The 49,093-nt window shown below is 70.0% G+C and carries 45 protein-coding genes and 1 pseudogene; 21 read left to right on the forward strand and 25 right to left on the reverse strand.

Translation table 11 applies throughout. The features are described 5' to 3' along the window. The first annotated feature begins 111 nt into the window (after positions 1 to 111). A complete protein-coding gene (locus ABT137_RS02165) occupies positions 112 to 780 on the forward strand; it encodes a DUF4360 domain-containing protein (RefSeq protein ID WP_351700960.1) in 669 nt (222 codons plus the stop codon). Positions 781 to 805: 25 nt separating this feature from the next. On the opposite strand, the gene ABT137_RS02170 is transcribed toward ABT137_RS02165, so the two are convergent. Both ABT137_RS02170 and ABT137_RS02175 read right to left on the reverse strand, forming a co-directional pair. Continuing rightward, a complete protein-coding gene (locus ABT137_RS02170) occupies positions 806 to 1,783 on the reverse strand; it encodes an AsnC family transcriptional regulator (RefSeq protein ID WP_351700963.1) in 978 nt (325 codons plus the stop codon). A 121-nt stretch (positions 1,784 to 1,904) separates the two neighbouring features. Then, on the reverse strand, positions 1,905 to 2,891 hold the full coding sequence (locus tag ABT137_RS02175) for a GlxA family transcriptional regulator (protein ID WP_351700966.1): 987 nt from the start codon (positions 2,889 to 2,891) through the stop codon (positions 1,905 to 1,907). Positions 2,892 to 3,040: 149 nt separating this feature from the next. Between ABT137_RS02175 and ABT137_RS02180 the strand changes: the two genes are divergently transcribed. Next, entirely contained in the window at positions 3,041 to 3,892 is an 852-nt protein-coding gene (locus ABT137_RS02180; protein ID WP_351700969.1) for a hypothetical protein, read from the forward strand. A 131-nt stretch (positions 3,893 to 4,023) separates the two neighbouring features. Here ABT137_RS02180 and ABT137_RS02185 read toward each other — a convergent pair whose 3' ends face one another. Then, positions 4,024 to 4,899 carry a sigma-70 family RNA polymerase sigma factor gene (locus ABT137_RS02185; RefSeq protein ID WP_351700971.1) on the reverse strand — a complete coding sequence of 292 codons (876 nt, stop codon included), beginning with the start codon at positions 4,897 to 4,899 and terminating at the stop codon, positions 4,024 to 4,026. A gap of 87 nt (positions 4,900 to 4,986) precedes the next feature. Between ABT137_RS02185 and ABT137_RS02190 the strand changes: the two genes are divergently transcribed. Both ABT137_RS02190 and ABT137_RS02195 read left to right on the forward strand, forming a co-directional pair. Beyond that, positions 4,987 to 5,445 carry a carboxymuconolactone decarboxylase family protein gene (locus tag ABT137_RS02190; RefSeq protein WP_351700973.1) on the forward strand — a complete coding sequence of 153 codons (459 nt, stop codon included), beginning with the start codon at positions 4,987 to 4,989 and terminating at the stop codon, positions 5,443 to 5,445. A 398-nt stretch (positions 5,446 to 5,843) separates the two neighbouring features. Continuing rightward, positions 5,844 to 8,069, forward strand: coding sequence for a tetratricopeptide repeat protein (locus tag ABT137_RS02195; RefSeq protein WP_351700976.1), 2,226 nt, complete (start codon positions 5,844 to 5,846; stop codon positions 8,067 to 8,069). A gap of 393 nt (positions 8,070 to 8,462) precedes the next feature. Here the strand turns inward: ABT137_RS02195 and ABT137_RS02200 are convergent, their stop codons facing one another. Both ABT137_RS02200 and ABT137_RS02205 read right to left on the reverse strand, forming a co-directional pair. Next, entirely contained in the window at positions 8,463 to 11,780 is a 3,318-nt protein-coding gene (locus ABT137_RS02200; RefSeq protein ID WP_351700979.1) for a choice-of-anchor D domain-containing protein, read from the reverse strand. A gap of 390 nt (positions 11,781 to 12,170) precedes the next feature. Beyond that, a pseudogene (locus ABT137_RS02205) lies at positions 12,171 to 12,407 on the reverse strand (transposase); the annotation flags it as partial. A 138-nt stretch (positions 12,408 to 12,545) separates the two neighbouring features. On the opposite strand from ABT137_RS02205, the gene ABT137_RS02210 reads away from it, so the two are divergent. Continuing rightward, positions 12,546 to 13,220: a Type 1 glutamine amidotransferase-like domain-containing protein gene (locus ABT137_RS02210; RefSeq protein WP_351700982.1), complete on the forward strand. Its 675-nt coding sequence runs from the start codon at positions 12,546 to 12,548 to the stop codon at positions 13,218 to 13,220. Between the two features lie 26 nt (positions 13,221 to 13,246). On the opposite strand, the gene ABT137_RS02215 is transcribed toward ABT137_RS02210, so the two are convergent. Then, on the reverse strand, positions 13,247 to 14,041 hold the full coding sequence (locus tag ABT137_RS02215; protein ID WP_351700985.1) for a helix-turn-helix domain-containing protein: 795 nt from the start codon (positions 14,039 to 14,041) through the stop codon (positions 13,247 to 13,249). A gap of 122 nt (positions 14,042 to 14,163) precedes the next feature. On the opposite strand from ABT137_RS02215, the gene ABT137_RS02220 reads away from it, so the two are divergent. Together ABT137_RS02220 and ABT137_RS02225 are read left to right on the forward strand one after the other, a co-directional pair. Beyond that, positions 14,164 to 14,556 (forward strand): nuclear transport factor 2 family protein, encoded by a 393-nt coding sequence (locus tag ABT137_RS02220; protein WP_351700988.1) that lies wholly within the window; start codon positions 14,164 to 14,166, stop codon positions 14,554 to 14,556. 101 nt (positions 14,557 to 14,657) lie between these two features. Next, entirely contained in the window at positions 14,658 to 15,128 is a 471-nt protein-coding gene (locus ABT137_RS02225; RefSeq protein ID WP_351700991.1) for a pyridoxamine 5'-phosphate oxidase family protein, read from the forward strand. A 4-nt stretch (positions 15,129 to 15,132) separates the two neighbouring features. Here ABT137_RS02225 and ABT137_RS02230 read toward each other — a convergent pair whose 3' ends face one another. From ABT137_RS02230 to ABT137_RS02245, 4 genes are all read right to left on the reverse strand, one after another. After that, complete coding sequence (locus ABT137_RS02230; protein WP_351700993.1) at positions 15,133 to 15,648, reverse strand: hypothetical protein; 516 nt, start codon at positions 15,646 to 15,648, stop codon at positions 15,133 to 15,135. A gap of 116 nt (positions 15,649 to 15,764) precedes the next feature. Then, on the reverse strand, positions 15,765 to 16,514 hold the full coding sequence (locus ABT137_RS02235; RefSeq protein ID WP_351700996.1) for a hypothetical protein: 750 nt from the start codon (positions 16,512 to 16,514) through the stop codon (positions 15,765 to 15,767). A 45-nt stretch (positions 16,515 to 16,559) separates the two neighbouring features. Beyond that, complete coding sequence (locus ABT137_RS02240) at positions 16,560 to 16,802, reverse strand: DUF397 domain-containing protein (RefSeq protein ID WP_351700999.1); 243 nt, start codon at positions 16,800 to 16,802, stop codon at positions 16,560 to 16,562. Then, positions 16,799 to 17,620, reverse strand: a complete 822-nt coding sequence (locus ABT137_RS02245; protein ID WP_351701002.1) for a helix-turn-helix domain-containing protein — start codon at positions 17,618 to 17,620, stop codon at positions 16,799 to 16,801. The genes ABT137_RS02240 and ABT137_RS02245 overlap by 4 nt, the downstream gene beginning before the upstream one ends. 129 nt (positions 17,621 to 17,749) lie before the next feature. Between ABT137_RS02245 and ABT137_RS02250 the strand changes: the two genes are divergently transcribed. Continuing rightward, positions 17,750 to 18,214 (forward strand): ATP-binding protein, encoded by a 465-nt coding sequence (locus ABT137_RS02250; protein WP_351701004.1) that lies wholly within the window; start codon positions 17,750 to 17,752, stop codon positions 18,212 to 18,214. 40 nt (positions 18,215 to 18,254) lie between these two features. Here ABT137_RS02250 and ABT137_RS02255 read toward each other — a convergent pair whose 3' ends face one another. Further along, positions 18,255 to 19,013 (reverse strand): intradiol ring-cleavage dioxygenase, encoded by a 759-nt coding sequence (locus tag ABT137_RS02255; protein ID WP_351701007.1) that lies wholly within the window; start codon positions 19,011 to 19,013, stop codon positions 18,255 to 18,257. Between the two features lie 363 nt (positions 19,014 to 19,376). Between ABT137_RS02255 and ABT137_RS02260 the strand changes: the two genes are divergently transcribed. The 6 genes from ABT137_RS02260 (at position 19,377) to ABT137_RS02285 (ending at position 26,728) form a co-directional block, all read left to right on the forward strand. Next, on the forward strand, positions 19,377 to 20,603 hold the full coding sequence (locus ABT137_RS02260) for an acyl-CoA dehydrogenase family protein (protein ID WP_351701010.1): 1,227 nt from the start codon (positions 19,377 to 19,379) through the stop codon (positions 20,601 to 20,603). A gap of 11 nt (positions 20,604 to 20,614) precedes the next feature. Then, a complete protein-coding gene (locus ABT137_RS02265; protein WP_351701013.1) occupies positions 20,615 to 21,862 on the forward strand; it encodes a CaiB/BaiF CoA transferase family protein in 1,248 nt (415 codons plus the stop codon). A 128-nt stretch (positions 21,863 to 21,990) separates the two neighbouring features. Beyond that, positions 21,991 to 22,917: a UTP--glucose-1-phosphate uridylyltransferase gene (locus ABT137_RS02270; RefSeq protein WP_351701016.1), complete on the forward strand. Its 927-nt coding sequence runs from the start codon at positions 21,991 to 21,993 to the stop codon at positions 22,915 to 22,917. 289 nt (positions 22,918 to 23,206) lie between these two features. Further along, positions 23,207 to 24,379: a 4-hydroxybenzoate 3-monooxygenase gene (locus ABT137_RS02275; protein ID WP_351701019.1), complete on the forward strand. Its 1,173-nt coding sequence runs from the start codon at positions 23,207 to 23,209 to the stop codon at positions 24,377 to 24,379. 61 nt (positions 24,380 to 24,440) lie between these two features. Next, positions 24,441 to 26,051, forward strand: a complete 1,611-nt coding sequence (locus tag ABT137_RS02280) for a methyltransferase (protein WP_351701022.1) — start codon at positions 24,441 to 24,443, stop codon at positions 26,049 to 26,051. 140 nt (positions 26,052 to 26,191) lie between these two features. Next, on the forward strand, positions 26,192 to 26,728 hold the full coding sequence (locus ABT137_RS02285) for a GNAT family N-acetyltransferase (protein ID WP_502984458.1): 537 nt from the start codon (positions 26,192 to 26,194) through the stop codon (positions 26,726 to 26,728). Between the two features lie 11 nt (positions 26,729 to 26,739). Here the strand turns inward: ABT137_RS02285 and ABT137_RS02290 are convergent, their stop codons facing one another. From ABT137_RS02290 to ABT137_RS02330, 9 genes are all read right to left on the reverse strand, one after another. Then, the gene (locus ABT137_RS02290) at positions 26,740 to 27,213 is read right to left on the reverse strand and encodes a GNAT family N-acetyltransferase (RefSeq protein ID WP_351701028.1); all 474 of its coding nucleotides are present in this window, start codon (positions 27,211 to 27,213) and stop codon (positions 26,740 to 26,742) included. A 94-nt stretch (positions 27,214 to 27,307) separates the two neighbouring features. After that, positions 27,308 to 28,948, reverse strand: a complete 1,641-nt coding sequence (locus ABT137_RS02295; RefSeq protein WP_351701030.1) for a pyridoxal phosphate-dependent aminotransferase — start codon at positions 28,946 to 28,948, stop codon at positions 27,308 to 27,310. Positions 28,949 to 29,207: 259 nt separating this feature from the next. Then, complete coding sequence (locus ABT137_RS02300) at positions 29,208 to 30,362, reverse strand: aldose epimerase family protein (RefSeq protein WP_351701033.1); 1,155 nt, start codon at positions 30,360 to 30,362, stop codon at positions 29,208 to 29,210. Between the two features lie 52 nt (positions 30,363 to 30,414). After that, on the reverse strand, positions 30,415 to 31,659 hold the full coding sequence (gene mmsB, locus ABT137_RS02305; protein ID WP_351701035.1) for a multiple monosaccharide ABC transporter permease: 1,245 nt from the start codon (positions 31,657 to 31,659) through the stop codon (positions 30,415 to 30,417). Further along, entirely contained in the window at positions 31,656 to 33,218 is a 1,563-nt protein-coding gene (gene mmsA / locus ABT137_RS02310; protein ID WP_351701038.1) for a multiple monosaccharide ABC transporter ATP-binding protein, read from the reverse strand. The genes mmsB and mmsA overlap by 4 nt, the downstream gene beginning before the upstream one ends. A gap of 44 nt (positions 33,219 to 33,262) precedes the next feature. Then, positions 33,263 to 34,372, reverse strand: a complete 1,110-nt coding sequence (gene chvE / locus ABT137_RS02315) for a multiple monosaccharide ABC transporter substrate-binding protein (RefSeq protein ID WP_351701041.1) — start codon at positions 34,370 to 34,372, stop codon at positions 33,263 to 33,265. Between the two features lie 158 nt (positions 34,373 to 34,530). Further along, on the reverse strand, positions 34,531 to 35,511 hold the full coding sequence (locus ABT137_RS02320) for a hypothetical protein (protein WP_351701044.1): 981 nt from the start codon (positions 35,509 to 35,511) through the stop codon (positions 34,531 to 34,533). 114 nt (positions 35,512 to 35,625) lie between these two features. Further along, positions 35,626 to 36,648: a zinc-dependent alcohol dehydrogenase gene (locus ABT137_RS02325; RefSeq protein ID WP_351701047.1), complete on the reverse strand. Its 1,023-nt coding sequence runs from the start codon at positions 36,646 to 36,648 to the stop codon at positions 35,626 to 35,628. Then, entirely contained in the window at positions 36,645 to 37,802 is a 1,158-nt protein-coding gene (locus ABT137_RS02330; RefSeq protein ID WP_351701050.1) for a mandelate racemase/muconate lactonizing enzyme family protein, read from the reverse strand. The genes ABT137_RS02325 and ABT137_RS02330 overlap by 4 nt, the downstream gene beginning before the upstream one ends. Positions 37,803 to 38,003: 201 nt before the next feature. On the opposite strand from ABT137_RS02330, the gene ABT137_RS02335 reads away from it, so the two are divergent. Continuing rightward, complete coding sequence (locus ABT137_RS02335) at positions 38,004 to 38,870, forward strand: SCO2400 family protein (RefSeq protein ID WP_351701053.1); 867 nt, start codon at positions 38,004 to 38,006, stop codon at positions 38,868 to 38,870. A gap of 179 nt (positions 38,871 to 39,049) precedes the next feature. Beyond that, positions 39,050 to 39,523: a carboxymuconolactone decarboxylase family protein gene (locus tag ABT137_RS02340; RefSeq protein WP_351701056.1), complete on the forward strand. Its 474-nt coding sequence runs from the start codon at positions 39,050 to 39,052 to the stop codon at positions 39,521 to 39,523. 36 nt (positions 39,524 to 39,559) lie between these two features. Here ABT137_RS02340 and ABT137_RS02345 read toward each other — a convergent pair whose 3' ends face one another. Further along, complete coding sequence (locus ABT137_RS02345) at positions 39,560 to 40,009, reverse strand: MarR family winged helix-turn-helix transcriptional regulator (protein WP_351701059.1); 450 nt, start codon at positions 40,007 to 40,009, stop codon at positions 39,560 to 39,562. Between the two features lie 91 nt (positions 40,010 to 40,100). On the opposite strand from ABT137_RS02345, the gene ABT137_RS02350 reads away from it, so the two are divergent. Further along, positions 40,101 to 41,099, forward strand: a complete 999-nt coding sequence (locus ABT137_RS02350; RefSeq protein WP_351701062.1) for an NADP-dependent oxidoreductase — start codon at positions 40,101 to 40,103, stop codon at positions 41,097 to 41,099. A 95-nt stretch (positions 41,100 to 41,194) separates the two neighbouring features. Continuing rightward, on the forward strand, positions 41,195 to 41,614 hold the full coding sequence (locus tag ABT137_RS02355) for an organic hydroperoxide resistance protein (RefSeq protein ID WP_351701065.1): 420 nt from the start codon (positions 41,195 to 41,197) through the stop codon (positions 41,612 to 41,614). Positions 41,615 to 41,749: 135 nt separating this feature from the next. On the opposite strand, the gene ABT137_RS02360 is transcribed toward ABT137_RS02355, so the two are convergent. Continuing rightward, the gene (locus tag ABT137_RS02360; protein WP_351701068.1) at positions 41,750 to 42,913 is read right to left on the reverse strand and encodes a serine hydrolase domain-containing protein; all 1,164 of its coding nucleotides are present in this window, start codon (positions 42,911 to 42,913) and stop codon (positions 41,750 to 41,752) included. 237 nt (positions 42,914 to 43,150) lie between these two features. On the opposite strand from ABT137_RS02360, the gene ABT137_RS02365 reads away from it, so the two are divergent. Beyond that, complete coding sequence (locus tag ABT137_RS02365) at positions 43,151 to 44,005, forward strand: hypothetical protein (protein ID WP_351701071.1); 855 nt, start codon at positions 43,151 to 43,153, stop codon at positions 44,003 to 44,005. 59 nt (positions 44,006 to 44,064) lie between these two features. Then, positions 44,065 to 44,853: an EI24 domain-containing protein gene (locus tag ABT137_RS02370; RefSeq protein WP_351701074.1), complete on the forward strand. Its 789-nt coding sequence runs from the start codon at positions 44,065 to 44,067 to the stop codon at positions 44,851 to 44,853. On the opposite strand, the gene ABT137_RS02375 is transcribed toward ABT137_RS02370, so the two are convergent. The 3 genes from ABT137_RS02375 to ABT137_RS02385 form a co-directional block, all read right to left on the reverse strand. Beyond that, positions 44,843 to 46,057, reverse strand: coding sequence for a pyroglutamyl-peptidase I (locus ABT137_RS02375; protein WP_502984453.1), 1,215 nt, complete (start codon positions 46,055 to 46,057; stop codon positions 44,843 to 44,845). The two genes, ABT137_RS02370 and ABT137_RS02375, sit on opposite strands and share 11 nt — an antisense overlap. A 287-nt stretch (positions 46,058 to 46,344) precedes the next feature. Next, on the reverse strand, positions 46,345 to 47,319 hold the full coding sequence (locus ABT137_RS02380; protein WP_351701080.1) for an aldose epimerase family protein: 975 nt from the start codon (positions 47,317 to 47,319) through the stop codon (positions 46,345 to 46,347). A gap of 22 nt (positions 47,320 to 47,341) precedes the next feature. Then, positions 47,342 to 48,241, reverse strand: coding sequence for an SGNH/GDSL hydrolase family protein (locus tag ABT137_RS02385; protein WP_351701083.1), 900 nt, complete (start codon positions 48,239 to 48,241; stop codon positions 47,342 to 47,344). Between the two features lie 253 nt (positions 48,242 to 48,494). Here ABT137_RS02385 and ABT137_RS02390 point away from each other — a divergent pair, with 253 nt between their 5' ends. Beyond that, the gene (locus ABT137_RS02390) at positions 48,495 to 48,989 is read left to right on the forward strand and encodes a DUF3145 domain-containing protein (protein ID WP_217551622.1); all 495 of its coding nucleotides are present in this window, start codon (positions 48,495 to 48,497) and stop codon (positions 48,987 to 48,989) included. The last annotated feature ends 104 nt before the right edge of the window (positions 48,990 to 49,093 follow it).

Below are 49,093 nucleotides of genomic sequence, written 5' to 3' on the forward strand. Positions count from 1 at the left end.
TCCTACGATTCGAGCGCCCCGGTCTTCACAGGAAACTCACAGTTTCTTCAAAAGTGAACTACGGACGGCCGCGGGTGCAACCCCCCACTCGATCACCGAACCGGAGAAACCATGGGACCCAGGAGACATCGACTCCTGTTCGGCGGAGCGCTGGCCGCGCTGCTCACCGCCGGGCTGCCCGCTCAGGCCCAGGCCTCGTCGTCGCCCGTCTTCGACGACCCGCCGCCGGACAAGATCGTCATCAACGTCGCCACGGTGAACGGCTCCGGCTGTCCGCAAGGGACCACCGCGGTCGCCGTGTCCGAGGACAACGAGGCCTTCACCGTCACCTACAGCGCCTACCTCGCGCAGGCCGGCGGCAACTCCGACCCCACCGCCTTCCGGCGCAACTGCCAGCTCAACCTGGTCGTCCATGTGCCGGGCGGCTTCACCTACGCCATCGCGAGCGCCGACTACCGCGGCTTCGCCTCGCTCCAGCCGGGCGCCACCGGCACCCAGCGTGCCTCGTACTACTTCCAGGGCTCCTCGAACACCGCCTCAGCCAACCACCCCTTCACCGGCCCCTACAACGACAACTGGCAGGCCACCGACACCACCGACTGGGCCCAGCTGGTCTGGGCGCCCTGTGGGGTCCAGCGCAACTTCAACATCAACACCGAGCTGCGGGTGAGCGCCGGGAGCGCGAACCCCGGCAAGGTCAGCTTCATGACCATGGACTCCACCGACGGCGAGATCAGCACCGTCTACCACCTGGCCTGGAAGGAGTGCCCCGCCAAGTAGCCCGTAACCGGTCACCGGTTGCCGGTCACAGGCTCCCGGGCCGGACCAGCCCGGTCCGCTTGACCCCGCTCAGGATCGGCGTGACCTCCATCGTGGAGACGTGTTCCAGGGCGCCGATCGTGTCGCTCAGGAAGCGGTAGAGCCCGTCGAGGTCGGTCGCCGCGACGGCCACGAGCAGGTTGGCCGAGCCGGTGGTGGCCGAGGCGAACCGCACCTGTGGATGGCGGCTCAGCAGCCGGCCGGTCTCCTCCAGACGGCCGGGGGCGACCGTCATCCACAGCAGCGCCTCGGCGCGGATGCCCAGCCGGGCGAGATCGACCTCGGTCGCGAGCCTGAGGACCAGGCCGCCCGCCAGCGCCTCCAGGCGCCGGCGGGCGGTCAGGGCACTGAGGCCGGCGCGGCGGGCGAGTTCCGTGTAGGAGGCCCGCCCGTCCTCGACCAGCCCGGCGACCAGCTGGTGGTCGACGGGAGTGAGCGCGGGGCGCGGGCCGGCCTCCGGCAGGTCCGGGCGCAGACTGGCCAGCTCCTCCTCCGACAGCAGGCCGCCGCTCCAGTCGAAACCGGCGGGGAAGACGCGCAGCAGCGCGTGCGAGGTCCACGACTGGACCGCCGCGGTGGCCGGAAGGTCGCGCAGCAGCAGGTTGTTGCGGGCGTCCGGCCCGTCCAGGAACAGAATCGTGCAGATCTCGTCGCCGCCGCCGAGGACGTCCACCCAGATCGTGTCGGGGCGGCGGGCCAGGGTGGCGGCGATGGCGCTGATCCGGTTGGGTTTGCACCGGATGCGCAGCGCCAGCGGGATCAGGTCCGGGAAGCACACCGGGTTGCGGACGGCCGTGGCCCGCAGCGTGCCGTCGTGGTAGAGCGGCGCCGCCCGCCGCACCACGGTCCGCTCCGAGACCCCGAGGACCCGGCCGACCGTGCGCCAGGAGGCGCGCGGGGAGGCCAGCATCGCGGCGGCGATCCGGCTGTCGGTCTCGTCGAGCCGATGGCGCGCTTTCTCCATGTCCACGGATGATATGACGCGCATTCTCGATGGCCGGCCCACTTGCTGACTCGTCTTCGCACTCCCGGTGAGGACCGGAGACATCGCAACCGAACCGAGAGCGGCGAGCACCGCCCGCCGCTCAGACCTTGCTCACCGCAGTGGCCCGGAACGTGTTGCGGTAGGCCTGCGGGGAGACGCCGATCGCCGCGTGCAGGTGCTGCCGCAGTGACGTGCCGGTGGCGAAACCGACCTCGGCGGCGATGCGGTCGACCGACAGCTCGCTGGTCTCCAGGAGGTCGCGGGCGCGCCGTACCCGCTGCTGGATCAGCCAGCGCCCGGGGCTCGTCCCCGTCTCCTCCTGGAACCGGCGGGCGAAGGTGCGCCGGCTCATCCGGGCGTGATCGGCCAACTCCCGCAGCGCCAGCGGCCGTTCCAGGTTCTCCAGGGCCCACGCCCGGGTGGCCGCCGTACCCGTGGCGCCCTCGTCCGGCACCGGCAGATCGATGTACTGCGCCTGGCCGCCGTCCCGCCAGGGCGGTACGACACACTGCCGGGCCACGCTGTTGGCGACCGCGCTGCCGTGGTCGGAGCGCACGATGTGCAGGCACACGTCGACGCCGGAGGCTGCCCCCGCCGAGGTCAGCACATCCCCGTCGTCGATGAACAGCACATCCGGATCCAGCGCCACCCGCGGGAACATCCGCCGGAACCGCGGCGCCAGCGCCCAGTGCGTCGTCGCCGGCCGCCCGTCGAGCATCCCGGTCGCCGCGAGCGCGAAGGCCCCCGTGCAGATGGAGACGATCCGGGCACCGGGCCGGATCCGCGCCAGCGCGGCGGCGACCGGTCCGGGCAGTTCCTCCGCGATCCGCGCCATGTCGTACGGCGGTACGACCACCGTGTCCGCACTCTCCAGCGCCTCGGGGCCGTGCCCGACGGTGACGGTGAAGTCGGCGTTGGTCGCCACCGTACGATCCTCGCTCGCCGCACAGGTCACCACGTCGTAGGCACCGGGCACGCACGGAAAGACCCGGTTCGGGATCCCCAGCTCGAAGGGGTAGACCCCGTCGAGAGCGAGCACGACGACGCGGTGCGGGCGGGCGGGCAGGAAGTCGATGTCGGCGGACATGGCACGATTCTATCGCTCGCCGCCTATCCGGCCATCGCGGTATGAGGTGTGCCGCACCCGCTCTCAGTGGGGGAGGGTCGCCTTCGGCGAGGCGACCACCGGACGCCCGTTGGTACCTTGTGCGGATCCATGGAGCAAAGGTGGTGGGTATGGCCGGACTGGAGACGAACCCGCCACGGCTGATGACCCGGCTGCAGCTGGACAACGCGGTCAGGCACGCGCTGCGTACAGCCAGGGAGGCGCAGGCGGTACTGCGCGATCCGAACCGGAGAGCGGAAGACGAGCACGTTCTGGCCGAGTTGCTCCTGGACTTCGGGGAGATGACGGGTTCCCCCGGTTTGTTGCAGCTTGTTGAGCAGACATCCGGCGAGGAGGTGGTCCGCCTCGTGGCGGAGGCGGCACTGTTCGTCCGGGCGCACAACTGGCCCGCATCCCACCTGCGTGCGATCCTCCAAGGGACGTGGGCAGGGCAAGAGCAGCCTCACGCCGGTGAGAGCCTCGTGTCGGAGTTCCTGGAGGATCTCGGAACACTGCGGCTGGTCGAGTCTGGCGACGGGGCCGACTGGGGGTTCCGGATACTCAAGGCCGCTTCGATGGACGACGAGAAGCTGACGGCAGTCGTCAAAGCGGCGCGCTATCTCCTGCAACCGTCCTCTCTCATGGTCTTCGGAGACGTCACGGAGATCCTCGGTAAAGCCGTCTACGCGACGAACGTCAAGCGGTTCAGTGCGTGCCTGGCCCGCATCCGGGCGCTGACGACGGAACGCCTGCCCCCGCCAGGTCCGGGACGGGAAGATCCGCTGGGTGACCGTAGGTCCGAGCCGCGTGTCATCGCCGAGCCGCTCGAGTGGGAGCCGCAAGTGCCCTCGGCTCAAGAGCTGTGGCCTGAAGACTTCGGCCCCGCAGGCTCAGGGGTGCCGGACGATGGTGTCGATCCGAACGGCGCCAGAGATCTCGGCGAACCTGGCAGGCCGCGCAAAGGGCCGCACCTCGGCCTGTAACGCACAGAGCCGGCACAACCGGTCCGCCGGCCGAATCAGCACACTGAGGTTTTCTCAGAGGCTGAGTTCAACGTCTCTGCGGGATCAGGCATGGACCGCTTGGAGTATGCGCGGCCTTCGCCGGTAGGGAGTCACACCGAGTCCGGCAGGTCCATGAGCGCGAGTTCGGCTGGGTCGACCACAGCGGTGATCTCGGTGATGCGGCCGTCGGCGACGGTGAAGGCGAGCAGGGACAGCGGGGTGCCGTCCTCGTTCCAGGAGATGACGCCGGGTCGCCCGTTGACGGTCGCCGCATGTCCGTGTGCCGCGCCGCCGGCCACTCGGGCGCGGCTGGCGACCTCGGTGGCCCCGATCGTGACGAACCGTCCGCCGGGGGTGTGGACGGTGAACTCCACCTCGGGGTGGAGAACTTCCAGCAGCCGTTCGAACCGGCCCTCGCGGGCCGCGGCCAAGAACGCCCCGACCACCTCGCGTTGCTGCTGTCGGTCGCTTGCCGACTGCCGCGCCGCCTGCACCTTCCGGCGGGCGCGGCTGGTGAGCATCTTGGTCGCGTCGGTGGACCTTCCGAGGATGGCGCCGATCTCCCCGTGGGGCACGGCGAACACGTCGTGCAGCACGAACGCCAGGCGTTCGTCGGGGCGCAGCGAGTCCAGGACCGTCAACAGCGCCAGGCCCACCGAGTCGCCCAGTGCCACAAGCTCTTCCGGAGCCGGGCCATCGTCGAGCGTCACGGTGAGTTCGGGCAGCTGGTCGTCGAGGGGAACTGTCGGGCGAGTGCGGCCCGAGCGTAGGAGATCGAGGCTGATACGGCCGACCACGGTGGTCAGCCAGCCGCCGAGATTGTCGATGGCGTCGGCGTCCTGGCGAGACAGACGCAGCCACGCGTCCTGGACCGCGTCGTCCGCGTCGGCGTGCGAGCCGAGCACGCGGTAGGCAACGGCTGTGAGCCGTTCGCGGTGCGCCTCGAATGCCTCGGCGATCGGATCGGCGGGGTGGGCGCCGGACATGGTGTTACCTCCCTGGAAGCTGCTCCGTCATAGGGGTGACGGGCACCAGCCCCGAAACGTAACCCCGACCAAGGAGAGCACCCTGCCATGCAGAACCGACTGAAGAACAAGAACACCAACAACCCCGACGTGTGGAAGGCGGTCGGGCATCTGCAGAAGGCGATCGCCGCCGGGGGCGTCGACCCGAAGCTGCTCGCGCTGGTCCACCTGCGCGCCAGCCAGATCAACAGCTGCTCGGCGTGCGTCTACGCCAGTGTCGCCGGGGGGAAGAAGGCCGGTGACACCGACGAGCGGCTGCACAACGTAGCGGCGTGGCGTGAGGCGCCGTTCTACACCGATGCGGAGCGCGCGGCACTGGCGCTGGCCGAGGCCGCCACTCGGCTGCAGGACGGTGCGGAGGGAGTCACCGACGAGATCTGGGAAGAGGTCAACGTCCATTTCACTGAGGAGCAGATAGGTGCGATCAACCTGGAGATCGCGCTGACCAACTTCTTCAACAGGATCAACCGCACCATCAAGGAACCGGCCGGCCAGACCTGGGGCTGAGCCCAGCGTGGCTCTTACCCGCTGAGGCTTCCCCAGCGAAATGATCTTCGGGCGCTACGAGGCCGGGCAGGCGTGAAGCCCCTGGTAGGACTGGTCTGCCAAGATCATGTCCGCTCGATGCAGAGGCTTCACGTTGGTCAACCACGCTGCCGCGCTCGATGTCCCACGCCACATCGTGGAGTTCCTCGCAGGCTGCTGGCCGCCCATCTCAATAAGACCCTCGTTCGCTCGCGTCCAAGACATGGGGTGAAGCTCCTGGACTCTGTCTTTACGCTTGCCTGTGCGGCATCATGGCGCGTATGCGATGGCGGGGGTTGCGCGCATGGGCCGCTCTATTCGGTCCGTTGTTCTGCGTATCGGTCTTCACGGCAGGACCAGTAGCGCTCAAGGCTGCAAGGGTGACCTGGCCGGGCTGGATTCTGCCCACCTTGGCCGCGACCGGCGGAGTCTTGCTCCTGGTGGCAACCCCGCTCATGCAGGCCCGCCTGGACACGCTTATCGAATGGGTTGGATCGCGGGGGAATCTTGAGCAGAAGCAGGCGGCAGTCCTGGAACTCGTCGGGGGCTCTGATCGCAAGCTGCCACTGGTGCGGGAGGTGCGCGACCGTGCCTTGTTGGGTATCCATCCGGCGATTCCACTGCCGTTAGGTGCGGATCCTCGGCTATCAGTCGAGTTGCCCACGTACGTGCCGCGCGATCTTGATGTGCAGCTGCGGGCCGCGTTGCGGCGCGCGAGTGTTGAGAGCGGGTTCGTTCTTATTATCGGACGTGCTGCGTCCGGAAAAACTCGTCTGGCTTTTGAGGCGATCAATGCCGAACTTGGCGACTGGCGTCTGTTCATGCCGTCGAAGGCCGACCACCTCACCGCATATCTGGCCAGTGGCGCCGACCTTTCTCATACCGTCGTGTGGCTGAATGAGACTCAGGATTTTCTAGGTGCGGGCCAGCTCACTATTGAAACGGTGAGGCGCGTTCTCGCGAATCCCAAACGGCCCGCGGTGATAATCGGAACCATTTGGCCGGAGCATTACTCTCGGCTACGTGGGTCTGTTGGGGGCTGGGAGGGGCGTGACCCAGACCGGGAGAGCGTACGAATCCTTGAACTAGCTCGCCTTTTCACCTTGGATGAGCAGTTCAGTTCTGACGAGCGGGCGCGCGCACATGACTTGGCGCATACTGATCCGCGAATTGAGGAGGCCCTGCGTCACGAAGAGGGCGCGCACTTGGCGCAGGTGCTGGCATCGGCTCCGGAACTGATCCTTCAATGGTTGCAAATATTGGATCCATTAGCGGCCGCGGTCGTAGACGCAGGAGTACTCGCGCGTCGTTGCGGCCATCATGATCCGATTCCGGCCACGCTGCTGGAAACCCTCGCCAGCAGTTGTATGGAGGGTGCTCAGCGGGCGCGCATTGCCGACGCGGACTGGTTTATCGAAGCAGTGGCAGATGCGAGCGAGCCCGTTCGAGGGTCGGTTGCCCCGCTCACGCCCGACGCATCGACGATCGGGCATGTGGATGGATACTGTGTTGCTGACGTCCTCGTCCAATATGCGCAGCATACCGACCCGGACTACGCACATGTGTCCGAGGATCAGTGGCGCTTGCTTATCGACCATTCCGCTGTAGATGCCTGCGTGCGCATCGGGCAGTTTGCCAATTTCCTGGGCCGGTACTCTCTGGCTGAGCATTCCTGGGGACGGGCCGCTACCGCGGGGAATTCCGATGGCATGCTGCTCCTCGGCATGATGACGGAACTCCGAGGAGACTACGAGCAGACCCTCATTTGGTACGAGCAGGCTGCACAGGCAGGCCAGATAGGTGCCATGGAGAACCTGGGCGTCCTGCTCGGAGGACTGGGCAGGACCGCGGAGGCTCGCACCTGGCTGCAGCGTGGCGCGGACGCTGGAAGCGCGAATGCCATGTCCAACCTCGGGTATCTCCTGAAAAGGGAAGGCTCTGTCCCGGATGCCGAGCATTGGTACCGGGCCGCCGCTACGCTCGGCCACGTCGGCGCGATGGTAAATCTGGCCAAAACGCTACACGAACGTGGCGAGGTCGATGCCGCGGTCGAGTGGTACCGCCGTGGCGCAGAGCAGACGTACGCGACCATGGTTGCAAAAGCTGCCGAGACCGGTATCTCGTGGTCGTGTGAAGGCTCCGACGAAGGTCAGTCCGCAGCCCTCCTCGAATACGCTGAAATTCTTCTGGAGAGTGGGTCGCTCGACGACGCCCATGAATGGTTCGAACGAGGAGCCACTCAACTCGGTGACCCGCGTGCCGCTGCAGGCCTAGCGGATCTCCTGGAGGCGCGAGGCCATAGCGAACAGGCCGATGCATGGATCCACAGAGCAGCGGAAATGGCACGTTCACACCTCGCCAGTTATAGATACCTGTTAGTGAACGCGTACGGCGAGGCTGGCGTGTTACGGCATGCCCGTATCATGCATCGGCTCGCCATAAAAAGCGCCGGCGTTGGCGAATCGGCTGACTGTGAGAAATGGGCTCGTCTGGCAGCGGAGTATGGTGACAGAGAGGCTATGCGTACGCTCTGGGAGTTGCTTGACGAACAGGGTAGGCATATCGAGGCGGCCGAATGGCGTATTCGCGGTGGCGGAGAGCAATGACCGCACGCCTTCGTGAAGTTGACTGCCCCTGCAGGCGCAATCGGTCGTCCACCGGCCGTGGCCCCGGCGACCGCTCCGGTCACGCCCGACCAGGACACTTCAGCAAGATCCTGTTAAGAGTCCTTAGGCCACTAGCCTCGGCGGCTTTGGCGAAGTTGGCTGCTGGTCCTTTGATGCGTGTGCGTTGACGGTTCAGGGCCTGGCCGACGACCGCGGTGCCGTCGACCGGCCGCATGATCCTTTGTCACCTGGGTCAACTCCAACTGCGCAGCGGCAGGGCCACCGACCCGCCCACCGTCCTCGTGACCCGCGGAATCCACCCCCAGTTGCTGGACCTCCTCGGACTTCGAAGCGACACAGCCACGCCGCCCGTCGTTCCCTGGGGCCGTGGGCTCAGATGAGGGAGTTGTAGATCTTCCAGCCGGGCCCGACGTTGACGCGCGCCGCGTACGGTGCCGCGGCGTTGCCGGTCCCCCGGTAGAGCCACAGCGCGCCCGCCGTGTCGCGCGCCAGCAGGTCGGCCTTGCCGTCGCCGGTGACGTCACGAGGTCCGGCGAACGCGTTGTAGGTGTTCCAGCCTCCGCCGATCAGGGTGCGGGCGGCGAAGGGGGCGGTGGCCTTGCCGGTGCCGCGGTAGAGCCAGAGCTTGCCCGTGGTGTCGCGGGCGACCAGGTCGGCCCTGCCGTCGCCCGTCACGTCGCTCGCGCCGGTCAGCGCGTTGTAGGTGTTCCAGCCTCCGCTGATCAGGGTGCGGGCGGCGAAGGGGGTGGTGGCGTTGCCGGTGCCGCGGTAGAGCCAGAGCTTGCCCGTGGTGTCGCGGGCGACCAGGTCGGCCCTGCCGTCGGCGGTGAGGTCGCCCGTGCCGGTCAGCGAGGTGTAGGCGCCCCAGCCGGGCCCGACCTTCCTTCGGGCCGCGAACGGAGCCGCCGCGTTGCCGGTCCCCTGGTACAGCCACAGCGTGCCCGTGGCGTCGCGGGCCACGACCGAGCCGCTGCCGTCCGACATCACCCGCGAGACGCTGGTGATCAGGTTGTACGTGTTCCAGCCGGGGCCGACGCCGAGCCGCTTCGCGAGTGGCGCCGCCGGCACGCCTGTGCCGTGGTACTGCCACAGCGTGCCGGAGGTGTCCCGCGCCAGCAGTGTGCCGAGCTGCGCCGGCGGCGGGGTGCCCGTGCCGCTGACCGTCTCCAGCATCGCGCCCTGCCCGGCGTCGCCGGTGATCTCGTAGGACGCCGACCGGGCGCCGACGGTGGTCGGCGAGAAGGTCACGGTCTGCCGCACGCTCTGCTCGGGACCGATGACCAGGCCCTCGGGCAGCGGGTCCGCGCTGGTGAACACGCCGGCCGGCGCCTTCGCCTTGGTGATCGTGACCGGAACGTTCCCGGAGTTGGTGATGGTGAACGACTTGGTGACCGATGTGCCGCGGGTGACCCCGCCGAACGCCAGCGACGGGGGAGTGAGCAGCAGGTGTCCGTGGCCGCTGATCGCGTTGCCCTCGATCGGGATGGTCAGCGTGCCGCTGGTGCTCGTCAGCGTGATCGACGAGGAGTGCCGGCCGGTGGCCGTGGGCGCGTAGCCGACGCGGAGCACGACCGAGCCCTGGGCCGGGACGACCGCCGGGTCCGCCGGGTCGGCGCTCGGCAGGTTGTCCGCGCTGAACGGCCCGGTGGGCGAGGCGATGGAGGTGATGGTCTCCGGCTCGGTGCCGGTGTTGGTCACCTGGACGTTCGCGGTGGCCACGGTCCCCGTCGGCTGGTTGTCGAAGGACACCGTGCCCGGGAACGCGGCCAGCCCGGCCTTGGTCCCGACGCCGTGCAGGCTCAGCGCGAACGTGCCCGCGCCGGTGACGACGGTGAGCGTGCCGCTCGCGCCCAGGACGGCGGTCGGCCTGAATGTGACCGGCACGGTGAGCTGCCCGCCGGCCGGGATCGAGGGCGGCAGCGACGAGGTGTCCGCGGTGAACGGGCCCTCGACGCTCACCGACTTGATCGCCAGCGCCTTGGACGGGTTCTGGTTCTCCGTCAGGACGACGTCGGTGCTCGCCGTGTCGCCGACCTGTGCCGTCCCGAAGTCGACCGGTCCGCCCTTGAGGGGGCTGCCCACCGGGTTGCCGTAGGCGTAGACCTTGCCGTCCCGTGTCCCGACGAAGACCTGGTTGCCGTCGGTCGCCGGGACGGCGAACTTCGGCGCGGTGCCGATCGGCGCGGACCACACCAGCTTCAGGACGCCGTTCGCGTCCGGCACCGGGTTGTAGGCGCGCAGCTGGGCGTTGACGCCCGTCGGGCCGCCCGACCACACGACCCACACCAGGGCGCTGCCCGAGCGCGTCCCGTCGGAGGTGACCACCGGCGAGCCGCTGGTGTAGGGGAAGGAGTCCTGGCTCGCGCCCGCGACGCTCAGCGCCGGGTCGCCCTTGGTGGTCACGCCGCGGTGCAGCGCCGTCAGCGAGCCGCCGTTGCCGACGACGTACACGTAGCCGCCGTCACCGCCCCAGACCGCGGGGTGGCCCCACTGGCCCTTCAGCGGTCCGGTGACGCCGACGACCGCGTCCGTTCCGCCGGGGCCCTGCGAGCGCCCGCCGAGGTGGTCGCGGTCCAGCAGGAACACCCGGCCGTCCTTGCCCTGCTGCACCAGCAGGTGCGGGTGGGAGGCGGTGCCGAAGCTGTCCGGCAGGCCCACCGGGCCGCCGGAGGCCAGGTCGGTGTCGAGCTGGTCGAGCGTCGGCGCGTTGGACGGGCTGAAGAAGTCCGCGGCCTTCAGGCTCTGGTCGGGCTGCACCTGGAGCCGGACCACGGACTCCGCGAGCGTGCCGGGCGGCGAGGTGCCCGGGCCGGGCGCCGGACTGACGCCGTTGCCGGTGGCCACGAAGATCCGGCCGGGACCGTCGGAGACCAGCCCGCCGCCGGACTGCCAGATGCCGGCGCCGCTGTTGCTGGCGCCGGTCTCCGCCGCCCACATCGACGTCACCGAGGGCGACGTGGTGCTGACGCCGACCACGTAGCCGCGGTACGGCTTGGCGTCGCAGTGCCCGCCGAAGCCCGCGTACACGATCCCGTCGAGCAGCAGCAGCCCCGGCCGCTGCATCTCGTACGCGGGCAGGAACGACTGGCTCGGGTCGTTGGACGCCGAGCCCTGGATCGTCACGGGGAAGCCTTGCTTCTCCGCGCCGGTGACCGGGTCGAGCGCGTGCATGTACCAGTGCGGGTTGAGCGCGTTCGGGCCGTCGTCGACCTTGGTCGTCAGGTAGACCGCGCCGGTCGCCGGGTCGTACACCGGAGTGCCGGTGCTGCCGACGTTCGGCGCCAGGTCGCCACAGCTGAGCGTCGCGGCCGGCCACGCGGGCCCGAAGTTCCGCTGCCACAGCACGGCGCCGGTGGTCCGGTCCAGGCCGTAGGCCACGTTGTTCTCGGTGACCGCCACCACCGTGGCGCCGACCACGATCGGCTGCGCGTAGATCTGCCCGTCCAGCTGGGCCGGGGCCTTCCACAACTGCCCGAACGAGGATGACCGCACGTCCCCCGCGCCCAGGCCTCCCTCACCCTGGTCCCAGCCGGTCCGCAGCGAGTCCACCGACCCGGTGGTCTCGCTGGCCTGCGCCTGCGAGACCCCCACGCCGATCAGCCCCGCCGTCAGCGCGCCCGCCACCGCGAGGACCAGCCCGCGCCACCCGGCGCCTCTCTTCCGTATGCCACCGCGTCTGTCGGCACCCACGACGAAAACCCCCTCCGATGCCCGGTACTTGAAGTCCCCGCGGCCGCGCTCCCCACGCGACCACCCTCCCCCGAGCCGCCCGGCGCCTCAGGCGGCCTCCTCATACGGAAGGACGCGGCGCGCGGTCGCAGCCCGCGCATCAAACCACACAATCCACCCCACGTGACGTGGTTGCTCCTTTCACCTTCGGGCGGCGGGTGGCAGCCTCCCGCGCCGGGCCGAAGGTTCGTGCTCACCGCCGGCTTCTTCTGGCCTCGTCCGCCCACTCCTGTCCTGTCTCGGTCCGGTGCTGGGGTGATCACGCCTGGGTGGACAGAGGCGACGCGATTTCAGTGCTCGGGCATGGTGGAGTCCCGGCGCAGTGGTCGGGTTCTCCAGGTCTTTCGGGCCGACGTCGGCCAGACAGTCGCCGCCGAGTGCGACGGCCAGGGCCACATCCAGCAGGATCTTGCCCGGATCGTGCACGGCCCGCCGCTTGCGCCACGGCGTGAGTGCCGCCGATATCGCGGTATCCAGGCCGGACTTGCGGACCGTCTCGACCAACAGCACCGAGCCGGCCTGGGCAACCACCCCGTGACCGCCACGCCCGACACGGACACGCGGGTAGGACCCGCTACTCTTCTTCACCTGGGAAGTGCCTCTTCCGCTACCACGTACAGGACCCTCAGCAAGTCCTATCGTTGCAGCTCAGGGGCACTTTCTGCTTTCTCGATCAGCTGTCGGACGGCACCCCTCGTGAAAGCCCGAGGTTAATGCGGAGGCTTGATGAAGCTGCTCCTCACCGACTCCGGTGTCAGGAACGAAAGCATTCTGGCGGCGCTGGTCGATCTCCTCGGCAAACCGATCGCCGAGGCCGACGCCCTGTGCATCCCCACCGCCGGGTACGGGGGCCCGTACGGGAATCCGGGCGGGCCATGGCGTTTCATCAGCGGACGGTCCCCCAGTCCCATGACCGAGCTGGGGTGGAGGTCTGTGGGCGTGCTGGAGCTCACCGCGCTGCCCGGCATCGACAGGGAACGCTGGGTCTCCTGGGTCCGGGAGGCGGACGTCCTGCTGGTGAACGGCGGCGACGCGCTGTACCTGTGCCACTGGATGCGGGAGTCCGGACTGGCCGACCTCTTCCCGTCGCTGCGCGACACGGTCTACGTGGGGCTCAGCGCCGGGAGCATGGCGCTGACGCCCCGTGTGGGGGAGTTCTTCGTCGGCTGGGAGCCGCCCACCGGCGACGACGCCGCGTTGGGAGTCGTCGACTTCTCCCTCTTCCCGCACGTGGGCAGCCCCGACTGCCCGGAGAACACCATGGCCGAGGCGGAACGGTGGGCCGCCGGGATAGCGGGTCCGGCATACGCCATCGACGCCCAGACGGCCATCAAGGTGACCGACAGCGGCGTCGAGGTCGTTTCCGAGGGGAACTGGAAGCTGTTCGACCCGGTGGGATGAACCTGGGCGCGGTTCTCGCTCGCCGCCTATCCGGCCATCGCGCGCAGCAGTGCCGCCGTACGCGCGTCCGCCGGGAAGAACGTCTCGACGGCGATCTCGTCCAGCGTCACGTCCCTCGGTGATCCGAACACCGTGGTGGTGTAGAGCAGGGCGAGGTCGCCGTGCTCGGTCGACAGCCGCAGCGGAACCACCAGATCGTCGTGGAACGATCCGCCGTCCCGGGCCTCGTCCGTCCCGGGTGCCGGGTAGCTCTCCAGTTCCGCGAGCAGTTCGGCGAGCCCCGCGGCCGACGTCCGGTCCAGCTGGCGGCGGACCCGGCGCAGTACGTGCGCACGCCACTGCGCGAGGTTCCGGATGCGTCCGGACAGGCCGTCGGGGTGCAGGGTCGCCCGCAGTACGTTCAGCGGCGGCCCGGTCACGTCCGCCGGGACGTCACCGAGGAACAGTCCCATGGCGCGGTTCGCGGCCAGCATCTCCCACCGCACGTTGACGGCGAGCGCCGGATTCGGTTCGTGCCCGGCGAGCACGGCCTCCACCGCCTCGCGCGCCGCGCCGAGATCGGCGTAGGCGCGTTCGCGGTGCACCGGCGCGAAGCCGGCCGCCAGATAGAGCGCGTTGCGCTCCCGCAGCGGCACGTCGAGTTCGTCGCACAGCCGCCGGATCATGTCCCGGCTCGGGTTCGCCCGCCCGGTCTCGATGCAGCTCAGGTGCCGGGTCGACAACTCGGCGGCGAGCGACACGTCGAGCTGCGAACGCCGGCGCCGCTCCCGCCAGCGCCGCACCAGCATCCCGACCGGCTCGGTGGTGGTCGTCGTCGTCATGAACCTCAGGCTGCCCGGCGGTGCGGGCCACGGCAATGACCTCGCGGGTCATCGACAGCACGCACCGCGCACCTTCAAAGTCGGGAACCGGCAACCCACTTCACCGTGAAGGGACGACCACCATGACCGAGACCGCCGAACGGCTCGACGAGTACGTACGGTTCTGGAACACCGGCACCGAGCAGGAGCAGCGCGCCTGCGCCGAAGCCGCCTTCGCCGACGGTGTCGAGTACCGCGCCCAGATCGGAATCCTCAGCGGGGCACAGGCGCTGATCGACTTCCGCAACCAGTTCGCCGCCCACATGGGCCCGGTCACGCTCCGCCTCCGCGAGCAGCCCCAGGTCCACCACGGCCGCGCCCGGCTCCGGTGGGAGATCCTGACCGGCGCCGACGCGGAGACCTCCTTCGCCACCGGAACCGACGTCCTGCACCTCGACGAGGACGGCCGGATCAGCTCCGTCACGGTCTTCCTGGACCGGGCGCCCGAGGGTTTCGACCCCGCGGCGCACGACTAGACCGCGTTGTGCCGCCGGGTCCGTACGAGTACGGCCCTACGCCTCGCGCCCTAGTCCCGTCGCCGGATGTGACCGGGTGCGTCACGTCATAGCCTCGGCGTATGGCATCAGTTGACTCTCGCCGCAGCGAACCCCGAAGCCAGGAGCAGCGCAAGCACGAGGCCCTGGAACGGCTCGCGCGGGACAATGACGTATGGGTCGCCACGGCCGACGGCACCGGCGAGCCGTGCCTCGTGCCGCTCGCCTTCTGGTGGGACGGCGAGAGCGTGTGGCTGGCCACCCGCGACACCAACCCGACCGGGCGCAACCTCCGTGCCTCGGGCCGGGTCCGGCTCTCCTTCGGCCATACCCGGGACGTGGTCCTGGTCCACGGCACCGCGCGCATGCTGACCCGGGAGGAGCTTCCGGTCGGGGTGGGCGACGCCTTCGCCGCCAAGGACGGCTGGGACCCTCGCGAGGACCACCCGTCGTACGTCTTCTTCCAGGTCACCCCGCAGGTGCTGCAGGCATGGGGAACCGTTCCCGAGCTGGCCGGGCGGACCCTGATGCGCGACGGGAAGTGGCTGGTCTAGGGCTTCAGCCGGTCACGGGCTTGCCGAGGCGGATCTGGGTGTCGCAGCCGATGTCCTGGTGGTACGTGGTGGAGCCCTGCCGGTACTCGTAGCGGCAGGTGGTCAGGTCCCCGTGCACCGTGCCGGTCACCTTGACCCGGGCCTCGTAGAACAGGTCCGACGTGCCGTGCGACTTGAGCCGGATCGAACTGCCCTTGTGAGGGCGGACGCCGACGTCCGTGTCCCCTACGGGGATCACCCCGTAGGGGTGACCGTCGGCACCGACAACCCGGTAACCCGTGACGCGCAGCCCGGCCGGCACATGGACGATCTCCGCGCTGAGGACGGTGAGCGGCTTCCCCGAGTTGTTGGACATCTCCGGCATGGTCACCCGGTACTCCTTGCCGACCTGGGTGTGCTCGTACCCGACGAGGGCGCTGGCCTGCTCGGCGCCCTCCAGGGCCGTACCCCCGCCGTCGGAGCACGAGGTGAGGACGGCGGCGCTCAGCGCCAGGAACACGGCGAAAAGGCGTCTGGACATGGCTGGATCTCCCCGTTGATCTCGCGGTACCGGGATCAAATCACGCCGTTCACGGCATGTGGAGGTGGGGTGGAGGAAGAGTGTGCGAGTGAGATCGGACCGAGATCCGACGGTCCTCACTTCAGCAGCGCCGCGAAGACCAGATCCACGCCGATCCACAGCCAGAAGAGGCCCCCGACGACGTTCCACGCGACTCTGGCCACCACGAACGGCAGCCAGTCCGCGTGCGCGGCGCCGACCGCCCCCTCCGGGTCGTAGGCGAGCTGGATGCGCTGGAGCTTGCGCTTGCAGACGTATCTGTGCGCCCCGCCGTCGGCGTCGGTGTACCGGTACGCCGTCTTCTTGCCCTCCTTGCCCACGGCCACGGCGAGGACGGTGATACCGCGTCGGCTCAGGACGACCCTGCGCACGACCTCCGTCACGCCCGAGACCGGCATCACGATGCCGACGGTCAGCGGGACGGTGCCGAGGACCGCGATGACGACGCCTCCCACGCCGTATCCGGTCCCCACCCAGACCAGGTATCCGAGGTAGGCGAGTGCGACGAGCGCGCCGAGGGCCACGAGCCAGTACAGGACCCGTTCCCGCGGTGAGCTCGTGATCCTGGCTCTGGCCGCGGGGTCCCGTTCCTCCGGCAGCGCGGCGGTCAGGGCGGTGATGAAGGCGGTGGTGGTCACCCGGTTGCGGCCCGCCATGCGATGCATGGTGCCGTCGGTCAGCAAAACCTCGGCCACCCGCGGCTCGGCGTTGCGCACCTCCCGGATCGCGGAGAGCGGGATGTCGACCTTGCGGCCGGAGTAGGTGATGTGAACGCCGTCAGCGTCGAACCGAGCGGAGCCGCCTCGGCCGTTGAGAATGATCGACATGATCACATGACAGCCGAGGGTGGCCGAAAGTTGCCCTGCCTACGGTCACTTTCCGGCGTACGTAAGGAAGTTGGCCCAGGCGGCGGGGGAGAGGGCGAGCTGGGGACCCCGGCGGTTCTTGGAGTCGCGGATGTGGATGGTGGTGGGGCAGGGGGCGACCTCGACGCAATCGCCGGAGCCGCCGCTGCTGTAGCTCGACTTGTGCCAGGAGAGGGCGACTTCGATGCAGTCGCCGTCTCCGCCGCTGCTGTAACTACTCTTGAACCACGACAGGTTGGTGGTGCTCATAGGTCCCCTCGCATCCGCTGCAACAGGCTCCGGGAGTCTTCCAGCGTAAGAGCCTGTGAGCGCATCCTGGCATAGCGCTGCTGGAGGATGCTGACTTCCTTTGGGTCGGATACGAGCAGGCCTCCGCGTTGCCCTTCGCAGTAGGCGAACCACTTGTTCTCCGGGGTCTCCATGAGCTGCACTGGACCGTCGAGCCCCGCGTGTGACTCCCGTACCGTGGGCATGACCTGGACCTCGACATTCCGCAGCTCAGCGAGCCGCAGCACATGATCGATGAGCTCCCTGGTGACCTCCACCCCGCCCGTCCGGCGCAGGAACACCCCCTCCTCCAGGATGAAGCTGAGCGCCGTGTTGGGGCGCTCGCGCAACAGTCGCTGTCGGTCCGCTCGGGCCACCCACTGCGCCTCGATCTGCTCGTCGTCCAGCGGCGGCAGTTGCTGTGTGAACAACGTTCGCGCGTATGCCTCTGTCTGCAACAGGTCTGGAAGCAACCGGCATTCGTAGGTGTACAGCGTGATCGCCGAAGCCTCCATCCGCGCCCACCGCCGAAACCAAGCCGCCAACCCCGGCTGCCGAGCCACATGCCCCGCCGCCCGCCGTAAGGCCCCCGTGTTGCCCAGGGCCTCCTCCGCCGCCTCGACGAACGACTCGTCCGGCATCCTCCTCCCCAGCTCCACCGATGCCACCGTGTGTTTCGAGAACCGCACCCGTTCCCCGAACTCCTCGCGGCTCAGCCCGGCATGTTCGCGCAACGCCTGGACCACCGCCCCGAAGGTCCGCAGACTGTCCGACGACTCCGGCTCCGCTCCATCGCCCACGTAGGCCACCTCCCGACCCCATGGTGACGGCGAGTCACCGGTACGGTCCAGTCCGTGACCGTGTACGCGGGCCCGGCGTACGCGGCTCTCACCTGGAGAAGTGCCCTTTCCTGGCGGCAGATTGGGGGCATGGACGCACCCCCCACCACCGTCACGGTCAGTCGAACACTCGCTCAGCGGCTCAGTGGCACCCCGCGGGGTGCCCGGCTCGCGAGGCATCTCGCCGTCGCGCAACTCCACGCATGGGGTGGCCGGTTCGCGTCGGCGGAGGTGATCGACAAGGTGTCGGTGATCGTCGCGGAGCTGGCGGCGAACGCCGTGACGCACGGACGCGTGCCGGGGCGGGACTTCGAGCTGCGGCTCTCGCTGGTGACGGGGAGCGTGCGGGTCGAGGTCACCGACACCCTGGCCGAACGGCGGCCGCCCGGCCCCCGGGACGTGCGGCCGCCGGGGCCGCTGGACGCCGGTGGGCGCGGGCTCGTGCTCGTGGACGCGCTGGCCGATCGGTGGGAGGTGCTGGAACGGGACTGCGACGGCGCACCGGGCAAGACCGTACGGGCCGAGGTGGACCTGCCGTTTCGTCGCAGAACCTGAGCCGGGCCCCGGGGAGGCATGTCCCGGGGCCCGGAGGACATCAGCTGGAGACGCCGAGGGTGAGCGTGCCGGTGTAGCCGGCGGTGGTGGAGCCGGTGACGGTCATGAGGCCCGAGGAGGCGCCTGCGTCGTCGTAGACCGAGTCCTGGGCGAGGGTGGTCCGGGTGACCGTGTTGGCCGAGTAGGGCGAGACCTTCGCGACGGCCGTGGTGATGGTCTCGTTGATGAAGAGCTGACCGGTGTGCACGGTCGTACCGCCGGTGAAGGAGCCGTTGGACGTCAGGGTGACGCCGGTGTGGACCTTCACGTGGATGTGGATGCAGCGGCCCCGGTACCAGCCCGGGTAGATGGTGGTGATGTTGGCGACGCCGCTGGAGTTGGTGAGGACGCCGCCGCGCAGGAAGGTGCCGTCGTCCGCCTCGCTGTGGCCGTTGGCGCCGACGTAGCCCGAGTACTCGCCGAGCGAGTCGGCGTGCCAGACCTCCACGAGGGCGTTGGGGATGACGGTGCAGGCGGAGTTGACGACGGTGAGCGCGAGCTTCAGTGCGATGCCCGCCTTGCCCTCGGTGATGTCGGTGCGGACCAGCGCGCCGTCGAGGTAGTAGGGGCCTTCGGTCTGTTCCTCCGTGAGCGTGCAGACCGCCGCGGCGGCGGCCGGCTGGAGGTCGGGGGCGGCGGCTGCCGCGGGGGCCTCGGTCGAGACCGCTGCGCCTACGGCCAGGGCAGCGGCGGTCGTCCCGGTGGCGACGAGTACGGTACGGCGGCCGACGGAGCGGGCGCCATCTGAGGTGTCTGTCATGGACACGGCACCGTAGGAAGGGCTCCTGTCGGCGAGCTGTCAGTTTCGTAAAGTGAGCAGCCGTCAAGTCTTGAGTTGAGACAGTCGAATTGGCGGTCGCTGTTCGACATTGCGGACCATGGGCAGGCGTTCACTCATGGGTCGTACCCGCACGCACCGCACTCTTCGCCGGTACCGGGCGTGAAGGGGCCATTAGGGTAGTTCGCCGCGACGAGGGCACCCCTCGACCGGCGAGGGCTCGCGGGAATCGGCACGGGTCCGGGTCTAATCGCGCCGGAGAACCGAGACACCGCACGGGAAGTGCCGGGTGGCGAGGAACTTCGAGGCCGCAACCACGTCCCGCAGCGCTGGAGGAAGATTTCCATGGGTGCCACCCCGCCTCTGCCGAAGCCGTCCGGTCCCTACCTGGGCAAAGGGCTGCTTCCGGCCGACTTCTATTCCTTCGAGGAACTGCTGACGGACAGCGAGCGGGAGAAGATCGAGCGCGTCCGTGAATTCCTCGGCACGCAGGCCGCTCCCCTCGTCGACGACTACTGGGCCCGGGCCGAGTTCCCCTTTGAGCTGGTGGCGGGATTCGGCGGGCTCGGGCTCGTGGACTGGGCGGACCCGGACTCCGCGGAATCCAAGCCGAGCAATCTCCTCTCGGGATTCCTCGCGCTGGAATTCGCGCACGCCGACGCGTCCTTGGCGACCTTCTCCGGCGTGCACACGGGGCTCGCCATGGGCTCGATCCTCGCCTGTGGCTCCGAGGAGCAGAAGCGGCGGTGGCTGCCGGCCATGAGCCGCTTCGAGAAGATCGGAGCCTTCGGGCTGACCGAGCCGCACGGGGGTTCCGACGTGGCCGGCGGCCTGCTGACGACCGCGCGCCGCGACGGCGACGGCTGGGTCCTCGACGGGGCCAAGCGGTGGATCGGCAACGCGACCTTCGCCGACCTGGTCGTCATCTGGGCGCGGGACACCGAGACGAACCACGTGCTGGGCTTCGTCGTGGAGAAGGACACCCCCGGCTTCACGGCGACGAAGATCGAGAACAAGATGGCGCTGCGGATCGTGCAGAACGCCGACATCGTGCTCGACGGCTGTCGCGTTCCGGAGGCCAACCGGCTGCAGAACGCGAACTCGTTCAAGGACACCGCCAACATCCTGCGCCAGACGCGCAGCGGGGTGGCCTGGCAGGCCGTGGGCGTGATGTTCGGCGCGTACGAGATCGCGTTGCAGTACGCGAAGGAACGCGAGCAGTTCGGGCGCCCGATCGGAGGCTTCCAGCTCGTCCAGGATCTGCTGGTCAAGATGCTCGGCAACGCCACGGCCTCGTGCGGGATGGTGACGCGCCTGGCCCAGCTGCAGGACGCCGGGATCTACCGGGACGAGCACTCCGCCCTGGCGAAGGCCTACTGCACCGTGCGGATGCGGGAGAGCGTCGGCTGGGCCCGGGAGCTGCTGGCCGGCAACGGCATCATCCTCGACTACAAGGTCGGCCGCTTCGTCGCCGACGCCGAGGCCCTCTACTCGTACGAGGGCACCCGGGAGATCCAGACCCTGATCGTGGGACGCGCCGTCACCGACGGCCTGAGCGCCTTCGTGAAGTGACGGTGACGGCGATGACCAACGAATCCGTGACCACCGAATCCGTCTTCACCGGCCTGAAGGTCCTCGACGCGTCCTCGTTCATCGCGGCACCGGCCGCGGCCACCGTGCTCTCCGACTTCGGGGCGGACGTCATCAAGATCGAGCCGCCGGGGACGGGCGACCCCCAGCGGCGGCTGAGTTCCGTGCCGCCCAGTCCGCAGGCACAGGCGAACTACAGCTGGCACCTCGCCAACCGCAACAAGCGTGGCATGGCGCTGGACCTGAAGTCGCCGGCGGCCGTCGAGGTCCTCAAGCGGCTCGTCGAGTGGGCCGACGTGGTCATCACCAACTTCCCGCACGGCACCCGCGAGAAGCTGCACCTCGGCTACGAGGAGGTCTCGGGCTGGAACCCGAGGGTCGTCTACGCCGACCTCACCGGTTTCGGGGACACCGGTCCCGACGCCCGGCAGCCGGGCTTCGACCTGACCGCCTACTGGTCGCGCAGCGGCCTGCTGGCCTCCACCCGCGACGCGGGCGCACCGCCGACCGTGCCGGTCTGGGGCAGCGGCGACTACACGACGGCGATCGCCATCTACGCGGCGATCACGACCGCCCTCTATCGCCGCGAGCGAACGGGACAAGGGGCCGACGTCGGGACGTCACTGCTCGCCACGGGCGTCTGGGCCACCGGAACCCTCGTGGCCGCCGCCCTCGCCGACGGCACACCCTTCGAGCTGCACGACCGGAAGGTACCGGCGAACCCGCTGAACAACCCCTACCGGACCGCGGACGGCGAGTGGCTCATGCTGGTCGCCTCACCCGCGCGCTGGCAGGGGCTGGCACGCGCCGTCGGACATCCCGAACTGCTGGAGGATCCCCGGTTCTCCGGCCTGGAGGGTCTGGTCGAGCACTCCGCCGAGCTGGCCGAGCTGCTCGACACCGCGTTCCGCTCGCGGCCCTTCGCCCACTGGAAGGACGCGCTGGACCGGGAACGCATCACCTACAGCCTCATCCAGACGCCGGAGGAGGCCGCGCGGGACCCGCAGCTGCGCGAGAACGGCATCGTCGTGCCGCTGGCCGGAGCCGGCGGGCTGACGGAGACCGTCGGCAGCCCGGTCAACCTCCGAGGGGTGCCGAAGGTGCCGGCGAGACGAGCGCCGGACCTGGGCGAGCACAACGACGAGATCCTCGCCGAGCTGGGATTCGGCCCCGCCGAGATCGCCGAACTGCACGCCGGGGGAGCGGTCCCCGACGCCCCGGCGACGGAGCCGCCGCGCTGAACTCTTCATCTGGGCTTCGCCTGGAAATCGTCTGGACGAAGGGATCCGGCCGGTCGGCGTTTCCCGGGCGGCACAGGGGCCGTTGGTAGCGTCCTCGTACCCCGTGCCGTCCGACCGAGAGAGACCTGATGTCCCCGACGATCCGCAGGGCCGTGATCCCCGCCGCCGGACTGGGCTCCCGCCTGCTGCCCCTGACCAAGGCCACGCCGAAGGAGATGCTCCCCGTCGGCGACAAGCCGGTGATCGAGCACACCGTGCGGGAGCTGGTGGACTCCGGGATCACCGACATCACCATCGTCGTCTCGGGCGGGAAGAGCCTGATCCAGGACCACTTCCGGCCCAACCCGGCGCTCGTCGAGCAGCTGCGCCGCGACGGGAAGACCGCCTACGCGGACGCCGTCGAGGAGGTCGCCGAGCTGGCCCGCAAGGGGCACATCACCTACCTCGACCAGTACGGCCCGTACGGCAACGGCACACCCGTGCTGAACGCCGCCCGTTCCTTCGGCGACGAACCCGTCCTCGTGCTCTGGCCCGACGACGTGTTCGTCGCCGAGGTGCCCCGCGCCCAGCAGCTGATCCGCGCCTACGAGCAGACCGGCTGCCCGGTGCTGGCCCTGCTGCCGATGGACCCCGCCGACTCCCAGCGCTACGGCGTGCCCATCGTCAAGGAGGACCTCGGCGACGGCCAGCTGCGCATCACCGGCCTGGTCGAGAAGCCCGCGCCGGCCGACGCGCCGTCGCCGTACGCGGCCATCGGCGGCTACGTCGTCACCCCGGGCATCATCGACGAGCTGCGCGAGCAGACCCGCCGCTGGTACGAGCACCGCACCGGCGAGGTGTACCTGACCGACGCCATCAACGCCTACGCCAGCAGCCGGGCCGTGTACGGGCAGGTCATCCAGGGCCGCTGGTACGACACCGGCAACCCGGCCGACTACCTCGTCGCGCAGATGGCCTTCGCCCTCGCCCACCCCGAGTACGGGCCCGTGCTGCGCGGTCTGGTCAGCAAGCTCGACGAGGGCGAAGTGCAGGGGGACGTGCAGCGTACGGTATGATCGTTACAGAGCTGGTCGTCGTAACTCACGGTGGCTGGTGTTGCGTTGGTGGTCCAAGGAAAGACGCCCCGCTTCCTGTGGGGAGATGCAGGTGCAAGGCCTGCCCGGCGCTCGATCCGGTGCCCGTTCGCATTCGATGCGGACGGGCACCGCGCGTTTTCCCCCGCCTCTCGGCAGCTCTCGTCACCTCAGGCAACCCTTTAGGGGTAATTAGTCTGCTTCTTCCCTGTATGTAAGGGATTCGGCTGATATGAACCTTCTGGACAAAGGGCAACTCCAGGGGCGGGGAATGACAACAGCACAGGTCGGTGTAGTGATCCTCGGCGCCGGCCCGGCAGGGCTCGTCCTGGGGAACCTGCTGCTGGGCCGCGGCATCGACTGCGTGATCCTGGAGCGGCGCGACCGTGCCGCGGTGGAGGGCAGGGCCCGGGCCGGATTCCTCGCCGCCCACTCCGTGCGCGTGCTGACGGAACACGGCCTGGCCGGCGGGCTGACGGCCCGCGGAAAGACCCACACCACCTGCCTGTTCCGCGGCGATCGCGGCGAATTCACCCTGGACTACGGCAAGTTGGGCCTCGGTGAGCCGCACACCGTCTACCCGCAGCAGGAACTCGTACGGGACCTGATCGCCGAGTACCTGCGGCGCGGCGGGGAGATCCGGTTCGGCGCCGAGGCCGAGGAAGTGGCCGAGGAGGCCGCGGAGACCAGGGTGCGGGTGCGCGGCGGTGCGGACGTCACCGGACGGTACGTCGCCGGATGCGACGGGCACCGGGGGATCGGCCGCGCCGCGCTCACGGCCCGCGGCACCCGGACCGCCCGCCGGGACCACGGCGTCTCCTGGCTGGCCGTGCTGGTCGCGGCCCCGCCCAGCCTGGAGGCCGTCGGATACGCCCTGCACGAGCGCGGGTTCGCCGGCCACATGGCACGGACGGACACCGTCACCCGGTACTACCTCCAGTGCCCGCGCGGCACCGATCCCGCCGACTGGAGCGAGGACCGGATCTGGACCGAGTTGGCGACCCGGCTGCGGACCGCCGAGTTCGGGCCGCTGCGCCACGGACCCGTCCTGGAGAAGGCGGTCGTCGACCTGCGCTCCGACGTCCTGGAGTCCCCGGGCACCGGACGGCTGTGGCTGGCCGGCGACGCCACCGGACTCATCAGCCCCTCGGCGGCCAAGGGCGCCAATCTCGCCGTCCTGCAAGCCGAGTTGCTGGCCCGCGCCCTCGAAGCGGCGCTGGCACACGGCGACGGAACCGGCCTCGCCCGGTACGCCGCCGACTCCCTGCCCCGCGTCTGGCGGGCCCACGAGTTCTCGCACTGGATGAGCGGCCTGCTGCACGGCCCGGCCGGCGAGGACGACGAGGCCCGCTACGGCCGCCAGTTGCAGTACGCCCGCCTGGAGAGCCTGCGCACCTCCCGCGCCCACCAGGACTTCTTCGCCGAGAACTACACCGGCATCTGACCCCCGGGACCGGCTCGACCGTCCCCGGTTCTCCCTGCCCCACGATCATCGGGAACCCTTCATGAACCTCTCCGTCGTACAGGCATGTCTGACGGAAACCGACCTGGACCGGATCCGGCGCGCGGCCGACCACGTCCGCGACCACGACACCGACCAGGTCCTCGCCGGGCTGCTGCCCGGCCTGACGGCCGACGAGCGGGCCGACGTCGCCCGCCACCTCGGCTACGACCACACCGCCGTACTGGTCTTCCCCGCCTCCCTCGACGGGCTCCGCGACGAACTGCGGAGCGCCGGCCTCGACCCGGGCCCCGTCACCCCGAGCGTGGTGGTGCGTGGGCGGCTGGCCCGGCGCTACGGGGCGGCCGTCGGCGACAGCCCGGTGGGGATCGTGCACGTGCCGGTGGCCGGGCGGACCGTGGAGATCTTCGCGCTGCCCGTGCCGCCCGGCTCCCCGCTGGAGACGGTCGCCGCCGACGAACGGGCCAGCGGCCACGAGTCGCACCACGCCTTCGCCGTGACCGCGCCGGGCCGGGTGATCCCCGCCGGACTGCGCACCCTGCTCACGGAACGCGGCGGCGCGGTCCCGGACGGCGGCGGCTACAACAACCACGAGAACGTCACCGTCCTCTACTTCCGCACCGCCGGCCACCGGCGCTTCGAACTCCGCCTCCCCGGCCGCCAGGAACCCCTCCCCGACCCCACCCTCGCCCTCCTCGGCGTCATGACCGGCGCCTGGGCCACCCAGGCCGTCCGCACCATGGCCGAACTGGGCATCGCCGACCACCTGGCCGCCCACCCCGCCCTGGACACCGCCACCCTCGCGACCCGCACCGGCGCCGACCCCGACGCCCTGCACCGCCTCCTCCGCTACCTCGCCACCCTGGGCCTGCTGACGTCGTCCCCCGACGGCACCCACCACCTCACCGCCCTCGGCGAGCCCCTCCGCACCAGCACCGAGCACTCCCTCCACCCGCTCGCACTGCTCTACGGCGGCCCGTTCTACGACTCCTTCGCCGGGCTCCCGTACGCCGTCAGCACTGGGCAGGAAGCTTTCGCCCACCGCTACGGCCAGCACCACTTCCCCTACTTCGCCGCCCGCCCCGAACTCGGCGACCTCTTCCACCGGGCGATGGCGGCGAGCGCGGAGATGTTCACGCCGGTACCGGACCTCGTCGACTTCTCCGCCGTACGACGCGTCGTCGACGTCGGCGGCGGCAACGGCGCCCTGCTCGGCCGGATCCTCCGCGCCCACGGCCACCTGGCGGGCGTCCTGCTGGAACGCCCGGAGGCCCTGGAGGCGGCCCGGTCGGAACTGGCCGACGTGACGGGCCGCTACACCTTCGTCGCCGGAGACTTCACGGAGTCCGTCCCCTCCGGCGGCGACATCTATCTCCTGTCCCGCGTCCTGCACGACTGGGACGACGAACGCTGCCTGACCATCCTGCGCCACTGCGGGCAGGCCATGCGCCCGGGCGCCGAACTCCTCCTCGTGGAACGCCTGCTGCCCAGCGACACGGCCGCAGCCTGGGACATCCACATGCTGTGCAACGTGGGCGGCCGGGAACGGGAAGAGGCCCACTACGGGCGCCTGTTGGAGGAGGCGGGCTTCAAGCCGACGGCCTGCCATGCGCTCCCCCTCGGAGCCTGGCTTCTGCAGGCCGTGCGGGACTGAGCGCTCCGCCGGCCGCCCGGTTCGTCTACCGCGCCCCGGAAGGGGCGCGGGGGACTGCGCGACCAGCCACGACGGCGCCGCACCCGGGCCTGGTGAGGATGGCAGAGAGCCCATGTGTCATCCAGAATGATCGGATGGTCATGCTGGAGACTCCCCGTTTGATCCTGCGTCGCTGGCGCGAGGAAGACGTTGCGCCCATGGCTGCCGTCAATGCCGACCCCGAGGTCATGCGGTGGATCCGTGACGGCAGCGTCCGCGACGAACAGCAGACTCGCCGCGGGATCCAGGCATGGGAGAGCGAGTGGGAGTCACAGGGCTTCGGCCTGTTCGCCGTGGAAATCCGGTCCACCGGCGAGCTGGCCGGGTTCACCGGCCTTTCGGTGCCCGACTTCCTGCCGGAGGTACTGCCGGCGGTTGAGGTCGGCTGGCGGCTGGGACGCTCCCACTGGGGGCAGGGCCTGGCCACCGAGGCCGCCGCGGCCGCCGTACGGTTCGGGTTCGAGGAGCGAGGGCTGGAGCGGATCGTCAGCATCACGCAAGTGGGCAACGACGCCTCCGAACGGATCATGACCAAACTGGGGATGCATCCGGTCCGTGAGACCGTGAATCCCACCGGCGGTCGGCGCGTACGGGTGTTCGAGTTGTCGTCGGACCAGTACGTCGCAACCACTCGTTGACGGCTGGCGGGTCAGGGCCGGGAGGCGTCGAGCGGCAGATCCCGGTGGAAGACGGCCATGGGCTGACCGGGGCCGTTGTAGTCGTCGACGATCTTCGCGTCGAAGCCGAGGCTGCGATGGAAGGCGATGGAGCCGGTGTTCTCGACTGACGTGATCGCCTTCAACTTCCGTGCACCGTGATGTTCCGCTGCCTCGGCGAACGCCGTGTACAGACGACGCCCGAGACCGGTGCCACGGGCATCGTCCCGGGTGGCGATCAGATGCACGTACCCGGTGCCGTCCGGGGTGACGAACCCGAAGACGTACCCGCGGATTCCGTCCTCGGCCCGGGCGACCAGGCAGGTGGAACCGAACTCCTGCACCAGGGCCAGCAGGTGCAGTGACCGAAGGTCGCGTTCGCCCCAATAACGGGAGTGATCAGTCAGGACCTGGTGGAAGTCCGCCACCGCGGCCGGTGCGATGTGTATCCCCATGACGACGATCATGGCAGGCGCGCCGGCCCGTTACAGGCGAAGGTCCGCACGGGTGGGGCCAGTTGTGACGCAAGTCCGGACCCGTGCGGCCTGTTCCCACCCCGCTCTAGCCGACCTGGCCCATCCCCGCCGCATTGGGCCAGCTCTGGGCATTCGGCCACCCCGTCGCCGGTGCCGGAGCCAGATCCGGGACCGGCGGGGCGGGCGCCGTCATACCCCGTACCTGCGCCGCCGTCAGCCCACCCCGGGCCGGTACCCCGGGCGGTGTGGGCCCGGCCGGTGCGGGAGCCGGGGCCGGAGCGGGGGCCTGCATCTGCATGGGCATCGGGGCGGGTGCGGGCGCCGGTGCCATCGGCGTCACCGGTGCCATCATCATCGGCTGCTGCTGGGGCTGCTGCATCTGCATGGCTGCCGCCGGCATCGGCATCCCGACGCCGCCCTGCTGCGCGGCGACGGGGAGCGGCATGCCGACGCCGGCGGCGGGAGCGGCGGCGAGTCCCGGGACGGGCATCGCGCCGACGGCCTGCGCGAGCTGGATGCCCGCCCCGTTGGTCTCGCTCACCAGCCGGTCCACCGCCGCCGTGCCCGAGCTGTAGCTGGTCCCATTGCTCAGCTCGGGCACGGCGGCTCCCCTCCTGGACCCGTAGAGCACCTGCTCCATGGCGGACACCAGGCGACGCACGTCCACCTCGGGGCGCACCACGAGCCTCAGGAAGCGGCTGGAGGACCCGATCTTGTTGCCGCACTCGCGGACCAGGATCCGGTGCTCGGTGAGCATCCGGTCCCGCACCACGGTGCCCTCGGCGCCGACGGGAAGGCGCACGAAGAGGAAGTTGCCCTGCGAGGGGTAGACCGTCAGGCCGGGCAGCAGGGAGAGCTGGCTGGCCATCTCCAGACGGTCACGGCGCACCTGCAGCAGGCTCTGCGCGTACTCGGCGCCGTGCTCCTTGAGCATGAAGACGACGTACTCGGCGAACGCGTTGAGGTTCCACTTCGGGAGCATCGAGCGGACCTTGCCGGCCAGGGCGGGGTTGGCGACCATGTAGCCGAACCGGATGCCGTGCAGGCCGAAGTTCTTGCCGAGGCTGCGCAGCACGATGACGTTGGGCCGGAGCATGGCCTCCTGGACGACGCTGGGCTCGGCCTCGGCGTCGGCGAACTCCAGGAAGGACTCGTCGATGACGATCAGGTCCAGGTCGGCCATGGCGTCCATGAACTGCACCAGCTGCTGCTTGTGCAGGAAGCCGCCGTCGGGGTTGTTGGGGTTGCAGATGACGGCGACTTTGGTGCCCCGCTTGCGGATGAACTCGGCGTACTGCGCGAGGTCGAGCGCGAAGCCGTTGGACTCCTGGAGCGGGAACATGTCGACGCGCTTGCCGGTCTCCATCGGCTGGTCGGTCCAGCGGCCGAAGGTGGGGACGGGGATGGCGAGGGATTCGCGGACCAGCAGGTGGTCGATCCAGGTGATCAGCTCGGTGGACCCGTTGCCCATGGCCACGGCCTGCGGGGGGAGCTGGAGGAGCTGGCACAGCTCGGCGGTGATGGTGTCGGCGCTGCTCGGGTAGAAGGTGATGATGTCCTTCAGCCGGGCCGCCATCGTTTCCATCATGGCCGGGGTGGGGAAGTAGGGGTTACAGGGGATACAGAAGTCGACCGGGCCGGTTCCGTCGCCTCCCTCGCGTGCCAGTGCCGCCATCGACGGGCTGTGGGCGCCGCTGCGGAACAACGAGGTGACGTTGCCGGCCATTTAACCTCCGTATGAGGCGGGCCCGATGGGGACGTCCGGGCCCGTCGTCTTGGGCGGCCCGCGCGGGGGAGCGCGGGCCGCCCTTGAGTACGGGGGCGGGTGCGGCGCTGTTCAACCCGTGTGAAAAAAGTGTGAGTTTACGTTTCTTCTTGGAACCGGCCTGTGCCGCGCCCCGTAGGGGCGCGAGGCCGTGTCGACGTGCGGCTCCGCCGCGTGGGCGCGACCAGCCCCTTACCGGCCGCGCCCACGCTGTCCCACCTCAGGCCCCGAACGAATGAACCGTCCGGGTCCTGTACACCTGCCCCGGCCGCAGCACCGTCGACGGGAAGCTCGCGTGGTTCGGCGAGTCCGGGAAGTGCTGGGTCTCCAGGCACAGCCCGTCGCCCTGCCGGTAGGTGCGGCCGGAGGTGCCGATGAGGGTGCCGTCGAGGAAGTTGCCCGAGTAGAACTGCAGGCCCGGCTGGTCCGTGGCGATCTTCAGCGTGCGGCCGGAGCGCGGGTCGCGCAGCGTGGCGATGTGCTCGGGCTTGGCGGTGACGCCCTTGTCGAGGACCCAGTTGTGGTCGAAGCCCTTGGCCTGCACCTGCTGGGGGTGACCCGCGCGGATGTCCCGGCCGACCGGCTTGCCCTTGCGGAAGTCGAAGGGGGTGCCGGAGACCGTGGCCAGTTCGCCCGTCGGGATCAGGCCCGAGTCGGTGGGCGTGTAGCGGTCGGCGGCGATCGTCAGCTCGTGGTCCTCGATCGTGCCGTTGCCCTCACCGGCGAGGTTCCAGTAGATGTGGTTGGTGAGGTTGACCACGGTCGGCTTGTCGGTGGTGGCCTCGTAGTCGATGGTCCAGTCGCCGTGCCGGTTCAGGGTGAAGGTCACCTTCGTCCTGAGGGTGCCCGGGTAGCCCATCTCGCCGTCGACGCTCGTGTAGTGGAGGTGCAGGCCGACGTCGGAGCCCGAGGTGAAGCCCTCGATGTCCCAGACCTTCGTGTTGAAGCCCTTGGCGCCGCCGTGCAGGCTGTTGACGCCGTCGTTGACGGAGAGCTGGTAGCTCTTGCCGTCGAGGGTGAACTGGCCCTTGGCGATCCGGTTCCCGTACCGGCCGATGGTGGCGCCGAAGAAGGTGGTCCCGGCGACGTACGCGGCCAGGTTGTCGTAGCCGAGCGACACGTTGGCGTACGTGCCGTGCCGGTCCGGGATCTCCAGGGACTGGATGATGCCGCCATAGGAGAGGACCTTGAGGCGGGTGCCGCCGTTCTCCAGGGACCAGCGGTAGACCTTGGTCCCGTCGGCGAGGGTACCGAAGAGCTCCTTCACCGGCTTCCTGCCTCCCGAGGCGGCCTCGGCCGTGCCCGTGCCGAGGGTGGTGGCGGCGATGCCCGCCGCCGCGGCTCCTGCGATGACCGTGCGTCTGTTCAGTTCCATGTGCGGCTCCCACAAAGGTGGGGCCCCGCCTTTCGGCGGGGCCCGAGCTGACTTACGAACCGGACTTGCGCTTGTTCCACACGTCGAATCCGACCGCCGCGAGCAGGGCGAGGCCCTTGATGACCTGTTGCCAGTCGGTGCCGACGCTGAGGAGGTTCATGCCGTTGTTCAGCACGCCGAGGACGAGACCGCCGATGATGGCACCGAGGATGGTGCCGACACCGCCGCTCATGGAGGCGCCGCCGATGAACGAGGAGGCGATCGCCTCCAGTTCGAAGCCGTCGCCCGCCTTCGGCGAGGCCGCGTTCAGCCGGGCCGCTACCACCAGGCCGGCCAGGGCCGCGAGCACGCCCATGTTCAGGAAGACGTAGAAGGAGACCTTCTTGTCCTTGACGCCGGACAGCTTGGCCGCCGGCAGGTTGCCGCCGATCGCGTAGATGTGCCGGCCGAAGACCGCGTTGCGCATCACGTAGCCGTAGCCGACGACCAGCGCGCCCAGGACGATCAGGATGATCGGGGCGCCCTTGTAGCTGGCGAGCAGCATGGTGAGGACGAGGATCGCGGCGACCAGCGCGGTGAGCTTCAGCAGGAACAGCCGGGTGGGCGGCACGTCCAGGGCGAACTCCTGCTGGCGGCGCCGGTCCCGGAACTCCTGCCAGACCACGGCGGCGATCAGCACGATGCCCAGCAGCAGCGTGATGTTGTGGTAGTTGGTGTCCGGGCCCACCTCGGGGAGGAAGCCGTTGCCCAGGTTCTGCAGCCCGTTCGGGAACGGGCCGATGGTCTGGCCCTGGAGCAGGATCTCGGTGAGACCGCGGAAGAGCAGCATCCCGGCGAGGGTGACGATGAACGACGGTATGCCGAGGTAGGCGATCAGGAACCCTTGCAGCGAGCCGGCCACGGCACCCATCACCAGGCACAGGATCAACGCGACCGGCCACGGCACGCCGTGATTGACCGTCAGCACGGCCGCGAAGGCGCCCACGAACGCGGTCAGCGAGCCGACCGACAGGTCGATGTGTCCGGCGATGATCACCATCATCATGCCGATGGCCAGGATCAGGATGTAGCTGTTCTGCAGGACCAGGTTGGAGACGTTGCGCGGCAGCAGCAGGTCGCCGTCCGTCCACACCGCGAACAGGGCGACGATCAGACCGAGCGCGATCAGCATGCCGTACTGGCGCATGTTGCGGCGCAGCCCGTCCAGGACCATCCGGAACAGGTTCCCGTCGGCGGCCGATCCGCTCCTGCCCGGCGGCGCGGGCGCCGGGCTCTTGGCGGTGACATCCGTGCTCATCGCGTTACCTCTTTGTCCTTCGCCTTGTCTTTCGTCATATGGCGCATCAGCACTTCCTGCGTGGCCTCGGCCCTGGGCACCTCACCGGTCAGGCGGCCCGCGGCCATGGTGTAGATGCGGTCGCACATGCCGAGCAGTTCGGGCAGCTCGGAGGAGATGAAGACGACCGCCTTGCCCTGGGCGGCGAGCTGGTCGATGACCGTGTAGATCTCGTACTTGGCGCCGACGTCGATCCCGCGGGTCGGCTCGTCGAGGATCAGCACGTCCGGACCCGCGAAGATCCACTTGCTGAGGACGACCTTCTGCTGGTTGCCGCCCGACAGCTTGCCGACCGGCTCGAAGACCGTCGGCGCCTTGATGTTCATGGACGTGCGGTAGCCCTCGGAGACCTGCCGCTCCTCGTGCTCGTCCACGATCCCGCGCCGGGCCACCTTGTTCAGCGCGGTCAGCGAGATGTTGCGGTTGATGGTGTCGATGAGGTTGAGGCCGTAGTGCTTGCGGTCCTCGGTGACGTACGCGATGCCGTGCCCGACCGCTTCCGCGACCGACTTGGTACGGATCTCCGTGCCGTCCTTGAGGACCGTGCCGCCGTCGTAGCGGCCGTAGGTCCGCCCGAAGACGTTCATCGCGAGTTCGGTGCGGCCGGCGCCCATCAGGCCCGCGATGCCGACGATCTCGCCGCGCCGGACGTGGATCGACACGTCGTCGACGACCTTGCGCTCGTGGTCGATCGGGTGCCGCACGGTCCAGTTGCGGATCTCCAGGGCCGGTGCCGCGTCCGTCTCGCCCTCGTACGCGGTCCGCTCCGGGAAGCGGTGGTCCAGGTCGCGGCCGACCATGCCCGCGATGATCCGCTCCTCCGTCGTCTCCTTCGACTTCACGTCGAGGGTCTCGATGGAGTGGCCGTCCCGGATGATCGTCACCGAGTCGGCGACCCGGCGGATCTCGTTGAGTTTGTGCGAGATGATGATCGAGGTGATGCCCTGGTTCTTCAACTCCAGGATCAGGTCGAGCAGTTTGCCGCTGTCCTCGTCGTTCAGAGCCGCGGTCGGCTCGTCGAGGATGAGCAGCTTCACCTTCTTCGACAGCGCCTTCGCGATCTCCACCAGCTGCTGCTTGCCCACGCCGATGTCGGTGACGCGGGTCTCCGGGTGGTCGTCGAGACCGACCCGGCGCAGCAGCTCGGTGGCGTGCCGCAGGGTCTCCCGCCAGTCGATGAACCCGCCCTTGGCGTGTTCGTTGCCGAGGAAGATGTTCTCCGCCAGCGAGAGGTACGGCGACAGCGCCAGCTCCTGGTGGATGATGACGATGCCGCGCTGCTCGCTCGCCCGGATGTCACCGAACTTGCAGAGCTCACCCTCGAAGAGGATGTCGCCCTCGTAACTGCCGTGCGGGTGGACGCCGGAGAGGACCTTCATCAGGGTCGACTTGCCGGCGCCGTTCTCCCCGCAGATGGCGTGGACCTCGCCCTGGTGGACGGTCAGCGTGACGTCCGACAGCGCCTTGACGCCGGGAAAGGTCTTGACGATCGAGCGCATTTCCAGGACGGGTCCCGCCATGGTCGTGCCTTCCAATCAGTAGGACAACTAGTGGGGGACAGCGGTCACTTGAGCTCGGCGTCGGTGTAGTAGCCGCCCTTGACGAGGACTTCCTCGTAGTTGGACTTGTCGACGCTCACCGGCTGCAGCAGGTAGGCGGGCACGACCTTGGTGCCGTTGTTGTACGTCTTGCTGTCGTTGACCTGCGGGGTCTTCTTGTTCAGGACGTCGTCGACCATGGTCGCGGCGACCTTGGCGAGCTGCCGGGTGTCCTTGTAGACGGTCTGCGTCTGCTCGCCCGCGATGATCGACTTCACCGAGGCCAGCTCGGCGTCCTGCCCGGTGATGACGGGCAGCGGCTGGCTGCTGGAGCCGTAGCCGTCCGACTTCAGCGCGGCGAGGATGCCGATCGAGATGCCGTCGTACGGCGAGAGCACCGCGTCGACCTTGGCGGACTTGTAGGAGGAGGTGAGGATGTCCTCCATCCGGGACTGCGCGGTCGCACCGTCCCAGCGCAGGGTGGTGACCTTGTTCAGCGCGGTCTGGCCGGACTTGACCACCAGCTGCTTCTTGTCGATGTACGGCTGGAGCACGCTCATCGCGCCGTTGAAGAAGTACTTGGTGTTGTTGTCGTCGTTGGAGCCGGCGAACAGCTCGATGTTGAACGGGCCCTTCTTGCCGCTGTCCAGACCGAGCTTGTGCACGATGTACGTGCCCTGTTCGACACCGACCTTCTCGTTGTCGAAGGACGCGTAGTAGTCGACGTTCTTCGTGCCGAGGATCAGCCGGTCGTAGGCGATGACCGGGATGTTGGCGTCCGCGGCCTCCTGGAGCACGTTGTTCAGGGACTTGTTGTCGATGGCCGCGATGATCAGGCCCTTGACGCCCTGCGTGATCAGGTTCTCGATCTGGGAGACCTGGGTGTCCGGGTCGTCCTCGCCGTAGACCAGCTTGGTCTTGTAGCCCTTGGACTCCAGGTTCTTGACGACGTTCTTGCCGTCCGCGATCCAACGCTCGGAGGACTTGGTCGGCATCGCGATGCCGATCGTGCCGCCCTTGGCACTGCCCCCCTCCTCCTTGCTGCCACCCTCACTGCTCTGCCCGCACGCGGACAGAGTGAGAGCGAGCGAGGCGGCCCCGGCTATGAGGGTGAGGGCGCTTCTACGAGTGCGCATGGTGATCGTCCCTGTTCTTCTCGTCGTTGAGATGTGTCAAGCAAGGTCGGTTTGAAGCGCCCCGAGGGGCAACGCCCCAAGGGGCGCGGGGCTGTAGTCGATGTGCGGCTCCGCCGCGTGGGCGCGACCAGCCACCGACGGCCCGCAGCCCCCATCGCTCATTCAGCGGCACCCTCGACGGGGAACCGGCGGAGAGAACCCGGCAGTCGCGACCCCAGCGGCGCCATCTCCCCGTCCGCCCCGTGCCGCGCCAGCAGATCCAGCGCCAGCCGCCCCCGCCGCACCCGCTCCCGCGCGGTGTCCAGGGTCACGTCCCGCAGATGGGTGCCCCAGGGGTAGATGCCGGGCGCCTTGGAGAGCCCGAACTTCAGGTAGATCGGCGCGCCGCGCCGGATCAGCTCGGCGACCTCGTACATCCGGATGTAGCCGCCGAGGTCGTCGGGGGCCTCGATGTACATGTCCATGGGCGCGCCCGACACCCGCCGGATCTCGGTGAGATGATCGAGCGTCAGGTCGCTCGGCACGTTGACGGAGTCGGCGCCCAGGTGCTCGAAGACGGAGTACGAGGCCGGGTTGACGGGACCGACCAGCGCCGAGACCTTCAGGGTCGTGTCGGCCGGGATGATCCCCGCCTGCCGGGCCCGGTGCAGCGTCCACAGCACGCCCTCGTCGGCGACCAGCAGACACTTGACGCCCAACTCGGTTGCCCGTACCGCGTCCTCGACACACCCGGCGACGGCGTCGTGGCCGCGGGCACGCAGTCCGGCCCCCCGCGAGTCGGAGCGCACCGAGCCGCCGATGTCCCAGGTGCCGCGCGGGCCGGTGAACAGGCAGAGCTCGATGTCCCGTTCGTTCGTCGCGTCGACCATCTCGGTGATCTCGGCGTCGGTGAGCATCCACACACCGCTGCCCTGGCTGATCCGGTGGATCGGCACGTCGAGCCGCGAGGACTCCTTGAGGACGACGGCCAGCGCCTCGGGACCCTCGCAGGAGGGGATCTCGGTGCGCCACTTTCCGCCGCCCGGGAAGCTGTGGGCGGAGGCGTCGGCGGGGTCGAGAGCGGGCGCGCCCAGGCCGAGGGCGGCGAGCGCTTGCTCACCGGGTCGGCGGGCCGCCGTAACGGAAGCGTCGGTCGTCACAAGCTGTCCTTCGTGTTCGGTATTTCGGACAAGGTTCGCGGCTCGGGGCAGAAAAGAAGCTGTGGTGGTACGCCGGCCACGGCGAGGTCAGGGCACGCCGCGACCGGCGTACGGCTAGGGGCGGAGCAGCACCTTGCCCACCTTCGGATCACCGGCCCCCACCAGCTCGATGGCGTGCGGGAACTCGGTCAGCGGCAGCTCGTGCGTGACCAGCGGCAACGGGTCGAGGAGACCGGCTGCGAAGACGCGGACCGTGTGCGACCAGGCGTCCGGCGGCGCCCCGAAGACGGTGTGCACCTCCAGTTGCCGTACGACGAGATCGGTCGGGTCCAGACCCTCGGCGCCGGCGGCCGGGATCCCGGTCAGGACCAGGCGTCCGCCGCGCCTGAGCAGGGAGGCGGCGGTGCGCGCGGCGGACGCGGACCCGGCGGTCTCGATGACGACGTCGAAGTCGTCGGGAAGCTCCTGGTCCTTGGTACGGAAGTCGGTGGCGCCGAACGACCGGGAGAGCGCCTCACGGTCGTTCCTGGTCCCCACCACCAGCAGCTCGCCCGGCGAGACCGCGCGCAGGAACTGCACGGCGAACATCCCGAGCGTCCCGGTGCCGACCACGGCGACCCGCTCACCCGGCTGGGCGTTGCCCTTGAGCGCGGCGGCCGCGATGCAGGCGGCCGGCTCAAGGAGGGCGGCGGCGGTCAGATCCGCATCGTCCGGGAGGGCGTGCAGCAGGCGGGCCGGGAGGGTGAGGGTGGCGGCCATGGCGCCCGGCTGGGTGAAGCCGGTCTCCTCGTAGCCGTCGGTGCACAGGGTGGTCTCGCCGGCGTGGCAGCGGTCGCACACCTGGCAGTTCCGGAACCCCTCGCCGACGACCTTGCGGCCGACGAGCGAGGCGGGCACTCCGGCGCCGACCGCCCGTACCGTCCCCGACCACTCGTGGCCCGGCGTCAACGGGTAGCGCACATACCCCTCGGGCCGGTTCCCCTGGTACACCTCGCGGTCGCTTCCGCAAATCCCGACCGCGTGCACGGCGACCAGCGCCTCGCCCGGACCCGGCTCGCGGGGCGTGTGCTCCTCGACCCGGTGGGCCCCCGGCGCCTCGACGACGACCTGGGAACCGGAGACGGCGGCGGGGCTCACTTCGCACCCTTCGGCTTGCGCTGCTCCCAGCCCTCGGCCCACAGATCGAACCGGGCCTGCTGCTGTGGGAACTCGGCGGCCGCGTCGGCGTCGAACTCGACCCCGAGCCCCGGCGCGTCGGACAGCTGGAAGTACCCGTCCACGACCTCCGGCGCCCCCTTGACGACCTTCTTGATCTCGGCGTCGGCGAAGTCGTTGAAGTGCTCCAGGATCTTGAAGTTCGGGGAGGTGAACCCGACCTGGAGGGAGGCGGCGGTCAGCACGGAGCCGCCCACGTTGTGCGGGGCGACCAGCACGTAGTGCGTCTCGGCGGTGGCGGCGAGCTTCCTGGTCTCCCAGATTCCACCGATATGGCCGACGTCCGGCTGGATGACGTCCACGGCCTGGCTCTCGAAGAGCTCGCGGAACTCGATGCGGTCGTGGATGCGCTCACCGGTGGCGACCGGGATGTCCACCTTGGCGGCGACCTTCTCCAGCGCCTTCAGGTTCTCCGGCGGGCAGGGCTCCTCCAGCCAGGCCGGCTTGAAGGGCGCGAGCTCGCGCACCAGCCGTACCGCGGTGGAGGGTGAGAACCGGCCGTGCATCTCCAGCATCAGCTCGGCGTCCGGCCCGATGGCGTCCCGCACGGCCTCGATGAGCGACACGGCGTACAGGGTCTGCTCGTGGTCCAGCTCGAAGTGCCCGGTGCCGAACGGGTCGATCTTCAGCGCCTTGTACCCGCGCTCCATGACCCCCTGTGCGGCCTTGTGGTACGCCTCCGGCGTCCGCTCGGTCGTGTACCAGCCGTTGGCGTACGCCTTGACCTTGTCGGTCACCTTGCCGCCGAGCAACTGCCACACCGGCACCCCGAGGGCCTTGCCCTTGATGTCCCAGCACGCCATCTCGACGACGGCGATACCGGACATGACGATCTCGCCGGCCCGCCCGTAGTCGCCGTACTTCATCCGGCGTACCAGGTCTTCCACCGCGAACGGGTCCGAACCGAGAATGTGGTTGGCCTCGGCCTCTCGCAGGTAGCCGATCAGCGCGTCGGTGTGACCGAGCATCCGGGTCTCGCCGACTCCGGTGATCCCCTCGTCGGTGTGCACCTGGACGTACGTCAGGTTGCGCCACGGCGTCCCGACCACGTGTGTGCTGATTCCGGTGATGCGCACGGCAGTTGCCCCTCAGCTGTTCGAAATTTCGTCACACGTTCGAAATGCTGGCGTGACAGTAAGGACGGGGCGGCAGGGGTGTCAATGGGTCGAACAGGTAACGGTTTCGGCAAGGCTTGCGATAGGTTTTTCGGTCCCCCACAGAACCTTCACAGGGGTGGCTGGTTAAGTGACTCGTGGGGAACTTAGTCTTCCCGCGTCATGGACTACTGCTACCCGTGCCGACGGCACCTCAACGGCGCCCTCGCCTGCCCGGGGTGCGGCACCGCCGCCGAAACGCTACGCGCGTCAGCGCCGGAAGCGGCCACCGCCGCACCGGTTACGCCCGGTGAAACTCCGTACACCCGGCCGGAGTTCGCCGACGGCGGGTACGGCCCCGGCCCGGAGGACGACGAGAACGTCGAGGACGACGGGGCCGGCGAGGCCGACGGACCGCCGTCGGGCGGCCGGGCCGAGCGGCGGCGGGCGGCGCGCGGGCGCGGCGGCCGGAGCCGGGGGCAGGCCGCCGAGAGTCCCGTCGGGGATCCGGAGGATCCCGAGGAGCCGCTGTCCGCCTCCGACGGGAGCCGTCGCGACCGCAAGGCCGCGGCCCATCGCCGACGGCGCCGCAGGGTCCTGCTGGTGGCCGCGGCGTGCGTGCTGGCGGCGGGCGGCCTGAGCCTCGCCGAACTCGGCACGGACGCCATACCGTTCCCCAGCCCCGGCCCGGCCTCGGCGGGCGGCGACACGACCGACGGTGGTACGTCGACGTCGTCCCCCGGTACGACGGCCCAGCCCCTGGACGACACCTCCGGCGCGACGGGCGCGACGAGCTCCGCCTCGGCCGACCCCTCCGCGTCCCCGTCCCCCTCCTCCTCGAAGGACAAGGCGTCCGACTCCCCGTCGGCGTCCCCGAAGGACACGGAGGGCCAGTCGGCGACGACGGGTCCGGGCAAGGTGACGACCCCGGCGACGACCCCGACGACCACGGCGGCATCGACGCCGACGGCGGACCCGACGACGTCGGACCCGACCCCGGACCCGTCGCCGAGCCAGACGTGCAACAGGTTCCTGTGGTGGTGCACGTAGCCCCGTAAGGGGCGCTGGGGGTACCCCCGGCCGAAGGCTGGGGGAGGAACTGCGCGACCAGCCCCCACCGGCCGGCACTCGAAGTACTACCAAAGCAAATCCAGCAAACGTGTCACATTCGGCGAACCCATTCCGTCGTAGGTGTGCAACCCACTGAGAGACACCACAGGGAGCACACCATGGAAGCCCGCCTGAACCTCTTCGCCAGCCCCACCGCCAACAAGCTGATCAGGCACTTCGTCGGCGCCGGCAAGGTCGCCCACGAGACGTCGGTCCCCGACTCCACCCTGGAGCTCGTGAAGATCCGCGCCAGCCAGATCAACGGCTGCGGCTACTGCCTCGACATGCACACCAAGGACGCGGCCGCCGCCGGCGAAGCCCAGCAGCGCCTCCACATGGTCGGCGCCTGGCGCGAGGCCACCGTGTTCACCGAGGCCGAGCGCGCGGCCCTGGAGCTCGCGGAACAGGGCACCCGCATCGCCGACGCGGCGGGCGGCGTGCCGGACGAGGTCTGGGCGAACGCCGCCAAGCACTACGACACGGAGGAACTCGTCGCCCTGGTGGCGACGATCGCCGCGATCAACGCCTTCAACCGGCTGAACGTCATCTTCCGGCAGCCGGCCGGCGACTACCGCCCCGGCCAGTTCGCGTAATCCCTCCCGCAGGGCCGGCGCCCGTCGGTGCCGGCCCTACGCGTCGAGCATCCTGCGCAGCAGATCCCGCAGGGACAGCCGCTCCTCGTCCGAGAGCCCCGCCAGCGGCTCGCGCGCGAAGCGCAGCCCCTCGCGCAGGTCACGGGCGACCCGGCGGCCCTCGTCCGTCGCCGCGGCCAGCTTCACCCGGCGGTCCGTCGGGTCGGGCCGCCGTTCCACGAGCCCGCGTGCCTCCAGCCGGTCCACGATCCCCGTCACGTTGGACGGCTCGCACTTCAGCTTCTGCGCCAGCTTCCGCATCGGCAGCGGCTCCAGCGACAGCAGGCTGAGCAGCCGCGCCTGCGCCCCGGTGAGCGTGTGCTCGCCCGCCGCCTCCTCGTAGTCCGCGTAGAAACGGGCCACGACGTCCCCGATGAGCTCGACGACCTCCAGGGTCAGGGCGTCGGGACGGCGGGTCTGCGCGGGGGTGGACTGTGTGGAGGACATGCGCCCCAGGGTACCGCGTTACTTGACATCATGAAATATTCAGGAGCATGGTTGTTTCAGGTACTGAAGTAATTTAGGAAAGGCGCACGTCATGATCAACCGCGAGTGGCACCTGCTGAGCCGTCCCGTCGGCTGGCCGAAGCCCGAGGACTTCGCCCTGGTCGAGGCGGAGGTCCCCACGCCGGGCGAGGGGCAGGTGCTCGTGCGGAACAAGTACCTCTCCGTCGACCCGTACATGCGCGGCCGAATGAGTGCCGCGAAGTCGTACGCCGCCCCCTTCGAGCTGGGCAAGGTCATGCAGGGCGGCGCGGTCGGCGAGGTCGTCGAGTCGAACGCCGAGGGGATCGCGGCCGGCGACCATGTCCTGCACTTCTTCGGCTGGCGCGAGTACGCGGTCATGGACGCGAAGAACGCGGTCAAGGTCGACGCGGCGGCGGCACCCCTGTCGACGTACCTCGGCGTCCTCGGCATGACCGGCCTCACCGCCTACGCGGGCCTGCTGCGCACCGCCTCCTTCAAGGAGGGCGACTCGGTCTTCGTCTCCGGCGCGGCCGGCGCGGTCGGCAGCCAGGTCGGCCAGATCGCGAAGCTCAAGGGCGCCTCGCGGGTGATCGGCTCGGCCGGCTCCGACGAGAAGGTCAAGCTGCTGGTCGAGGAGTACGGCTTCGACGCGGCCTTCAACTACAAGAACGGCCCGGTCGCCGAGCAGCTGCGCGACGCCGCGCCCGACGGCGTGGACGTCTACTTCGACAACGTCGGCGGCGACCACCTGGAGGCTGCGATCGGCCGGCTGAACCGGGACGGCCGGATCGCGGTCTGCGGCATGATCTCCGTCTACAACAACACCGAGCCCGCCCCCGGCCCGAAGAACCTCGCCCGCCTCATCCAGACCCGCGGCCGGATCGAGGGCTTCCTGGTCGGCGACCACTACGACCTGCAGCCGCAGTTCGTCGCCGAGGTCGGCCCGTGGGTGGCCTCCGGGCAGCTGAAGTACCGCGAGACGGTCGTCGAGGGCATCGAGAACAACCTGGAGGCGTTCCTCGGGGTTCTGCGCGGCGACAACACCGGAAAGATGATCGTCAAGCTGTAGGTCTGTCTGTGGTTTCCGGCATGCGGTAACTTCTTTCCGAAACCGTCGTCGATCGTGGGCGCGAGTCGCGGCGGACCGAGGAGAGAAGAAACCGCATGCCCATTCAGCAGTCCGACGTCCTCTACACCGCCGTCGCCACCGCCGAGAACGGCCGCGACGGCCGGGTCGCCACCGACGACGGCCGGCTCGACGTCGTCGTCAACCCGCCGAAGGAGCTGGGCGGCAGCGGGGCCGGGACCAACCCGGAGCAGCTGTTCGCCGCCGGCTACAGCGCGTGCTTCCAGGGGGCGCTGGCGGTCGTCGCCCGGCAGTCCGGCGTCGACGTGTCCGGGTCCCGGGTGACCGCGAAGGTGGGGCTCGGGAAGAACGAGGAGGGGTTCGGGATCATCGTGGAGATCTCGGCGGAGATTCCGGGCGTCGAGGAGGGGGTCGCCCGTGACCTCGTCGAGAAGGCGCACGGGGTCTGCCCCTACTCGAAGGCGACTGGCGGGAACATCAGCGTGACGCTGGCCTGACGGTCGTCGTTGCGCTGTGTGGAGGCCGCACCCTTGGACGTGGGGTGCGGTCTCTCGTCTTGCCGGGTGCGGGTGCGTTGTGGTTGCTCGCGCAGTTCCTCCCCCAGCCTTCGGCCGGGGGTACCCCCAGCGCCCCTAAAGGGGCGCGTTCAGCGCTGCCTTGTGCACGGCCAGTGCGAGCCGGTCGTTCTCCGGTGCCGCTCCTCCCGGGAACGCGAACCGCCGGCGTGTGTAGCCGTAGGCGACCCCGCTCCGTGGGTCCGCGAAGGCCTGGGAGCCCGATGCTCCGCTGTGGCCGATCGTGCCCGCGCCGAGGAACGGGTGCCAGGTGTCCGCGGTCGCCTGGAAGCCGAGGCCGTACGACTTGTGGGCGCGGGCCACGAGGTCGTAGCCGACCGAGTGGAACTGGCCGAACTCCGCCACCGTGTCCTCCTTCAGCAGCGGGGCCTCGCCGTCGACCTCGCTGAGCAGGGCCGCGTACATCCCGGCCAGGCCGCGTGCGGACCCCACCCCGCCGAAGGAGGCCGGGCCCTTGGCGCGGACCAGCCGGTCGTTCGGGAGGGCCGTCAGGTCCGTGGGCTCGGCCGTGTGCCTGTTGAAGGCGATCCCCGCGAGGGTGTGCGGGCCGGACGGGACGGCGTCGAGCAGGGCCTGCTGCTCGGGGGTCGGCCGCATCGGCAGGGTCGTGCGGAAGCGCGGCTCGTGGGCGGCCGGCAGGCCCAGGAAGAAGCCGAGGCCGTACGGCGCCCGGACCCGCTCCTCGTACACGTCCTGGAGCGTACGGCCGGTCGCGCGCCGCACCACCTCGCCGGTGAGCGCCCCGACGACGAGGGCGTGGCAGCCGAAGGCCGTGCCCGGGCGCCAGAACGGCCGCTGGTCGGCGAGGCGTTCGGCCATCGCGCGGTCGTCGGCCAGCTCCTGCGGGCTGAACCCGCTGTCCGTGCCGACCAGGCCCGCCCGGTGCGCGAGCAGGTCCCGCAGGGTCAGCGTGCCCTTCGCCTCGGCGCCGAACTCCGGCCAGTAGTAGGTGACTTTACGGTCCAGCTCCAGCGTGCCGTCCTGCACCAGCATCGCCACGACCAGGTGCGCCGCCCCCATGGTGGACGAGAACACGCCGTACAGGGAGTCCCCGCCGGCCCCCTCGCCCGCCCACAGGTCGACGACCCGCCGGCCGTGGACGTACGCACACAACTGCCCCTCGTAGTCGGCCGGTTCGCCGGCGACGAAGGCGGCGAACTCGTCGCGCACCGCCTCGAAGCCCTCCGCGACCGTGCCCTGGACGGTGATCTCCTGCGTCATCCGTTCTCCTCAACCGAGCCGCCGGGGGCAGCTCCCACTGTGAACAACGCCCTACCCACCCGGGCGACCTACCCCATCGGACGGTCCCGCAACAGGGGCCGGTGCAGGATGCACGCGTACCTCCGCTGCCGGTTCCTGAGATCGGTACGGCGAGATGTACCTGTTCGACTCAACCGGGGCATGCTGAGGGCGGACACACCGCGGAGAGACCCCACAGCGGCGGGAGGGCCCCGGCCCATGGCGACGATTCCTTCACTTCCCGGCAGGGCGGACGTGCTGCGCATGGCCCGCAGCACCACCGACATCACCGGCCAGCTCCTGGACACCGCCCAGAACCTCACGAAGATCGCCGTCAACACCCTGGACCCACGCGAGGGCTCGGCCCCCGAACTGCTGCGCGTCCTGCGCCGGACGACCGCGGAGCTGGCCGAGGCCAGTGCCGCACCGGGGGCGCAGGAGGCCTTCTACCGCGTCGTGGAGACCCTCACCCGGCTCGGCACCAGCGGCGCCCCGCTGGCCGTGCACCCGGTGGCCGAGCCGCTGCTGACGGCCCTCAGAGACGGCCTGCTGCCGCTGCTGGACGCGGTGGAGCCGGCGGTGGAGGAGTTCGCGGCGGCGCTCCGCGAACTGACCGAGGCGCTGTCCCCGTTGCTGCCGGTGGCCGCGGGCGGGGCGGCCGGCGTCCTGCTGGCCCTCACCCCGCTGCTGCGCACGGCGGCCGAGGTCCTCCGGGACTCCGCCCCCGAACTCCACCGCATCGCCGACGCCGTCACCTCGGCCGTGGCCCCGCTGCTGCCCCTCCAGGCGGCCCTGGCCGAGCGCGCGACCGCGGCGGGCGCGGGCGTGGTCCGGGCCGCGCTGCCGCCGCTGGCCGACCTGACGGAGGCGGCGGCGAAGACGGCCAGGGCGGCGGGCCCGGCCCTGATCGCCGCCGAGGAACTCGCCGTGACCGGGCTCGAACACCTCCAGCCCCTCCTGCTGGCCTCCGCCGCCCGCGCCGGCCGGGTGGCCCGGGCGACGGCGGTACGGGTGTCGGCGGCGGTCAGTCCGGCGGCGGACCGGGGCGTGGTGGTGGCGGTGACGCCGGCGTAGCCCCAGCCGCGTTCATGACCCCCGCGGTGCCCTGCCCGGGCCCCGGTAAAGTTTTCGCCATGCGTGATCTCGGGGCGGGTTTCGGATATCTCCTCAAGGGCCAGCGGTGGGTCGGCCGGCACGGCAGGCAGTTCGGTTTCGGTCTGCTGCCCGGCCTGATCACCCTCGTCCTCTACGCGGCGGCCCTGGTCGCCCTCGCGATATGGGGAGCGGATTTCGTCGCCTGGGCCACCCCGTTCGCCGACGACTGGTCCAGCCCCTGGCAGGGCCTCTTCCGGGGCTTCCTCACGGCCGTCCTGTTCGCCCTCGGCCTCCTCGGCGCCGTCCTCACCTTCACCGCCGTGACCCTGCTGATCGGCCAGCCGTTCTACGAGAACCTCTCCGAGAAGGTAGACGCGGACGTCTCGCCCGACGGCACCGCGCCCGAGTCCGGGCTGCCGTTCTGGCGCGAACTGTGGATCTCGGCCCGGGACAGCCTGCGCGTCCTGGTCCGCGCCGGCCTCTGGGGCGTCCTGCTCTTCGCCCTAGGCTTCCTGCCCTTCGTCGGGCAGACCGTCGTACCGGTCATCGGCTTCCTCGTGACCGGCTTCTTCCTCACCGAGGAACTCGCCGCCGTCGCCCTCCAGCGCCGGGGCGTCGACCTGCGCGCCCGGCTCGCCCTGCTCCGGTCCCGGAAGACCCTGGTGTGGGGCTTCGGCACCCCGCTGGGCCTGGCTTTCCTGGTCCCGTTCGTCGCGGTGTTCCTGATGCCGGGCGCGGTCGCGGGCGCCACCCTCCTCGCCCGCGACCTGCTGGGCGAGGAGACGGCGGCGGAGGACGACCGCGCGGACGAACCCGTCAGTTCCTGAAGCTCGCGTCCGCCGCCACGGTCACGATCGCCCGCACCTGGTCGATGATGTCCACCCGGTTCCGCACGAACTCGGGGTCGGTCACCTGCGTCGTGTTCCCGGCACCGAACTGCAGCACCGGCGTGTGCACATGCCCGCCGGGCAGCGTGTCGTGCAGCCCGAGCCGGTCGCGCAGCAGCGTGGCCCGGTAGGCGATCTCGTTGGACAGGTAGTCGCCGCCGCCCCCGGCCCGCGCGGTGGACCCGGCGGTCGGCCCGTCCGCCCGTACGACGGGATCGCCGCCCCCGGCCGGGATCTCGGTCACCTCGGTGTGGTCGTACACCGGGAACCGACCCGTGTCCGCCGCCGTGATCGCCGCGTACGGGAGGGTGGTGGTCGTCCACTGCGGCTGCGAGGCCGGGTCGGCGACCGGGACGGTCCCGGTCCGGCCGATGTTCTCGTTGTCGGGGAACCCGCCCCGCCAGGCGCCGTTCGTCCGCTCCACGTCGAACCGCCCGACCCGCCCCTGGCTCACGGTCGTGAACAGGTCCACCTTCGGCAGGTACGGCCGGAGCGTCCGCTCCACGGTCCCGGCCGCGAAGTCGTCCCACCGCACCGGGAACACGGCCGTCTCCACCCGCGCGGGCCCCTCGTCCGTCTCGATCACGGTCCCGTCGAGGGCCAGCGCGCTCGCCCCGGACGGATTGGAGATCCGGATGTCCCGGTCCAGCGTGAACGGGTCGAACCCGGTGACGAGGATCCGCCGCACGCCCTTGCCGGGGTAGCGGATGTCGGTCTGTCCGCGCGAGGTCCGCTCCAGCACGTCCAGCAGCGCCGCCCGCTGCCGCTCGCTCACCTCGAACCCGGGCTCCCAGGTGCGCACCTCCCGCGTCATCCCGAGCCGCGCCCAGTACAACGGCCGGTCGTCGTCCCGGCTCAGATCACCCCCGGTCGGCCCCCGCCCCTGTGCCCGGTCCACGGCCCGCCGCCACAGCGCCGACCCCTGCCGTGCCACGGCCTGCCGGGCCTGCGCGTAGGAGTGGGCGCTCTCCAGCGCCCGGGCGAACCCGGGTGCCACGTCGTCGAACCCGGACCGCCGGAGTATCTCCTGGGGCACCGGCTGGTCGAGCCGCTGTTCCTCGACGGTGGGGGAGGGGGCGGTGCCGGCCTGCGCGGCGGTGGGGACGAGCGCCCCGGCCAGCAGCACGATGCCGAGAACGCCCATCCGAACACGTAGGGAAGTCAAGGGAGTTGGCCTTCCGTCGCAGTGGGGTGCGTGGTGCCGATCGGGCGCAGTATCGCGTGTGAGCTGCGACGTGGTCTACACCATGGGCCTCTCCCCGCGAACCCGTGGGCGTTTGTGAAGGGTTCGTACGAGATCACCGCGACGCGCCCGATGACCGGCCGTCTTCGCACAGCCGCGGCTAAGGTCGGAGCCGGGACGAGTCCCCCTTGAGCAGCCCCGGTCCGGGACCTGACCCCTGGGCCGGGGCTTGCGTGCTGTCGGGAGCGTCAGTCCCGCACGCCGAAGCCGTACACCGTCTCCGAGCGGTAGGTCCCGCCCGGTTCCAGCCGGGTGCCCGGGAACTCGGGGCGGTTGGGGGAGTCCGGGAAGTGCTGGGTCTCCAGGGCGATGCCGTCGCCGGGGGCGAAGGGGCCGGTCAGGTGCTCGGCGGTGTAGAGCTGGATGCCGGGTTCGGTGGTGGCCACGGTGAGGGTGCGGCCGGACGCCGGGTCGTACAGCTCGGCGATCTCCACCGGAGTCTCCGTCACCCCCTTGTCGAGGACGAGGTTGTGGTCGTAGCCGGAGCCGACCTTGCGGGCCGTACGGAAGTCGAAACGGGAACCCGAGACGTCCTCCAGCACCCCCGTCGGAATGAGATCCCCGTCCACGGGGGTGTAGCGCGAGGCCGCGATCCGCAGCTCGTGGCCGCCCGCGTTCCCGGAGCCCGCCAGGTTGAAGTAGCTGTGGTTGGTGAGGTTCACGACGGTCGGCGCGTCGGTGACCGCCTCGTAGGAGATGTGCAGCGCGCCCGACTCGTCCAGCGTGTACGTCACGGCGACCTCCAGCCGCCCCGGGAACCCTTCCTCCCCGTGCGGACTCACCCGCGACAGCCGCACCCCGTGCTCGACGGCCGCCACCTCCCACACCCGCTTGTCGAAACCGCGGGTGCCGCCGTGCAGGGAGTTGGGCCCGTTGTTCGGCTCCAGCGCGTAGGTCACGCCGTCCAGCGGGAAGCGGGCGTGCGCGATCCGGTTGGCGTACCGGCCGACCAGGGCGCCGAAGTAGGGCCCCGGGTTCTCCAGGTAGCCGTCCAGACCGGCGAACCCCAGCACCATGTCCGCCGTCCGCCCGTCCCTGTCCGGGACCTCTGCCGACTGCACGATCCCGCCGTACGACAGCACCCGCACCCGGGTCCCGGCGCGCTCCAGCGTCCAGCGGTGCACCGCGGTGCCGTCGGGAAGTGTGCCGAAAAGTTCGCTCATGGGGAAACCCTAAGCCAAGGGTCTAGTCCACCGGATCCTTGGCGGTGATGGCCCGGTAGGCGATCGCGGCGAGCTTCGACTGGCCGTCGGTGCTCGGGTGGAACCAGTCCCAGTGACTGAGCTGATCGGTCCCGAAGCGGTACGCGTACACCGCCCCGCCGTCGAAACGGCACCGCCGGTCCTTGGCGCAGACGTCCTCCAGCACCTTGTTGTAGTCCTCGACCCGCTGCTGCACCTTGTCCCGGCGCACGGTCGCCGCGCCGGCCAGGTTGTCGGCGTCGGAGAGCATGGAAGGGCAGATGCCCAGCTTCCACACCTGCTTGCCCAGCGGGTTGGTCCGTCCCTCGGACCACAGCCGCTTCAGGTTCGGCACACTCGCCACGTACACCTGCGTCTTCGGCAGTGCCTTGCGCAGGGTGCCCAGCGCGTCCTCGAACTCGCTGCGGAAGTCCACCACCGAGGTCATCGCCCGCACCGACGTACGACAGGCGTCGTTCGCCCCCACCATCACCGTCACCAACTGCGGCCTGCGAACCACCGCGTCGGCCATCTGCCCCGGCAGGTCGGCCATCCGGGCGCCGGTCTCCGCGTAGTTCCAGCTGTGGTCCGCCGCCTGCGCCCGCCCCAGCAGCCGTACCGCCAGACTGTCCACCTGGTCGCTGGTACCGGTCGCCCAGGACACCTCCGGGCAGTCCGAGAGGACCGTGCAGGCGTCGAAACCGCGGGTGATGGAGTCGCCGACGGCCGCGATCGAGGCCGGGCTGCGGTCCCACACCTGCACGGTCCGCGCGGCCCGCGTCTTCTCGCTCTTCGTCGCGGCGGAGGAACCGCCCAGCACATCGCACCCGGCCACCCCCAGCGCGGCGGTGACGGCGACGGCGCCTGCCAGGGCACGCGAACGCCGGCGTCGCTGCTTGCGCATACCCCGTCGGTCCTCTCCGTTTGCCCGATCGTCCCCCGTAATGACAACGCACGGGAGTTCCCGCCCCGCGCCCTGCAACGGACCACCCCCGTACAAGCGTCCCCCTGGGTGAATGGCGGGGGTTTCCTGGCTGTGGGACCGACGGTACGTCACACTCCTTGCGCCACCGCACGGTAGCCTCGCCATCAACGCGGCCGTCGTGGTCACTGCCGCCAGCCAGCCAGCAAGATGTCCGCTCAGCCCGGAGGTTCCGGTGACGACACGTGGAGTTCTGTACGTGCACTCCGCGCCCCGCGCGCTGTGCCCGCACGTCGAGTGGGCCGTCGCCGGGGTGCTCGGCACGCGCGTCAACCTCGACTGGATCCGCCAGCCGGCCGCCCCCGGCACCTGGCGCTCCGAGTTCTCCTGGCAGGGCGAGGTCGGCACGGCCTCCAAACTGGCGTCCGCACTGCGCGGCTGGCACCTGCTCCGCTTCGAGGTCACCGCCGAGCCCTGCGCGAAGGCCGAGGGCGAGCGCTACAGCTGCACCCCCGACCTCGGCATCTTCCACGCGGTCACCGGAATCCACGGCGACATCCTCATCCCGGAGGACCGCCTGCGGGCCGCCCTGACCCGCTCACAGCGCGGCGAGACCAACCTGGAAGCAGAGATCGCCAAGCTGCTGGGCAAGCCGTGGGACGACGAACTGGAGCCGTTCCGCTACGCGGGCGAGGGCGCCCCGGTGAGGTGGCTCCACCAGGTGGTCTGAGGCCGGTTGCCGTCCGCGGCGCCGTCGTGGCTGGTCGCGCAGTTCCCCGCGCCCCTGACGGGGCGCTCGGCAGCACCCTTGTTTTCAGGGGCGCGGGGAACTGC

Origin of the sequence: Streptomyces sp. NPDC001980 (assembly GCF_040296885.1) — a bacterium.
GTDB lineage: Bacteria > Actinomycetota > Actinomycetes > Streptomycetales > Streptomycetaceae > Streptomyces.

Coding starts and splice junctions, on each gene's coding strand:
- ABT137_RS02165 (WP_351700960.1), top strand. CDS start 112: ATGGGACCCAGGAGACATCGACTCCTGTTCGGCGGAGCGCTGGCCGCG.
- ABT137_RS02170 (WP_351700963.1), bottom strand. CDS start 1,783: ATGGAGAAAGCGCGCCATCGGCTCGACGAGACCGACAGCCGGATCGCC.
- ABT137_RS02175 (WP_351700966.1), bottom strand. CDS start 2,891: ATGTCCGCCGACATCGACTTCCTGCCCGCCCGCCCGCACCGCGTCGTC.
- ABT137_RS02180 (WP_351700969.1), top strand. CDS start 3,041: ATGGCCGGACTGGAGACGAACCCGCCACGGCTGATGACCCGGCTGCAG.
- ABT137_RS02185 (WP_351700971.1), bottom strand. CDS start 4,899: ATGTCCGGCGCCCACCCCGCCGATCCGATCGCCGAGGCATTCGAGGCG.
- ABT137_RS02190 (WP_351700973.1), top strand. CDS start 4,987: ATGCAGAACCGACTGAAGAACAAGAACACCAACAACCCCGACGTGTGG.
- ABT137_RS02210 (WP_351700982.1), top strand. CDS start 12,546: ATGAAGCTGCTCCTCACCGACTCCGGTGTCAGGAACGAAAGCATTCTG.
- ABT137_RS02215 (WP_351700985.1), bottom strand. CDS start 14,041: ATGACGACGACGACCACCACCGAGCCGGTCGGGATGCTGGTGCGGCGC.
- ABT137_RS02220 (WP_351700988.1), top strand. CDS start 14,164: ATGACCGAGACCGCCGAACGGCTCGACGAGTACGTACGGTTCTGGAAC.
- ABT137_RS02225 (WP_351700991.1), top strand. CDS start 14,658: ATGGCATCAGTTGACTCTCGCCGCAGCGAACCCCGAAGCCAGGAGCAG.
- ABT137_RS02230 (WP_351700993.1), bottom strand. CDS start 15,648: ATGTCCAGACGCCTTTTCGCCGTGTTCCTGGCGCTGAGCGCCGCCGTC.
- ABT137_RS02235 (WP_351700996.1), bottom strand. CDS start 16,514: ATGTCGATCATTCTCAACGGCCGAGGCGGCTCCGCTCGGTTCGACGCT.
- ABT137_RS02240 (WP_351700999.1), bottom strand. CDS start 16,802: ATGAGCACCACCAACCTGTCGTGGTTCAAGAGTAGTTACAGCAGCGGC.
- ABT137_RS02250 (WP_351701004.1), top strand. CDS start 17,750: ATGGACGCACCCCCCACCACCGTCACGGTCAGTCGAACACTCGCTCAG.
- ABT137_RS02255 (WP_351701007.1), bottom strand. CDS start 19,013: ATGACAGACACCTCAGATGGCGCCCGCTCCGTCGGCCGCCGTACCGTA.
- ABT137_RS02260 (WP_351701010.1), top strand. CDS start 19,377: ATGGGTGCCACCCCGCCTCTGCCGAAGCCGTCCGGTCCCTACCTGGGC.
- ABT137_RS02265 (WP_351701013.1), top strand. CDS start 20,615: ATGACCAACGAATCCGTGACCACCGAATCCGTCTTCACCGGCCTGAAG.
- ABT137_RS02270 (WP_351701016.1), top strand. CDS start 21,991: ATGTCCCCGACGATCCGCAGGGCCGTGATCCCCGCCGCCGGACTGGGC.
- ABT137_RS02275 (WP_351701019.1), top strand. CDS start 23,207: ATGACAACAGCACAGGTCGGTGTAGTGATCCTCGGCGCCGGCCCGGCA.
- ABT137_RS02280 (WP_351701022.1), top strand. CDS start 24,441: ATGAACCTCTCCGTCGTACAGGCATGTCTGACGGAAACCGACCTGGAC.
- ABT137_RS02285 (WP_502984458.1), top strand. CDS start 26,192: ATGCTGGAGACTCCCCGTTTGATCCTGCGTCGCTGGCGCGAGGAAGAC.
- ABT137_RS02290 (WP_351701028.1), bottom strand. CDS start 27,213: ATGATCGTCGTCATGGGGATACACATCGCACCGGCCGCGGTGGCGGAC.
- ABT137_RS02295 (WP_351701030.1), bottom strand. CDS start 28,948: ATGGCCGGCAACGTCACCTCGTTGTTCCGCAGCGGCGCCCACAGCCCG.
- ABT137_RS02300 (WP_351701033.1), bottom strand. CDS start 30,362: ATGGAACTGAACAGACGCACGGTCATCGCAGGAGCCGCGGCGGCGGGC.
- mmsB (WP_351701035.1), bottom strand. CDS start 31,659: ATGAGCACGGATGTCACCGCCAAGAGCCCGGCGCCCGCGCCGCCGGGC.
- mmsA (WP_351701038.1), bottom strand. CDS start 33,218: ATGGCGGGACCCGTCCTGGAAATGCGCTCGATCGTCAAGACCTTTCCC.
- chvE (WP_351701041.1), bottom strand. CDS start 34,372: ATGCGCACTCGTAGAAGCGCCCTCACCCTCATAGCCGGGGCCGCCTCG.
- ABT137_RS02335 (WP_351701053.1), top strand. CDS start 38,004: ATGGACTACTGCTACCCGTGCCGACGGCACCTCAACGGCGCCCTCGCC.
- ABT137_RS02340 (WP_351701056.1), top strand. CDS start 39,050: ATGGAAGCCCGCCTGAACCTCTTCGCCAGCCCCACCGCCAACAAGCTG.
- ABT137_RS02345 (WP_351701059.1), bottom strand. CDS start 40,009: ATGTCCTCCACACAGTCCACCCCCGCGCAGACCCGCCGTCCCGACGCC.
- ABT137_RS02350 (WP_351701062.1), top strand. CDS start 40,101: ATGATCAACCGCGAGTGGCACCTGCTGAGCCGTCCCGTCGGCTGGCCG.
- ABT137_RS02355 (WP_351701065.1), top strand. CDS start 41,195: ATGCCCATTCAGCAGTCCGACGTCCTCTACACCGCCGTCGCCACCGCC.
- ABT137_RS02360 (WP_351701068.1), bottom strand. CDS start 42,913: ATGACGCAGGAGATCACCGTCCAGGGCACGGTCGCGGAGGGCTTCGAG.
- ABT137_RS02365 (WP_351701071.1), top strand. CDS start 43,151: ATGGCGACGATTCCTTCACTTCCCGGCAGGGCGGACGTGCTGCGCATG.
- ABT137_RS02370 (WP_351701074.1), top strand. CDS start 44,065: ATGCGTGATCTCGGGGCGGGTTTCGGATATCTCCTCAAGGGCCAGCGG.
- ABT137_RS02375 (WP_502984453.1), bottom strand. CDS start 46,057: ATGGGCGTTCTCGGCATCGTGCTGCTGGCCGGGGCGCTCGTCCCCACC.
- ABT137_RS02380 (WP_351701080.1), bottom strand. CDS start 47,319: ATGAGCGAACTTTTCGGCACACTTCCCGACGGCACCGCGGTGCACCGC.
- ABT137_RS02385 (WP_351701083.1), bottom strand. CDS start 48,241: ATGCGCAAGCAGCGACGCCGGCGTTCGCGTGCCCTGGCAGGCGCCGTC.